At 64.4% G+C, this 56,328-nt stretch carries 54 protein-coding genes (2 of these 54 running past the window's edge); 31 read left to right on the forward strand and 23 right to left on the reverse strand.

Features of this window, described 5'->3' with window-relative positions; all coding sequences use genetic code 11:
* The 3 genes from surE to M3465_RS11305 all read left to right on the forward strand — a co-directional run.
* Positions 1–405: the 3' portion of a 5'/3'-nucleotidase SurE gene (surE, locus tag M3465_RS11295; RefSeq protein ID WP_249501849.1), read on the forward strand. It extends 381 nt beyond the left edge of the window; only the last 405 of its 786 coding nucleotides appear in the window; its start codon lies beyond the left edge, outside the window; the stop codon is at positions 403–405.
* The gene (locus M3465_RS11300; protein ID WP_249501850.1) at positions 405–1,046 is read left to right on the forward strand and encodes a protein-L-isoaspartate(D-aspartate) O-methyltransferase; all 642 of its coding nucleotides are present in this window, start codon (positions 405–407) and stop codon (positions 1,044–1,046) included. The genes surE and M3465_RS11300 overlap by 1 nt, the downstream gene beginning before the upstream one ends.
* Before the next feature lie 61 nt (positions 1,047–1,107).
* Positions 1,108–2,310 carry a peptidoglycan DD-metalloendopeptidase family protein gene (locus M3465_RS11305; protein WP_249501851.1) on the forward strand — a complete coding sequence of 401 codons (1,203 nt, stop codon included), beginning with the start codon at positions 1,108–1,110 and terminating at the stop codon, positions 2,308–2,310.
* Here M3465_RS11305 and M3465_RS11310 read toward each other — a convergent pair.
* Genes M3465_RS11310 through M3465_RS11320 form a run of 3 tightly spaced genes read right to left on the reverse strand, consistent with a single transcriptional unit; the run spans position 2,307 to position 4,716 of the window.
* Complete coding sequence (locus M3465_RS11310) at positions 2,307–2,849, reverse strand: RSP_2648 family PIN domain-containing protein (protein ID WP_249501852.1); 543 nt, start codon at positions 2,847–2,849, stop codon at positions 2,307–2,309. The genes M3465_RS11305 and M3465_RS11310 overlap by 4 nt on opposite strands.
* Positions 2,846–4,042 (reverse strand): RSP_2647 family RNA methyltransferase, encoded by a 1,197-nt coding sequence (locus tag M3465_RS11315; protein ID WP_249501853.1) that lies wholly within the window; start codon positions 4,040–4,042, stop codon positions 2,846–2,848. The genes M3465_RS11310 and M3465_RS11315 overlap by 4 nt, the downstream gene beginning before the upstream one ends.
* Positions 4,043–4,080: 38 nt before the next feature.
* A complete protein-coding gene (locus tag M3465_RS11320) occupies positions 4,081–4,716 on the reverse strand; it encodes a DUF6778 family protein (RefSeq protein WP_249501854.1) in 636 nt (211 codons plus the stop codon).
* Between the two features lie 192 nt (positions 4,717–4,908).
* Here M3465_RS11320 and edd point away from each other — a divergent pair, with 192 nt between their 5' ends.
* Both edd and eda read left to right on the forward strand, forming a co-directional pair.
* Entirely contained in the window at positions 4,909–6,720 is a 1,812-nt protein-coding gene (gene edd, locus M3465_RS11325; protein ID WP_249501855.1) for a phosphogluconate dehydratase, read from the forward strand.
* Positions 6,721–6,732: 12 nt separating this feature from the next.
* Positions 6,733–7,374 (forward strand): bifunctional 4-hydroxy-2-oxoglutarate aldolase/2-dehydro-3-deoxy-phosphogluconate aldolase, encoded by a 642-nt coding sequence (eda, locus tag M3465_RS11330; protein WP_249501856.1) that lies wholly within the window; start codon positions 6,733–6,735, stop codon positions 7,372–7,374.
* Positions 7,375–7,445: 71 nt separating this feature from the next.
* Here the strand turns inward: eda and M3465_RS11335 are convergent, their stop codons facing one another.
* From M3465_RS11335 to M3465_RS11345, 3 genes are all read right to left on the reverse strand, one after another.
* Entirely contained in the window at positions 7,446–7,802 is a 357-nt protein-coding gene (locus tag M3465_RS11335) for a response regulator (RefSeq protein WP_249501857.1), read from the reverse strand.
* Positions 7,799–11,326, reverse strand: coding sequence for a chemotaxis protein CheB (locus tag M3465_RS11340; RefSeq protein ID WP_249501858.1), 3,528 nt, complete (start codon positions 11,324–11,326; stop codon positions 7,799–7,801). Before M3465_RS11340 ends, M3465_RS11335 begins: the two co-directional genes overlap by 4 nt.
* Positions 11,327–11,406: 80 nt before the next feature.
* Positions 11,407–12,456, reverse strand: a complete 1,050-nt coding sequence (locus M3465_RS11345; protein WP_249501859.1) for a LacI family DNA-binding transcriptional regulator — start codon at positions 12,454–12,456, stop codon at positions 11,407–11,409.
* 98 nt (positions 12,457–12,554) lie between these two features.
* On the opposite strand from M3465_RS11345, the gene M3465_RS11350 reads away from it, so the two are divergent.
* The 5 genes from M3465_RS11350 to M3465_RS11370 are packed head-to-tail and all read left to right on the forward strand — an operon-like array spanning position 12,555 to position 18,529.
* Positions 12,555–14,084 (forward strand): tripartite tricarboxylate transporter permease, encoded by a 1,530-nt coding sequence (locus tag M3465_RS11350; RefSeq protein WP_249501860.1) that lies wholly within the window; start codon positions 12,555–12,557, stop codon positions 14,082–14,084.
* Positions 14,081–14,545, forward strand: a complete 465-nt coding sequence (locus M3465_RS11355; RefSeq protein WP_249501861.1) for a tripartite tricarboxylate transporter TctB family protein — start codon at positions 14,081–14,083, stop codon at positions 14,543–14,545. Before M3465_RS11350 ends, M3465_RS11355 begins: the two co-directional genes overlap by 4 nt.
* A gap of 38 nt (positions 14,546–14,583) precedes the next feature.
* Complete coding sequence (locus M3465_RS11360; RefSeq protein ID WP_249501862.1) at positions 14,584–15,552, forward strand: tripartite tricarboxylate transporter substrate binding protein; 969 nt, start codon at positions 14,584–14,586, stop codon at positions 15,550–15,552.
* A gap of 56 nt (positions 15,553–15,608) precedes the next feature.
* Positions 15,609–17,012: an acylating sulfoacetaldehyde dehydrogenase gene (gene sauS, locus M3465_RS11365; protein ID WP_249501863.1), complete on the forward strand. Its 1,404-nt coding sequence runs from the start codon at positions 15,609–15,611 to the stop codon at positions 17,010–17,012.
* The gene (locus tag M3465_RS11370) at positions 17,009–18,529 is read left to right on the forward strand and encodes an AMP-binding protein (protein WP_249501864.1); all 1,521 of its coding nucleotides are present in this window, start codon (positions 17,009–17,011) and stop codon (positions 18,527–18,529) included. The genes sauS and M3465_RS11370 overlap by 4 nt, the downstream gene beginning before the upstream one ends.
* Positions 18,530–18,615: 86 nt before the next feature.
* On the opposite strand, the gene M3465_RS11375 is transcribed toward M3465_RS11370, so the two are convergent.
* Both M3465_RS11375 and M3465_RS11380 read right to left on the reverse strand, forming a co-directional pair.
* Positions 18,616–19,200, reverse strand: coding sequence for an HNH endonuclease (locus M3465_RS11375; protein ID WP_249501865.1), 585 nt, complete (start codon positions 19,198–19,200; stop codon positions 18,616–18,618).
* A 156-nt stretch (positions 19,201–19,356) separates the two neighbouring features.
* A complete protein-coding gene (locus tag M3465_RS11380) occupies positions 19,357–20,421 on the reverse strand; it encodes a LysM peptidoglycan-binding domain-containing protein (protein WP_249501866.1) in 1,065 nt (354 codons plus the stop codon).
* A 157-nt stretch (positions 20,422–20,578) separates the two neighbouring features.
* On the opposite strand from M3465_RS11380, the gene M3465_RS11385 reads away from it, so the two are divergent.
* Positions 20,579–21,130: an LOG family protein gene (locus tag M3465_RS11385; protein ID WP_249501867.1), complete on the forward strand. Its 552-nt coding sequence runs from the start codon at positions 20,579–20,581 to the stop codon at positions 21,128–21,130.
* Here M3465_RS11385 and rarD read toward each other — a convergent pair.
* From rarD to M3465_RS11420, 7 genes are all read right to left on the reverse strand, one after another.
* Entirely contained in the window at positions 21,037–21,987 is a 951-nt protein-coding gene (gene rarD / locus M3465_RS11390; RefSeq protein ID WP_249501868.1) for an EamA family transporter RarD, read from the reverse strand. The genes M3465_RS11385 and rarD overlap by 94 nt on opposite strands.
* A gap of 40 nt (positions 21,988–22,027) precedes the next feature.
* A complete protein-coding gene (locus M3465_RS11395) occupies positions 22,028–22,918 on the reverse strand; it encodes a dihydrodipicolinate synthase family protein (RefSeq protein WP_249501869.1) in 891 nt (296 codons plus the stop codon).
* 93 nt (positions 22,919–23,011) lie between these two features.
* Entirely contained in the window at positions 23,012–23,620 is a 609-nt protein-coding gene (locus M3465_RS11400) for a superoxide dismutase (RefSeq protein ID WP_249501870.1), read from the reverse strand.
* 122 nt (positions 23,621–23,742) lie between these two features.
* A complete protein-coding gene (locus M3465_RS11405; RefSeq protein WP_249501871.1) occupies positions 23,743–24,315 on the reverse strand; it encodes a sarcosine oxidase subunit gamma in 573 nt (190 codons plus the stop codon).
* Entirely contained in the window at positions 24,308–27,325 is a 3,018-nt protein-coding gene (locus M3465_RS11410) for a sarcosine oxidase subunit alpha family protein (protein ID WP_249501872.1), read from the reverse strand. The genes M3465_RS11405 and M3465_RS11410 overlap by 8 nt, the downstream gene beginning before the upstream one ends.
* A gap of 68 nt (positions 27,326–27,393) precedes the next feature.
* Entirely contained in the window at positions 27,394–27,723 is a 330-nt protein-coding gene (locus M3465_RS11415) for a sarcosine oxidase subunit delta (protein WP_249501873.1), read from the reverse strand.
* Between the two features lie 36 nt (positions 27,724–27,759).
* Positions 27,760–27,924: a hypothetical protein gene (locus M3465_RS11420; RefSeq protein WP_249501874.1), complete on the reverse strand. Its 165-nt coding sequence runs from the start codon at positions 27,922–27,924 to the stop codon at positions 27,760–27,762.
* Here M3465_RS11420 and M3465_RS11425 point away from each other — a divergent pair.
* A complete protein-coding gene (locus tag M3465_RS11425) occupies positions 27,924–28,352 on the forward strand; it encodes a hypothetical protein (RefSeq protein ID WP_249501875.1) in 429 nt (142 codons plus the stop codon). The genes M3465_RS11420 and M3465_RS11425 overlap by 1 nt on opposite strands.
* A 29-nt stretch (positions 28,353–28,381) precedes the next feature.
* Here the strand turns inward: M3465_RS11425 and M3465_RS11430 are convergent, their stop codons facing one another.
* Positions 28,382–29,626 (reverse strand): sarcosine oxidase subunit beta family protein, encoded by a 1,245-nt coding sequence (locus M3465_RS11430; protein ID WP_249501876.1) that lies wholly within the window; start codon positions 29,624–29,626, stop codon positions 28,382–28,384.
* Positions 29,627–29,810: 184 nt separating this feature from the next.
* On the opposite strand from M3465_RS11430, the gene ccmI reads away from it, so the two are divergent.
* From ccmI to M3465_RS11445, 3 genes are read left to right on the forward strand one after another with little or no spacing between them, the layout of a single operon-like run.
* On the forward strand, positions 29,811–31,046 hold the full coding sequence (gene ccmI, locus M3465_RS11435; protein ID WP_249501877.1) for a c-type cytochrome biogenesis protein CcmI: 1,236 nt from the start codon (positions 29,811–29,813) through the stop codon (positions 31,044–31,046).
* 1 nt (position 31,047) lies between these two features.
* Positions 31,048–31,524: a Holliday junction resolvase RuvX gene (ruvX, locus tag M3465_RS11440; RefSeq protein WP_249501878.1), complete on the forward strand. Its 477-nt coding sequence runs from the start codon at positions 31,048–31,050 to the stop codon at positions 31,522–31,524.
* On the forward strand, positions 31,521–31,778 hold the full coding sequence (locus tag M3465_RS11445) for a DUF1289 domain-containing protein (protein WP_249501879.1): 258 nt from the start codon (positions 31,521–31,523) through the stop codon (positions 31,776–31,778). Before ruvX ends, M3465_RS11445 begins: the two co-directional genes overlap by 4 nt.
* Before the next feature lie 57 nt (positions 31,779–31,835).
* On the opposite strand, the gene M3465_RS11450 is transcribed toward M3465_RS11445, so the two are convergent.
* The 3 genes from M3465_RS11450 to dusA all read right to left on the reverse strand — a co-directional run bounded on the left by M3465_RS11450 (position 31,836) and on the right by dusA (position 34,697).
* Positions 31,836–32,285 carry a hypothetical protein gene (locus M3465_RS11450; protein WP_249501880.1) on the reverse strand — a complete coding sequence of 150 codons (450 nt, stop codon included), beginning with the start codon at positions 32,283–32,285 and terminating at the stop codon, positions 31,836–31,838.
* Positions 32,286–32,396: 111 nt separating this feature from the next.
* The gene (locus M3465_RS11455; protein ID WP_249501881.1) at positions 32,397–33,479 is read right to left on the reverse strand and encodes a calcium-binding protein; all 1,083 of its coding nucleotides are present in this window, start codon (positions 33,477–33,479) and stop codon (positions 32,397–32,399) included.
* 225 nt (positions 33,480–33,704) lie between these two features.
* Positions 33,705–34,697: a tRNA dihydrouridine(20/20a) synthase DusA gene (dusA, locus tag M3465_RS11460; protein WP_249501882.1), complete on the reverse strand. Its 993-nt coding sequence runs from the start codon at positions 34,695–34,697 to the stop codon at positions 33,705–33,707.
* 362 nt (positions 34,698–35,059) lie between these two features.
* Here dusA and M3465_RS11465 point away from each other — a divergent pair, with 362 nt between their 5' ends.
* The 4 genes from M3465_RS11465 (at position 35,060) to M3465_RS11480 (ending at position 40,744) form a co-directional block, all read left to right on the forward strand.
* Positions 35,060–36,067, forward strand: a complete 1,008-nt coding sequence (locus tag M3465_RS11465) for an HlyD family secretion protein (protein ID WP_249501883.1) — start codon at positions 35,060–35,062, stop codon at positions 36,065–36,067.
* A 3-nt stretch (positions 36,068–36,070) separates the two neighbouring features.
* Entirely contained in the window at positions 36,071–38,791 is a 2,721-nt protein-coding gene (rbbA, locus tag M3465_RS11470) for a ribosome-associated ATPase/putative transporter RbbA (protein WP_249501884.1), read from the forward strand.
* 3 nt (positions 38,792–38,794) lie between these two features.
* Positions 38,795–39,916 carry an ABC transporter permease gene (locus M3465_RS11475; protein ID WP_249501885.1) on the forward strand — a complete coding sequence of 374 codons (1,122 nt, stop codon included), beginning with the start codon at positions 38,795–38,797 and terminating at the stop codon, positions 39,914–39,916.
* A 90-nt stretch (positions 39,917–40,006) separates the two neighbouring features.
* Complete coding sequence (locus M3465_RS11480) at positions 40,007–40,744, forward strand: SDR family NAD(P)-dependent oxidoreductase (protein ID WP_249501886.1); 738 nt, start codon at positions 40,007–40,009, stop codon at positions 40,742–40,744.
* A gap of 21 nt (positions 40,745–40,765) precedes the next feature.
* Here the strand turns inward: M3465_RS11480 and ftsH are convergent, their stop codons facing one another.
* The 3 genes from ftsH to M3465_RS11495 all read right to left on the reverse strand — a co-directional run bounded on the left by ftsH (position 40,766) and on the right by M3465_RS11495 (position 45,400).
* Positions 40,766–42,610 carry an ATP-dependent zinc metalloprotease FtsH gene (ftsH, locus tag M3465_RS11485; RefSeq protein WP_249501887.1) on the reverse strand — a complete coding sequence of 615 codons (1,845 nt, stop codon included), beginning with the start codon at positions 42,608–42,610 and terminating at the stop codon, positions 40,766–40,768.
* A gap of 114 nt (positions 42,611–42,724) precedes the next feature.
* The gene (locus tag M3465_RS11490; protein WP_249501888.1) at positions 42,725–44,257 is read right to left on the reverse strand and encodes a phospholipase D family protein; all 1,533 of its coding nucleotides are present in this window, start codon (positions 44,255–44,257) and stop codon (positions 42,725–42,727) included.
* A gap of 87 nt (positions 44,258–44,344) precedes the next feature.
* A complete protein-coding gene (locus M3465_RS11495) occupies positions 44,345–45,400 on the reverse strand; it encodes a LacI family DNA-binding transcriptional regulator (RefSeq protein WP_249502010.1) in 1,056 nt (351 codons plus the stop codon).
* Positions 45,401–45,404: 4 nt separating this feature from the next.
* Here M3465_RS11495 and M3465_RS17200 point away from each other — a divergent pair, with 4 nt between their 5' ends.
* The 12 genes from M3465_RS17200 to M3465_RS11555 all read left to right on the forward strand — a co-directional run bounded on the left by M3465_RS17200 (position 45,405) and on the right by M3465_RS11555 (position 55,375).
* The gene (locus tag M3465_RS17200; RefSeq protein ID WP_502846114.1) at positions 45,405–45,716 is read left to right on the forward strand and encodes a hypothetical protein; all 312 of its coding nucleotides are present in this window, start codon (positions 45,405–45,407) and stop codon (positions 45,714–45,716) included.
* Between the two features lie 35 nt (positions 45,717–45,751).
* Positions 45,752–46,900 (forward strand): TRAP transporter substrate-binding protein, encoded by a 1,149-nt coding sequence (locus M3465_RS11505; protein WP_249501889.1) that lies wholly within the window; start codon positions 45,752–45,754, stop codon positions 46,898–46,900.
* Between the two features lie 104 nt (positions 46,901–47,004).
* Complete coding sequence (locus M3465_RS11510; RefSeq protein ID WP_249501890.1) at positions 47,005–47,517, forward strand: TRAP transporter small permease; 513 nt, start codon at positions 47,005–47,007, stop codon at positions 47,515–47,517.
* A gap of 12 nt (positions 47,518–47,529) precedes the next feature.
* Positions 47,530–48,855: a TRAP transporter large permease gene (locus tag M3465_RS11515; protein ID WP_249501891.1), complete on the forward strand. Its 1,326-nt coding sequence runs from the start codon at positions 47,530–47,532 to the stop codon at positions 48,853–48,855.
* Between the two features lie 9 nt (positions 48,856–48,864).
* On the forward strand, positions 48,865–50,172 hold the full coding sequence (gene hisD, locus M3465_RS11520; RefSeq protein WP_249501892.1) for a histidinol dehydrogenase: 1,308 nt from the start codon (positions 48,865–48,867) through the stop codon (positions 50,170–50,172).
* Positions 50,165–50,926: an SDR family NAD(P)-dependent oxidoreductase gene (locus M3465_RS11525; RefSeq protein WP_249501893.1), complete on the forward strand. Its 762-nt coding sequence runs from the start codon at positions 50,165–50,167 to the stop codon at positions 50,924–50,926. The genes hisD and M3465_RS11525 overlap by 8 nt, the downstream gene beginning before the upstream one ends.
* Positions 50,923–51,903: an alcohol dehydrogenase catalytic domain-containing protein gene (locus tag M3465_RS11530; protein ID WP_249501894.1), complete on the forward strand. Its 981-nt coding sequence runs from the start codon at positions 50,923–50,925 to the stop codon at positions 51,901–51,903. The genes M3465_RS11525 and M3465_RS11530 overlap by 4 nt, the downstream gene beginning before the upstream one ends.
* Before the next feature lie 24 nt (positions 51,904–51,927).
* Complete coding sequence (locus M3465_RS11535; RefSeq protein WP_249501895.1) at positions 51,928–52,338, forward strand: universal stress protein; 411 nt, start codon at positions 51,928–51,930, stop codon at positions 52,336–52,338.
* Positions 52,339–52,378: 40 nt separating this feature from the next.
* Positions 52,379–52,885 (forward strand): sulfopyruvate decarboxylase subunit alpha, encoded by a 507-nt coding sequence (locus tag M3465_RS11540; protein WP_249501896.1) that lies wholly within the window; start codon positions 52,379–52,381, stop codon positions 52,883–52,885.
* The gene (gene comE, locus M3465_RS11545) at positions 52,882–53,436 is read left to right on the forward strand and encodes a sulfopyruvate decarboxylase subunit beta (protein ID WP_249501897.1); all 555 of its coding nucleotides are present in this window, start codon (positions 52,882–52,884) and stop codon (positions 53,434–53,436) included. The genes M3465_RS11540 and comE overlap by 4 nt, the downstream gene beginning before the upstream one ends.
* Before the next feature lies 1 nt (position 53,437).
* Positions 53,438–54,547 (forward strand): alpha-hydroxy acid oxidase, encoded by a 1,110-nt coding sequence (locus tag M3465_RS11550; RefSeq protein WP_249501898.1) that lies wholly within the window; start codon positions 53,438–53,440, stop codon positions 54,545–54,547.
* A gap of 63 nt (positions 54,548–54,610) precedes the next feature.
* Positions 54,611–55,375: an SDR family NAD(P)-dependent oxidoreductase gene (locus tag M3465_RS11555; protein ID WP_249501899.1), complete on the forward strand. Its 765-nt coding sequence runs from the start codon at positions 54,611–54,613 to the stop codon at positions 55,373–55,375.
* A gap of 28 nt (positions 55,376–55,403) precedes the next feature.
* On the opposite strand, the gene ligD is transcribed toward M3465_RS11555, so the two are convergent.
* Positions 55,404–56,328, reverse strand: partial view of a DNA ligase D gene (gene ligD, locus M3465_RS11560; RefSeq protein ID WP_249501900.1) — the 3' portion only. 1,523 nt of this gene lie beyond the right edge of the window; the window shows 925 of its 2,448 coding nt (coding positions 1,524–2,448); the start codon falls outside the window, past its right edge; it ends in the stop codon at positions 55,404–55,406.

Here is a 56,328-nt window from a genome sequence, read left to right on the forward strand (position 1 = left end):
TCGCAATATTACGGCCCCGCCAATGCGCAGGTGGATGACCCGTTCGAGGCTGCGCGCGTTCACGGCTGCGAGGTGATCCGCCGCATCGTGGATCACGATCCGGGCGGACAATCGGGCTACCGGCTGTTCTACAACGTCAATTTCCCGCCCGTCCCGGCAGAGGCGGTCAAGGGTACGCGTATCACCCCGCAGGGCATTCGCGAAGGCACCGGCTTTTCGGTGGAGCCGCACAGCTCGCCCTCGGGGCGGCGTTTCCTCTGGATCAAGGGCGGCGATCAGCGCGCGCCCACCGCGCCGGGCAGCGATGCGGCGCTCAATCTCGAAGGCTATATCAGCGTCACGCCGATGCGCGCGGATCTGACCGCGTCCGATCATCTCGACGCGATGCGGGATGCGTTTTCCTGATGGTCGATCCGGAGCTCAAGATGCAGTTCCTCTACGCGCTGCGCTCGCGCGGCGTGACAAACGCCGCCGTTCTGGGCGCGATGGAAAAGATCGACCGCGGGCCCTTCATTCGCGGCTATTTCGCCGAGCGTGCCTATGAGGATACGCCACTGCCCATCGCCTGCGGACAGACGATCAGCCAGCCTTCGGTCGTAGGGCTGATGACGCAGGCGCTCGATATCAGCCCGCGCGACACCGTTCTGGAGGTCGGCACCGGGTCGGGCTACCAGGCCGCGATCCTGAGCCAGCTGGCGCGGCGCGTCTATACCGTGGACCGCCATGCGCGGCTCGTCCGAGAGGCGCGCGCGGTGTTCGACGATCTCGGCCTGACCAACATCACCGCCTTTACCGCCGATGGCAGTTTCGGCCTGCCCGATCAGGCGCCCTTCGATCGTATCCTCGTGACCGCGGCCGCCGAAGACCCTCCGGGGCCGCTGCTCGGGCAGCTCAAGGTAGGCGGGATCATGGTTTTGCCTGTCGGGCAGTCGGACGCCGTGCAGCATCTCATTCGGGTGCGGCGCACGCCGGAGGGGCTCGACTATGACGAATTGCGCGCAGTGCGCTTCGTGCCTTTGGTCGAAGGGCTGGCCCGTGAGGGGTAAACGGGGCATACTGCATGACGTGACGCCGGGCCGATAACAGGCGCATATTGAGGATATCGACATGACGACCGCTCCATTTCCGAACCGTTCCGCCGCCGGGCTTTTCGCCGGTCTTTCCACGCTCGCGCTGCTCGGCGCCTGTTCGGAGCCGCTCGATCTCGATCTGCGCGGGATGATGAATGGCGGCTTCAACACCGCCGACGCCGCGCGCGCCGCCACCGCGCCCCGGCCCGATCCGGACGATCGCGGCGTGATTTCCTATCCCAATTATCAGGTCGCCGTCGCGCGGCGCGGCGATACGCTGGGCAGTCTGGCACGCCGCATCGGTCTGCCGCCCGAAGAGCTGGCCAGCTATAACGGTATCCAGACCGGCGACACGCTCCGCGCCGGGGAGATCGTTGCCCTGCCCCGCCGCGTGGCAGAACCGTCACCGGCCACCGGGGCCATCGCCACCGGCCCGATCCGGCCCGCTTCGGATATCGACATCACCACCCTGGCGAGCGATGCCATCGACCGCTCTGCCCCGACGCCGCGCAGCGCGCCCGCGCCGCAGCCGCAGACCGGCGCGGAGCCCGTGCGCCACCGGGTCGAGCGCGGAGAGACCGCCTTCACCATCGCGCGGCTCTACGATGTCTCGGTGCGCTCGTTGGCCGAATGGAACAGCCTCGACGCGAATTTCACCCTGCGCGAGGGGCAGTTCCTGCTGATCCCCGTCGCGACACAGGCCCCGCCCGCCCGCGAGGTCGCCGCGACCCAGCCACCGGGGCGCGGATCGCCGACGCCCGAGCCGCCGTCGGCCTCCAAACCCTTGCCGGCAGCCGTGCCGAAACCCGCTGCCGCTCCGGCCGCCGAGCCGGAAAAGAAGGCCGAGCCGGTCGCTGATGTCGGCAAGCAGACCGAAGCCAGCGCATCTGGCGCGGCGATGATCTTTCCCGTGCAGGGCAATATCATCCGCGAATACGCCAAGGGCCGCAATGACGGCATCGATATCGGCGCTTCGGTCGGAACGCCGGTCAAGGCCGCGGCAAGCGGACAGGTCGCCGCGATCACCACCAACACGGACGGGATCAACATTCTCGTTGTGCGGCACCCCGACAACCTGCTGACGGTCTATACCCATGTCGATCAGATCACCGTCGCGAAAGGCGACGCGGTCAGCCGGGGGCAGGCCATTGCCAAGATCGCAAAGGCCGATCCTCCGCGCGTCCATTTTGAAGTGCGCAAGGGGTTCGAGAGCGTCGATCCGATGCAATATCTGCGCTAGGCGGTCAGCGCCTTTCCCAGTCTCGGGAGCCGCGCTTTCTTGAGCAGCCTGCGCAACTCCCAAGTTTCGCCGGACAGCCGTTCGGCCTCAGCATGCACGGCGCGAACCGCCTCCTCTATCGGGTCGGGTGCGCTGGCGTAAAGGCCGATCATGAAGCTGTCGGGATCGGCACGCGACAGACCTTCCTCGGCCAGTATCCCGCGCGGGAAATCCTTGGCATTCATCGTCAGGATCACATCCGCATGGCCCGCGATGGCGGCGGCGAGAACGTGAATGTCGTTCGGATCGGGGAGCCAGAGCCGATCCTCCAGTGCCGCACCCCAGGTGACGGAGGCTTTGGGCCACGCCGCTGAGACCATCGCGATTTCGCCCGCCGCCTGCGCCTCGCCCGCTGGCCCCAGCTTGGCGGCAGCGCGTGCCCATTCATTGAGGATCCGCTCGGACCAGAGCGGCGTGAACAGGCCCCGCCCCGCGATTTCCAGCAGGATCTGCCGCATCACCGTTGGATAGATGACGCAAGTGTCGAGCAGGACCTTCACAGCCGGAAGAACAGCGCCTTGAGATAGCCCGATTCCGCCAGTTGAGGCAGCAGCGGATGGTCCGGGCCGGCCTGCCCTGTATGGATAAGCTGCGCGCGCCGCCCCGCACGGCCGATGCCACGCAGGCAGGCGCCGGTGAAGGCGCTCAGATCGGCGGCGTGGGAGCAGGAGCAGAGCACAAGATAGCCTCCTGGTGCCACCAGCGGCGCGGAAAGCCGCGCGATGCGCTCATAGGCGCGCAGTCCGGCCTCCTTCGCCTTGTTCGACGGGGCGAAAGCGGGCGGATCGCAGATGACGAGATCGAAGCTCTGTCCCGCCTCGCCCAGTTCGGTCAGCTGCGCGAAAGCGTCGCCCCGCGACGTGCGCAGCCGGTCCAGCGCGCCCATGCGCGCCGCGCCTTCCTCGGCCAGCGTCAGCGCCGCCTCGGAGCCATCGACGCAAAGCGCGCTCTGCGCATCACCCGCGAGCGCCGCTAGGCCGAAACCGCCCACATGGGAGAACACATCGAGCACGTTCGCGCCCTGCGCCAGCCGCGCGGCGAAGGCGTGGTTCGGGCGTTGGTCGAAGAAGAGCCCGGTTTTCTGTCCGCCCGTGAGATCGGCCATGTAAGTCGCGCCGTTCATCGTCACCGGCACCGGCGCAGTTGGCGCATCGCCCAGCAGAACCGCGTCCTGATCATCCAGCCCTTCGAGCGCCCGCCCCCGCCCGCCGGCATTCTTGAGGATCGTGCGCACACCCGTCACCTCCGCCAGCGCGTCAGCCAGTTCGGGAAGCAGCGCATCGGCCCAGGCGGCGTTTGGCTGGATCACCGCGATATCGCCGAAACGGTCGATGATGACGCCGGGGAGCCCGTCGGCCTCCGCATGGACCAGCCTATAGAAGGGCGCATCGAAAAGCCGCTCGCGCAGCGCCAGCGCGCGGGTCAGGCGGGCGGCGAACCAGCCCCGATCCGGCGCGGCGGCATCCGGCGCATCCAGAACACGCCCGATGATCTTGGAGTTGGGGTTCACGCCCACCAGCGCGAGCGGCTGGCGCTCGGCGTCTTCGAGAACCGCGATCGCCCCCGGAGTGATCGCACGGGTGCGGCGGTCGGTGACGACCTCGTTGGCATAAACCCAAGGGTAGCCGCGGCGGATGGCCTGCGGCTTGGTCTTGGGCTTGAGGCGAAGGACGGGCAAGGAAGTCGGTGTCATGCCGCTCCCCTTACGCGCCCTTCACGTCTTGCGAAAGATCAAAGCTCGTTGATCGCCTGCAAAAGCCCCAGTCTTGCGTTTTCGTGACCGCCCGGAACCGTCAGTTCCTCGGCGATGACACGCGCCAGATGCGCTGTGATGCGGGCCTTTTGCGTGCGGCCCTGCGCATCGGCGGCCATCGCCGCCTGACCCGAGAGCGCTTCGAGATCGGCCTTGACATGACGCATCTCGCCGATCTGCGCCCCTGTCGCGGTGTCGATCAGGCGATAGCGGAAATCGATATCGTGCACGCCGCCCACGCTGTAGCGCGCCTTTTCGGACAGGCCGTGAAAGCGCGTGACCTGGATATCCATCCGCACCGGACGCGTGCCCGCGATTTGCGGCGCGGCGCGGCGCAGGCTTTCCTCGAAGATCGCCTTCACCTGCGCATGGCGGTCGCCATAGGGATCGCCCCGCCAGACGATATCGCCGCGCGGGTAATAGGTGTTGCGCTCGTTCACGCTGAGCGATCGGGGCACGGAGACGGTGAAGCTGGCAAGGGCCATGCCCGGCCGCGCCATTCCGGGCAGCCCGGCGTCCGGCATCGCGGCGCGGCTGGCGGTCTGCGGCGCGGCGCAGGCGCTTACGCCAAGGGCCAGCGCAAACGCCATGCAGGCTTTGAAAAACGGTTTCATTATGGGTATCCTCTGCGCGAATTGATCTTGATCCTCGGGCCGTGCCTATTCGCGCAACTTGGCCGGAACGCGGCGCAAAGCTGACAATTCGGGGAAACCGGCACGACGTTCCCGGGGCGACGCCCCTTTACTGTTAGCGCTAACCTAGCTACATGATCCACATACCGACGGCTGAAATCGCGCGGAGGCATTATGGCACAGGCTCTCAACGACATCATCAAACGCGTCACCGAACGGGTGCAGGAACGCTCCGAAGCGTCACGCGGCACCTATATGGAGCGGATGCGCATGGCCGCCGAAGACGGACCGCGCCGCGCCCATCTGACCTGCGGCAACCAGGCCCACGCCTATGCCGCCGCCGGCGAGGATCAGCACAAACTCGCGACCGAGCGCGCGCCGAATATCGGCATCGTCACGGCCTATAACGATATGCTCTCCGCCCATCAGCCTTTCGAGCGCTTCCCCGATATCATCCGCGACGCCGCCCGCGCGGCAGGTGGCACCGCGCAGGTGGCAGGCGGCGTTCCGGCGATGTGCGACGGGGTCACGCAAGGCCAAGTCGGCATGGAGCTTTCGCTTTTCTCGCGCGATGTGATCGCGCTGGCGACGGGCATCGCGCTGAGCCACAACACCTACGATTCCGCGCTCTATCTCGGCGTATGCGACAAGATCGTGCCGGGGCTGGTGATCGCCGCAGGCACGTTCGGCTATATCCCCGGCATCTTCCTGCCTGCCGGGCCGATGCCCTCGGGCCTGCCGAACGACGAAAAGGCCAAGGTGCGCCAGCAATTCGCTGCCGGGGAGGTGGACCGCGCCGCGCTCATGCAGGCCGAGATGGCATCGTATCATAGCCCCGGCACCTGCACCTTCTATGGCACGGCGAACAGCAACCAGATGCTGATGGAGTTCATGGGCCTGCACCTGCCTGGCGCGTCCTTCGTCAATCCGAACACGCCGATGCGCGACGCGTTGACCGTCGCGGGCACCGAACGCGCGCTTGAGATCACGCAGCTGGGCAATGATTATCGCCCGGTCTGCGACATCCTCGACGAACGCGCCTTCGTGAACGGCATCGTCGGGCTGATGGCGACGGGCGGCTCGACCAATCTGGTGCTTCACCTGCCCGCGATGGCCCGCGCCGCGGGGGTCGAGTTGCGGCTGGAGGATTTCGACGAGATTTCGTCCGTCACGCCGCTTATGGCGAAGGTTTATCCGAACGGTCTGGCGGACGTGAACCATTTCCACGCCGCGGGCGGGCTCGGCTTCATGATCGGAGAGTTGCTTAAGGCCGGTCTGTTGCACGAGGAGGTCAAGACGGTGGCCGGCGACGGCCTCTCGCTTTACACGCAGGAACCGAAACTGGAGGACGGCCGTGTCGTCTACCATCCCGGCGCGGGAGAAACGCAGAACGACAAGATCCTGCGCCCGGCTGCCGATCCGTTCCAGAAAACCGGCGGGCTGAAGCAACTGGCGGGCAATTTGGGGCGCGGCATGATGAAAACCTCCGCCGTCGCGCCCGAGCGGCATGTAATCGAGGCGAAAGCCCGGATCTTCAACGATCAGGCGGATGTCAAAACCGCGTTCAAGAATGGCGAGTTCACCGAGGATACGGTCGTCGTCGTGCGCTTTCAGGGGCCAAGCTCGAACGGGATGCCGGAGCTTCATTCGCTCACCCCGACGCTTGCGGTCTTGCAGGATCGCGGGTTGAAGGTCGCGCTCGTCACCGACGGGCGCATGTCGGGCGCGTCGGGCAAGGTGCCCTCGGCGATCCATGTCAGCCCGGAAGCGGCCAAGGGCGGCCCGCTGGCGAAACTGCGTGACGGCGATCTGGTGCGGGTCGATGCGGTTCAGGGCACGCTCGATTGCCTTGAGGAGGAGTTCGACAGCCGCGCGGCGGTCGAGCCCGATCTGGCGCAGAACGGCCACGGCGTCGGGCGCGAGCTCTTCGCCGCGTTCCGCGCCAATGTCGGGCTGGCCGAGACCGGCGCCGGCGTCGTTGTCTGAGGAATTCCCGCGATGACCCCTGAAAAGATGAGCGAAAAGACCGAAGAGCTCTGCCGGCTCGCGCCGATCATACCGGTTCTGGTGGTGGATGATGCGCGCCATGCCCGGCCTCTGGCCGAAGCGCTGGTGGCTGGCGGCTTGCCCGTCCTCGAAGTGACGCTTCGCACACCCGCCGCACTCGACGCGATCCGCGAGATGGCGGGCGTTGACGGCGGCGTGGTCGGTGCCGGCACGTTGCTCACGCCGGAGGATGTCCGGGCGGCCAAGGAGGCCGGCGCGCGGTTCGGTGTCTCCCCCGGCGCGACGGACAGGCTGTTGACGGCCTGCGAAAACGCCGATCTGCCGCTCTTGCCGGGCGCGGCGACGGCGAGCGAGGCCTTGGCGCTGCTGGAGCGCGGCTATCGCGTGCAGAAGTTCTTCCCCGCCGAGGCCAGTGGCGGCGCGCCCGCACTCAAGGCCATCGGCGCGCCGATCCCGCAGGTGCGCTTTTGCCCGACGGGCGGCGTTTCATTGGCGAATGCGTCGGACTACCTGTCCCTGCCGAACGTGCTGTGCGCCGGCGGCAGCTGGGTCGCGCCAAAAGATCTGGTGCAGCGCGGCGACTGGTCGGGCATCGAAGCGCTCGCCAAGGAGGCAAGCGCCCTGTCGCGCTGAGCGGAACGCCCTGCCCCGTCATGCTAGGGCTTGGCCGGAGACGCTACAAACGGCACCGCGTCCGCGAGACCCTAGAGCACCCCCTGGAGCGCGGAGAGCAGTTCCACGTCCTGTATCGGCTTGGAGAGGCGGCGGACATCTCGCAGATCGTCGGGAAAGCCGCCGGTCTCCGCCGAATAGCCGGTCAGGAACACCACCGGCACATTCAGTTCTCGCAGCCTGCGCGCCAGAGGCAGGCTGGTCTCGCCGCGCCCGAGGTTGACATCGAGCAAAGCGAGCGATGGTCGGTCTTGGCCGAGCGCCTCTTCGGCGGCATCGCTGGTCAGGAACGGGCCGATGACGGAATATCCGTTCTCTTCCAGCGTCATCTGCAAATCCAATCCGATCAGGGCTTCGTCTTCGAGCAGGAGAATGGACCGCGCCGTCATTCATGCCTCCTTGGAAATGTCAAAACGAACCTCAAACCTTCCTCAGCGTAATGGACCTGCGCATCTCCATCAAGATCGCTTGCGACCACCTGGTTGAGAACCACGCTGCCGAAGCCGCGCCGTTCGGGCGGCGCTTCGATTTTCGGGCCGCCCGTTTCGATCCATTCGATCCGCACCGTTTCGCCCGTTTCGGAGACCTTCAGCACGATCCGGCCTTCGGAGTCGGACAGCGCTCCGTATTTGGCCGAATTGGTCGCAAGTTCATGAAACGCCATGCCCAGCGATTGCGCCTGCGAGGCGGCGATCGGAACATCCGGCCCGTCGATCGTGAATGCGGCACCTCCCTCGGGGCGATAGGGGCTGAGTTCGGCTTCGACGAGCGCCGACAGCGGAACGGTGCGCCATTCCTGCGCCGTCAGCAGATCATGCGTCCGGGCCAGAGCGTTGAGCCGGGACGCAAGACGCTTCTGGTAATCCTCGGGCGAGCTGGCGGTGCGCAGCAGGAGTTTGGAGACCGCATTGATCGTCGCCAGCGTGTTCTTGACGCGGTGCTGCAACTCGCGCAGCAGGATGGTCTGACGTTCGGATTGCGCCTCGATGCGGTCTATCAGCCGTTTCTGTTCGGTCACTTCGCGCACACAGGTGCCGACTGCGAAGACCTCGCCATTCGATCGGATCGGATAGAAATCGCATAGCCAATGCCGCTCGACGCCCGGCTGGCTTGCGGTTTCGCCGCTGATCGGTGTGTCCAGGATCGCCTCGCCCGTGTCAAAGACGTGGCGGTATTTCGGCTCGAGCGTATCGGCGAGATCGGGCAGAAGCTCGCGCAACGTCTTGCCTTCGTAATGTTCGGCGGTGATGCCGTTGATTTCAGCCAGATGAGCGTTGATCCTCAACCATCGCAGGTCACGCGACATGAGCGACAGGCCAACCGGCGTGGTATCGTAGAGGTTTTCGAGCTCGGCATATTGCCGGGCCATCTGTTCCTCGTGCGCGATAAGCTGGTTTTCACTGCGCTTCCGGTTGGTGATATCGATGAAGGACAGCACGTACCCGTCGATCTGGTTCTGAACGGTGCGATACGGCTTGATGCGCAGAAGAAAGGTCTCGTCCGTCGCCGCGATGTTCAACTCCCGTTCGAGCGATTGCAGGGTTTCATCGACGCGCTGCGCATCCTCCTTCAAGCCCGGATAGTCGAAACGCGAGGACAGATCGAAGATCGGGCGCCCGATATCGCGTTCGCGGATGCCGAAGATCTCGGTCGTGGCCGGGGTGTAGCTGCGCACGCAAAAGGCGCGATCGAGAAACAACACCGCGATATCGGTCGAATCGAAAAGGTTCTTGAGATCGGAATTCGCGCGGTGCAGCTGGCGATTGTTTTCCTGCAGCTCGGCATTGACCGTTTCCAGCTCCTCATTGATCGATTGCAGCTCCTCGCGGCTGGTTTCGAGCTCTTCGTTGGAGCTTTGCAGCTCCTCGTTCATCGACAGCAATTCCTCGTTGGAGCTTTTCAACTCCTGCCCTGATGTCTCGAACTCCTGCAGGGCGGCAGCCAGCTGTCGGCGCAGGTTGAAATTCTCGACCTCCAGCATGTCGCGATCGATGTCCTGGCGCGCGGTGATCGCCACATCCACCGATGAGGTATCGACGGCATTCACCTCGTTCAGCGTCAGCAGGAACTGATCGCCATCATGCAAGGTCGGTGCAAGCCGGATGTCGAAGAAGCGCACGATCCCGTCATCCTCGACGAGCACGCTGTCGCTGCGCACATTCGCGCCGCTGTCCTTGGCCTCCTTCAACGCCGCGCGGACGGGAACGCGCAACTCGCGTGCGAGATAGGCATCGATGTCCGTGGACGGCGTTCCGTGCGAGGGCTTGATGAACCGCGCCATCTTTTCGCTGAGATAGATCACCTCGCCATCGCCGGAAATCAGCGCGAACGGGGCGGCGTGCTGCCTGAGGAATTCCCGCTCCGCGCTGGCCTCGCGTGAATATTCCGGTGCCGCAATCTGCGCCGAGGCGATCCGCCCGCCGGTCCATGGGCGCGCGCTGACCCCCTTCTGGGGCAACGGATCGCGCAGCGCCGAATAGCGCGTCTCGGCATCGGGGTTCTTGACAAAGATGCGATGTGTCTTGTCCAGTGTCCTGAACAGATCGTCCCCTCCCGAAATCCCTTCGGATGGGCCGAGGAACAAGACGCCCTCCGGCTTGAGCGAGAAATGCAGTCTTGGCATCACGCGGGCCTGCAGATCGCTCGTCATGTAGATCAGCAGATTTCGGCAGGAAATCAGATCGAGACGTGAAAAGGGCGGATCCTGAACGAGGTTATGCGGCGCGAAAACGCAACATTCGCGCAATGACGGAACGGCGCGGAACTGGCCGTTTTCGGGGGTGAAATACTTGTCGCGCAGATCGCGCGGAATCCGCTCCAGCGCGGCCGAGGTATAAAGCCCCCCTCGCGCCGCCATGAGCGCGGGCGAGTCGATATCGGTGCCGAAGAGCTGCAGAACCTGCCGGCCCTCGGCACGCTCCAATTCCTCGTTGAGCAGGATCGCCAGGGAATAGACCTCTTCCCCGGTGGAGCAGCCGGGCACCCAGACGCGGATATTGCGCTGATCGCGCGCGACGATCTGGCAAAGCACCTTCTCGCGCAACGCTTCGAAGCTGGCGGGATCGCGGAAGAACTGGGTGACGCCGATCAGAAATTCCTGAGCGAGGATGCGGGCCTGCGCTTCGTCCTCGTCCAGAAGCGCGAGAAACCTGTCGAGATCCGCGATCCGAAGCAACGCCATCCGCCGCTCAATTCGCCGGACCAGCGTTCCGGGCTTGTAGTCGGAAAAATCGTTGCCCGACACGGCGGCCAGCCGTTCCGTGATGCGTTCGATATTGTTCTTGATCGCGTCTTGAAGCCGGTCGCGCGCAGTGTCGCCCTGCAGGGCCGCGCGGTGAGACATGATCTCTTGCAGCCGTTCCACGATCCGTTCGGCCGGCAGGACGAAATCGACAAGCCCGGTGGCGACCGCGCTGTCGGGCATCCCCGGAAACCGCGCCGAGGCGCTTTCCTGCACCAGCGCGAAGCCGCCCGCCGATTTGACGGCCCGCAAGCCTTCCGCTCCGTCAGAGCCGGAGCCCGAGAGGACGACGCAATAGGCGTCGCGGCCCCGCGCGTCAGCGAGCGAGGCGAAGAAACTGTCGATGGGTCGGTGCAGATGGCCATCGCCCTCGCGCGGGGTCAGACGGAAGCGGTCATGCTCGACCGTCAGGGTCATCCCCGGCGGCACCACGTAAACCCTCCCTGCGCGCACATGGTCGCCATCCTCGATCTGCGCCACCGGGATATCCGTCTCGGCTTGCAGAAGCTGATCCATCACCGATTTCTGGTCGGGCGCGAAATGCTGCATCACCACATAGCACGCCCCCGAATGACGCGGGATCGCGGCAGTCAGCGCGCGCAGTGCCTCCAGACCTCCGGCAGAGGCTCCGATACCGACAATGGGAATGACGCTATCCGCCGAATCTCTCATCACATCGGTGTCCTTGTTCAACAGCCTGTGCAGCCGGAATGTCATGGCAGTGACGTAGAATCTATATCCACTTGCGCGGTTCAGTCGATAAGGAATTCGCCTTTTGCGGGCGGACCGCTGGATTGCCGGATGATGAGTTCCGGCGCGCAATCGATGCCCGGGACAGGCTCCGCACCGGGAGCGGTGATCATCGCGGCAAGCAGCTGCCCGGCCTTGCGGCCGATGCGACGAGCCGGCAACCGAACCGTTGTCAGCGCGGGTTCGATCTCGGACGCGCCTTTGAAATCGCCGATTCCGACGATGGAAATATCGCCCGGAACGTCCAGCCCGCTGGCCTGCGCGGCATAGAGCGCGCCCATCGCGAGAATGTCATTGCCGCAGATCAACACGGTTGGTCTTTGGGTGCCGGCGAAAAGGCGCGTGGCGTCCTCTTTCGACTCGGAAATGCTGTAAACGGTCGTCAGCTGCCAGGGTTCGGGAACGGCGATACCGGCCGCCGCCAGAGTCGCGTAGACGATATCGCGCCGCGCAAGCGCGCGGTCGTTGCCGTCGGTCGGGGGAAACATGCACGCCACACGCGCATGACCGAGCGCGATCACATGCTCCGCAATCATCCGTCCGGCCTCTTCGTTATCAGCGCCGATGGACGGGTAGCGCGCGCCTGCGGCGTAGTTCCACATCAACACACACGGGATTTGCTGGCTGTCGATCAACTGGAACACCGCCGCGTCATGGTCGAGCCCGGTCAGCACCACGCCATCGACCCGGTGTTCGAGGAACTTGCGCAGGATCGCGTATTCGCGCTCCAGATCATAGCCATGCGAGGCCAGAAGGATGGTGAACCCCTGCTCGGCCACCGTATCCGAGAAGGCCTGCACGACCTCGGCGAAGATCGCATGATCGAGCGTCGGGATCAGAACGCCGATGGTCGCAGAGCGAATCCCATGGATCGTCTGCGCGGCGCGATTGCGGATATAGCCGGTCTTCCGAACCGCCGACTCGATGCGCTTGCGGGTCGCGGGTTTGAGCAATTCGGGATGGTTGAAATAGCGAGATACAGTCGATGCAGAAACGCGCGCTGCCTTTGCAACAGCGATGATATCGGCTTTTTTCGACTTGAATTCAGGCATTTGGAACCCGTTTCGACAAAATTTATGAAAACATTTGCAATACTATTTTCATGACTTAGCGTAACTGTTCAAGCCTGAGTTCGGGAGGCATGGGCGAGATGGATTTTCTGTTCTACATGGGCGACGTCTTCAGCCCGATCAATTTCGGGCTCTTGATGCTGGGAACGATCGGCGGCCTGATCCTCGGGGCGACACCCGGTCTTTCGCCGACGATGGCGGTGGCGCTGCTCATTCCGTTCACGTTCCAACTCGAGCCGCAGCAAGGCCTGATCCTGCTCGGCGCGGCCTATACCTCGACCGTCGCGGGCGGCGCGGTCAGTGCGATCCTGCTCAAGATTCCCGGCGCGCCGGCAAATATCGCCACGACGCTCGACGGCCATACGATGGCGCTGAAGGGCGAAGGCGCAAAGGCGCTGCAACTGTCCTTCCTCGCTTCGGCCATCGGCGGGGTGTTCGGCGTGCTGCTGCTGATCTTCCTCACCCCGGTGCTGGCGCAATGGGCGCTGGCCTTCGGGCCGTCGCATCTGTTCTGGCTCGCGATCCTCGGGGTGACGGTGATCGGCACGCTCGATTCCAGCTCGGTCGTGAAGGGTCTGCTTTCGGGCTGTATCGGACTCTGGCTCGCGACCATCGGCTTTGACGACATCATGGGAGCGCAGCGGTTCATCTTTCACCCGGCGGTCAGCGGCGGGATCAACGTCATTCCCGCGCTGATCGGGCTTTTCGCCATTCCACAGGTCATCACGATGTTCACCAAGGGCCGCTCCAGCGACGATGCGGAGGTGATCGGCGTCAAGAAACATCCCATCCGCCTTGCCGTTCTCGAAGTGCTCAAGCGCCGCACGGCGCTGGCGATCGGAACGATCACCGGCTCCGTCATCGGCCTGATCCCCGGCGTCGGCGGGCAGATCGCGGGGCTTGTCGCCTATGACCAGTCGCGCAAGGCCAGCCGCGAAAGCGCGAAATTCGGCACCGGGCACAGCGAAGGCGTGATCGCGGCGGAAAGCGCCAATAACGCGATGGTCGGGCCGTCGCTGGTGCCGCTTCTGACGCTCTCGATCCCCGGCTCGCCGACGGCGGCGGTGCTGCTGGGCGGGCTGCTGATCCACGGCATCTTCCCCGGCCCCGATCTGTTCATGAACTATCCGCAGGTCGCCTGGACTTTCATCGACTCGATGCTGATCGGGCAAATTCTGATGTGCATCTTCGGGCTCTATGTCGCCGGCCTTGCCGCCAGCGTCGCGCGGGTGCCGCATGGCGTGATGGCGGCGGTCGTGCTGGGCCTTGCGGTCTTCGGCAGCTACTCGGTGCAGAACTCGATGGGCGATGTCTATGTCATGGCCTCGCTCGGCCTTGCGATGTATTTCCTCGAACGCTTCGGCTTCTCGGCAGCCCCGCTCGTGCTCGGCCTGATCCTAGGCCCGATCGCGGAAGCGAACTTCATCCAGGGTTCGATGATCGCCGACGCCACCATCGGAAAGACGGCCTATTTCTTCACCGGATGGCTCAACTGGCTGCTGATCGGGATCGTTCTGGCCTCTGTGGGCTACTCCATCTGGATGGAGTTGATGCACCGCCGCTACACCACGAAGGACGACGCCGTCGCCAAGGAGGAAGCCCTGTCATGACCGACCTGCCGCGCAGCCAGCATATCGTCGCCTCGGGCCTCGTTGCCGCCATCGGCATCGCCATCGCCTGGGTCAGCTTCACCCAGGAACCCGCGCAGGCTTTCGTCTTTCCGCGCCTCATATCCTCGATTTTCGCCGTGCTCGCGGTCTGGACCTTCGGCAAGGCACTGATGGGCAAGACGAAGGTCGGCAACGGGATCAGCGCGGCGTCGATGCGCAAGATGCTGCCGGGGCTGATCGTGGCCATCGTCTATGTCTTCTGGGCGGCGAAGTTCCTCGGCTTCTACACCGCCACGGCAATTGCTTTTTTCGTACTGCTATCGCTCTATGATCCGGCGCCGCATACGGCGGCGAAAAGCTGGATCAAGCGCATCGCCATCACCGCCGGGTTCATGGCGGTGATGTATGGTCTCTTCGCGCTTTTGCTGAACGTGTTCACACCGCGAGAGATCCTTTTCTGAATCGCAACAGCGACAGGCTCAACCCAAGGGAGGACAAGATGAAGACATGGATTGCAGGGGCCGCGATGGCTCTGGCCGCGATGGCCGGAATGGCGCAGGCGGACGGGCATGGCGATTACCCCGAACGGCCCGTGATGCTGATGGTCAGCTACGGCGCGGGCGGCGCGACCGATTTCCAGGCGCGCATCGTGACGATGACCGCCGGCAATGAGGATGCGCTCGGCGTTCCCATCGCCATCGTGAACCGCCCCGGTGCCGGAGGCCGCGTCGGCTGGAACTGGCTGGCGAGCGAAGCGGATGCCGATGGCTACACGCTGGGCGCCTATAACGTGCCGCATTTTATCGCGCAGTCGATCGAAGGCGGCGTGTCCTATTCAACCGACAGTTTCGAGCCCATCGCCAACTGGGGTGCCGATCCGGCGGTCTTCGTCGTCGGCGCGGACAGCGAGTTCAATTCGATGGAGGACGTGATCGCCTATGCGAAGGAAAACCCCGGCGGGCTGACCTTTTCGGGCGCGGGGCTCTTTGTCGGGCATCATATCGCAGCGCTCCAGCTTGAAAAGGCCGCCGATGTGAAGATGGCCTATATCCCGAACAACGCCGGCGGCGCGGGCGCCATGCGGGCCGTGATCGCGGGCGAAGTGATGGGCGGGGTCAACAACCTGTCCGACGCGTTTCGCGCGCAGAACGCGGGCAATGTGAAGATCCTCGGCATCTTCGACACCGAACGCAGCGATTTCCTGCCCGACGTGCCGACGATGCAGGAACAGGGCTACGATATCGACAACGCGTCGGTGAATTATCGCGGCGTCATGGTGCCCAAGGGCACGCCGCAGCCGATCATCGACCATCTGGCCGAAACCGTGCCCGCGATGTTCGACAATGACCGCGTCAAGAGCCGCATGGAGGCGGGCGGATCGCCCATGCGCATCATGTCACGCGACGAGGTGATCGAGATGTGGGCGGCCCGCGAGGAAACGCTCAAGGAGCTTCTCGCCGGGCTTTGATGCAACAGCGCGGCGCCCAGAGGTGCGCCGCGCGCCATGAACGCAGGACCAAAGACATGAACACCGTCGATCCCATCACCGAGGTTGAAGCCATCGTCGCGCGCGCCCGCACCGCGCAGGCCGCGTTCGAACGGGCCGGATCGCAGCGCGCCTATGACCGCGCGGCGCAGGCTGCGGCCTGGGCGATCATGGAACCGGCGCGCAACCGGCATCTGGCGGAACTCGCGGTCGAGACGACCGGGCTCGGCAATGTGCCGGACAAGATCACCAAGAACCACCGCAAGACGCTGGGACTGATGCGCGACATACGCGGCGCCAGGACCTATGGCGTGGTCAGGGACGACCCGGCAACCGGCATCACCGAAATCGCCCGCCCGATGGGCGTGATCGGTGCCGTCGTGCCCTCGACCAATCCCGGCGCGACGCCGGCCAACAACATCATCAACGCGCTGAAATGCGGCAATGCCATCGTCGTATCGCCCTCGCCAAAGGGCGTGCCGACCTGCGAGGCGCTTCTGCGCTATATCCATGCCGAATTCGACAAGCTGGGAATCGACCGCGATCTGGTGCAGATGATCCCCGGACGCGGCTCCAAGGAAAAGACGCAAAGGCTGCTTGAGATCTCGGATCTGATCGTGGTCACCGGAAGCCAGAACAACGTCAGGCGCGCCTATACATCCGGCACCCCGGCGCTCGCCGTCGGCGCAGGCAATGTGACCGTCATCGTCGATGAAACCGCCGATCTGGCCGCCGCCGCCGAGAAGATCCGCGCCTCCAAGACCTTCGACAACGCGACCTCCTGTTCATCGGAGAACGCCGTCGTCGTCGTCGATTCCGTCTACGACGCCTTCGTCGCCGAAATGAACGGTCACGGCGGAGCGCTCGTCTCGGACGAACGGCGCGTGACCTCGCGGCTCTGGGTCAAGGGACATCTCAATCCAGAAGCCATCGCGCAGGATGCCGGAAAACTGATCGATGCGCTCGGCCTGACCGGCGACGTGCCGGAGGGCACCGAATATATCGCCGTGGAAACGAATGGCATCGGCCCCGACCATCCGCTGTCGGGCGAAAAACTCAGCCGCGTTCTCGCGCTCTACCGCGCGCGCGATTTCGACGATGCGGTGCGCCGGACGCGCGAGATCCAGCTTCACCAGGGCGCGGGCCATTCCGTCGGGCTGCACAGTGCGGACCCGGAGCGCCCGATGACGCTGGCCCACGCGATCCCGACCAGCCGGGTCATCGTCAATCAGGCCCATACCTTCGCCACCGGCGGCGCGTTCACCAACGGGATGCCGTTCTCGCTCTCCATGGGTTGTGGCTCGTGGGGCGGCAATTCCATCGACACGAACCTGCATTGGCGCCATTTCATGCAAACCACGAAGATCGTTCGGGAAATTCCGCCGAACGAGCCGACTGTCGAAGAGATCTTCGCCGATTACTGGAGCGAGGCTGGGAAATGATCTTCGACAGGGCGGTGCCACCCGAAGGCACGGTAAGGGATTGGCTCGATGCGCGCGCGCAGACCGCTGACACGGCCATCGTCTTCCCGGAAAACGGCGATACCCTGAGCTGGCGCGACTTGCGTGATGAGGCCCGCACCGTGGCCGAAGGTCTGATCGGGCTTGGCATCGCGCAAGGCGAAAGCGTCGCCATCGTGCATCCGAACGGGCGCGAAGGCGTGCTGGCGCTCTATGCCGCGCTCTATGGCGGGTTTCGCGCGACGATGATCAACCTTGCAGCCGGGCCGGATGCGATGGGCTTCGCGCTCCATCACAGCGGCGCGCCCGTGGCCTTCGTTCACGCGTCGCAAACCGATCTGATCCGCTCCATCGCGCCGGACGGGCTGCGCGTGCTGACACCGGAGATGCTGACCGAGCGCCGGGAAATCCCGCCCTTCGATAGCGGCGCACATGCGCTCTTGATGTATACCTCCGGCACCACCGGTCAGCCCAAGGGCGTCGTTCACAGCCATGCCAGCCTTCTGGCCGGCGGCTGGACCACCGCCATCGCGCATGAGCTTTCGCCAAGGGATCGCGGATTTTGCGTGCTGCCGATCTATCACATCAACGGGCTTTGCGTGACGGTCATGGGCGCTCTGGTTTCCGGCGGATCGCTGGGAATGGTTTCGCGCTTCTCCGCGCGCAACTTCTGGGATCAGGCGGACAGCGCCGGGATCACCTGGTTCTCGGTCGTGCCGACGATCATCAGCCATCTGCTGCACAGCAACACGGAGCCGAGCGCGGCTGCCCGCACCCGGTTGCGCTTCGGCCGCTCCGCGTCTTCGGCATTGGCCGTAGAGACGCAATCTGCCTTCGAGGAGCGTTTCGGCGTGCCGATCATCGAAACGATGGGGCTGACGGAAACAGCGGCACAGATCCTGTCGAACCCGCTGCCGCCCGGCACCCGCAAGATCGGCTCTCCCGGCATCGCTTACGGCAACGAGGTGCGGATCCTGGCTTCCGATTTGACCCCTGCTCCGCCCCTTCAGGAAGGCGAGATCGCCGTGCGGGGGCCGAATGTAATGCTCGAATACCTGGACAATCCCGAGGCGACGGCAAAGACCTTTGCAGGAGACTGGCTGCGCACCGGCGATCTGGGCCATATCGATGAGGACGGCTATGTGTTCGTGACAGGCCGGCTCAAGGAATTGATCATCAAGGGCGGCGAAAACATCGCCCCGCGCGAGATCGACGAGGTGCTCTATTCCCAGCCGGACATCATCGAGGCCGCCGCCTTTGGCCGCCCCTGCGCGAGCTATGGCGAAACCATCGAAGCCGCAGTCGCCGTGCGCCCCGGATCGAGCCTGTCCGAAACCGCGCTGATCGAGCTTTGCGGACAACGGCTCGGCAAGTTCAAGGCGCCCGACTGCATTCATTTCCTCGACGAGTTGCCCAAGGGACCATCGGGCAAGATCCAGCGTCTGAAACTGGCGGGCATGATCGAACCGCGTATCGTCAACCAACGCTCCAGCGCTTGAAATTTTGCGCTATCCCACTGTTTCGAGACGAGGATCTTCCTTGCCAACGGAGCACCGGATCAAACCCGAGGAAACACGCAACCGCTTTACGCTTCCAACTCCGCGTCCCAGTAAAGGAAATCCATCCAGCTATCGTGCAGATGGTTGGGCGGGAATTTACGGCCCATGTTCAGAAGCTCCTGCGCACCGGGCCGTCGGGGCGGTTTGCGCAGGGACAGCCCGGCGCGCCGCAGGCTTTTCGACCCCTTGCGCAGGTTGCAGGGGGCACAGGCAGCGACGACGTTTTCCCAGGAGGTGATCCCGCCGGAAGCGCGCGGGACGACGTGATCGAAGGTCAGATCGCCCTGCGCGCCGCAATATTGACAGCGAAATTCGTCCCTCAGAAAAAGATTAAAGCGCGTGAAGGCCACGCGCTTTTGGGGTTTTACGTAATCTTTCAGCACAACGACGCTCGGTATCCTGAGCGTCATCGAGGGGCTTCGCACCACCTCGTCATATTCGGCGACGATATCCACCCTGTCGAGGAACGCCGCCTTGACTGCATCCTGCCAAGGCCAGAGCGACAGCGGATAATACGACAAGGGCCTGTAATCCGCGTTCAGCACCAACGCCGGGTGGTGCCGCAGCGCACCTGGCTCACGCACGAATGCCGTTCTGAAATTGCCGTCCATCGAACGCCCTGTCTCCCGATCGTCTGTCCTTTGGAGGCATCAGGGCGAGCGCGTCACCCCGCTACCGTAAACCGACTATATATCGCGGAGGGCATCCGGCAACCCTCTAAATGTGCATAAACCGCCCGCGGCTCACACCCGATTTTGCGCGACGGCTCATTCCGGGATCGAGAACACCTGTCCGGGATAAATCAGATCGGGATCGCGGATGCGGTCCCGATTGGCTTCAAACACTTTTACATAGGCCGGTCCTGCGCCGTATCGGTCGCGCGCAATGGCCCAGAGCGTGTTTCCCGGCTGCACCGTGACTGCCTGCACCGGCAGCCCCGCGGGTTCGACGGCGGCCAGGATCTCCGGGTCGGCCCGCTGGAACGGGCTTTCGACGCGGGATGTCACTTCGCCCGTGTCATCCACCGCATCGACGCGCAGTGTATAGGTGCCGCTATCGACCTGCGGCAGGTCGGCGCGCCAATGCCCGTCCGTGCCGATTTGGGCCGTGCCGACGGATCGATTGTCGAGATAGATCCGCGCGAACCCGTTGGCATCGCCGCGACCGCTCAGTGTGACCGTCGCCGCGTCCTCGTAGCTGATCGCATCGAGCGCGATCTGGCCCGAAGCGGGCAGCGCGCCGGGGCTCTGCAGCACGTCGATCCCCTCCTTGCTCGACAGGATCACGGCCGGCACGGGCGGCTCCGCCTCCTCGGCATTCAGCGCACTGTCGGTTTCGATCTCATGCGCGGGCGTTCCGATCAATCCCTCAATATCAACCACCTCGGCAGGCGCCGCGCCGACCTCCGGCAACTCGGGCGCGGCGCCGGACGGAGCAAGTATCACGCGGTCGCGGCTTTCCCATCGCGATTCCCGCTTTAGCGAAACAAGGCTGATCTCGCGGGGCGCGGAGGCGAAGGGCAGATCGAGGAAGGCGACGAACTTGCCCGTTCCGTCCACCGAGGCCGATCCCGCCTCCAGACCATCGACCATGATGAGAACATCGCTCGCTCCGGGCGCCGATCCCGCGATCACGGTTTGTCCATCCGGTGCGGCGCGCACCACGTCAAAGCCCGGAGCGACCTGCTGCGCTGATGCTGGCGGCGCTGGGGTGGGCTGCGGCGTGGCAGCCGGTTCCGGCGCAACGGCAACGGCTTCCCGATCCGGCATCGGGACCGGCACGATACGCCCGGTGAGATAAAGCAATACGGCAACGCCGAGCGCGACGGCCATGCCGCCCAGCATCCACCCTGTTTTGCCTCGTGCCGCCACGTCCGCATTACACTCCGAAAATTTCCGTCAGGGCGAGTATACACCATGAGCGGTTGAGAGAGGGTAACAACGCGGATATGAGGTGACAATTCCCACGCTCTTCTCAGGACGACGCCTCATGTCATTGAAATCCATATGTGTCTATTGCGGCTCACGTTCCGGAGCGAACCCCGCCTTCGCCCGCGAGGCCGAGGCTTTGGGGCGCGGTATCGCCGGCGAGGATTGGCGGCTCGTCTACGGCGCGGGCGATATAGGGTTGATGGGTCTGGTTGCGCGCGCGGCGCAGACCGCCGGGGCCGATACGTTCGGTGTGATCCCGACCCATTTGCTCGATCGCGAAGTCGGCAAGAGGGATTTGAGCCGCTTTGTCGTGACCGAGACGATGCACGAGCGCAAGAAGGTCATGCTGATGAATGCCGATGCCATTGTCATGTTGCCCGGCGGGGCCGGATCGCTCGACGAATTCTTCGAGGCGTTGACATGGCGGCAGTTGGGACTGCATGCGAAGCCGATCGTCCTGATGAGCGTCGATGGCTATTGGGACAAGCTGCTGGAGCTTGTGCGGCAGGTCGTCGATCAGGGCTTCGCCGATGCCTCGCTGCTCGATTTCGTCGAAACGACGATTTCGGCTTCCGACACCATCCGCGCCCTGCGCCGTGCCTTGTCCTGACGGAACGCGCTGGCCGAATAGAGCGCCAGTGCCGTCCAGATCAGCGCGAATGCGGCGAGGTGGACCGCGCCGAACGGCTCTCCGAAGATCGCCACGGCGACGGTGAATTGCAGCGTCGGGTTGATATATTGCACCACGCCGACCGTCGCCATCGCCAGCCGCCGCGCGCCATAGGCGAAAAGCATCAGCGGCATGCCCGTCAGCGGGCCGGAGAACATCAGCATCGCGCTTTGCACCGGATCGGTGCCATAGACCCCGCCGCCGCCCATATGGACCGCGCCCAGCCAGGCAAGCGCAATGGGCGCAAGCAGGAACACCTCGGCCGTGACGGACACGACCGGGCCGAGATCGAGCCGCTTTTTCAGCACACCGTAGAAGCCGAAGGTCGACGCCAGCACAAGCGGCACGAAAGGGACGATGCGCAGCCCGAATGTCAGCGTCAGAACGGCGGCCCCGGCAAGCCCGACGGCGACCCATTGAGCGCGTGACAAGCGCTCGGAAAAGAAGACCCGGCCGAAGAGCACCGCGACGAGCGGGAAGATATAATAGCCCATCGACGCTTCGGTCGCGCGGCCGATCTGGATCGACCAGATGAAGAAGAACCAGTTGGTCGAGATCGTCACCGCCGCCAGCGCGATCACGCCCAGCGAAGCGCGGCCGGTCACGGCGGCCCAGAGCGCGGAGAGCCGCCCCTGCACCATCAGCACGCCGGAGAAGAAGACCAGCGACCAGAGCGTGCGATGGGCCAGAACCTCTGCCGGAGGCACGTCGCTGAGCGCCTTGTAGAAAATCGAGGAAAGGCCCCAGGTCACACAGGCGGTGACAAGCGCGAGAACGCCCTTCTGAGCCTCCGTCATCGCGCGGCTCCCTCAGAACGAACGGCTGGCTGTTTTAAGGTCAAAGCGCGCCAACCCGCTCCAGAACGCGCCGCACCGCCTCCACCTGATCGGAGACGAGCGGGGCTTGCGGGTGGGCCGGATCGCCGCAATCGAAGCCCTGCAGCTTCAGCCCCGCCTTGACCGCACCGGCAAGGTTGAATTTCGCGAAGACCTGATTGACTGCCCAGAGCTCACGCTGCAGTTCCATCGCCTCGGCCCATCGGCCCGTCTCGCAAAGATCGAAAAGCCGCACGCTTTGGCGCGGGATCAGGCAGGACGGGCCGGCGAGCCAGCCGCGCCCGCCGATCAGCATGACCGCAGTTGTGATATGCGACGACGCGGCGAATACACCGATCCGGCCTTCTGTGCGGTTGAGGACCGACAGGAGCCGCCCTGTATTGGTCGAGGCATCTTTCAGAAACAGGATGTTGGGGTGATGCGACAGCTGATCGATCGCGTCGAGCGACAGATCGGATCGCTGGAAGTTGGGGTTGGTGTAGAGCGTGACCGGCAGGTCGGTCGCATCTGCGATGGCCGTGAAATACGCGACGACGCCCTTTTCGGAAACCGGGAAATACGCTTCCAAGACCGCCAATATGCCGTCGGCCCCCTGCGCCGCCCATGCCTTGGCCTGCCGCACCGCATCATGCGTCGCAGTAGCCGCGACCCCGGCGATCACCGGCACGCGCCCCGCCGCAGCCTCCACCGTCGCGGCGACGACCCGTTCCTTGGCCGCAAAATCCAGATAGGCGAATTCCCCGGTCGAGCCGAGCGGCGTCAGCCCGTGAACGCCCGAGGCGATGAGATGCCGCGAAAGGCGCTTCAACGCGGCTTCGTCCACGCCGCCGCCTGATGTGAAGGGGGTCGGCAGGTAGGGAACCACGCCGCGAAGGGTGCGAAGATCATGCATCTGGCCCATCTCCATTTGTGCGGATCATGTGCCGATCCCTACACCGAAAAAGCCCCGCCGGAACAGCGGGGCTTCTGGTTACGGTCAAGCGGCTCAGGCTTTGGACAGCCGCTCCGCCACGTTTTCCCAATTGACGAGGTTGTCGAGGAAGTTGGTCAGATAGGCCGGACGCTTGTTGCGGAAATCAATGTAGTAGCTGTGCTCCCAGACATCGCAGCCCAGAAGTGCCGTTTGATCGAAGCAGACCGGGTTCACGCCATTCTCGGTGTTCGTCACCTTGAGCGAGCCGTCCTTGTCCACGACAAGCCATGCCCAGCCCGAACCGAACTGGCCGCCGCCGGCTGCGGAGAATTTGTTCTTGAACTCATCGACCGACCCGAACGCATCCTTGATGCGACTTTCGAGCTCACCGGGCATCTTGTGCTCGTCGGGGCTCATCATCTCCCAGAACTGGTTGTGGTTCCAGAGCTGGCTGATGTTGTTGAAGATACCGCTTTGCGCCACCGCGTTGGGATCGTAGGTGCCCTTGATGATCTCTTCGAGCGACTTGCCTTCCCATTCGGTGCCTTCGATGGCTTTGTTGCCATTATCGACATAGGCCTTGTGGTGAATGTCGTGATGATATTCGAGCGTTTCCTTCGACATGCCCTTGGGCGCAAGCGCATCATGGGCATAGGGAAGGTCGGGAAGTTCGAAAGCCATTGGGTGTCCCCCTTTCAAGGTATGTCACAGTACATGGGGCCATAGGTGGAGCGATGGCGGGGCAAGGTCAAGCTCGCTTTGCCGACTGCCGCCCGTCAGCGGCCCTCTTGAGTGACAACGCGTCAGTTGGCGAAATGGTTCACCGCCGCGTTTTCATCCGCCGCGGAGCTCAGGATGCCGAACATATAGGCCGCGACCGAGCGGAAGCAGACCACGCGCGCCGTGCCGGCATCGTCCATCCAGAATGCCGCCGCCACCTGCGCCATCCGGGTGCGCCGCACCTCGCCCGGCTCGAAGGTGCCGGGGCTCATGTCGACCGGCGCGAGCTTGGCCAGAACCTCGCGCAGCGCGCGGCCCTTGAGGCGGAACACCGACCGTGCATCCGAGGTGTTGACCACCAGCGCGTGAACATCCGACAGCTTGGCCGCCAGATCATCCGCCAGCTTTTGAGCCTCGTCATAGTCGCAGAGCAAAAGCGCCTCGTCCGGCGACATCCAGAGCGCGCCCTTGCCGTCTGCGAAGGCGGTGCCGCGCTGGCCCGGCATATCTACGCCGAACACCTCCCGCACTGGGCCGGTAATCGCTGTGTCGCCCAGATCGCCGCGCAGGGTGATCATACCCTGCCCGGCCAGTTCCTCGATCTTCACCAGACCGTCGAAGCTCGCGCCGCCAAGCGCCAGTTGCACGTCAGACATTCTGCTTTTCTCCTTCGCGGTCAAAGAACACCGGATCGACGATCTTCGCTTCAACGGTGCCGCCATCGCCCTTGGTGAATTTCAGCACATCGCCCATCCGGTCCGGCCCGTTCAGCACCAGACCCATCGCGATACCGCGCCCGAGCGTCGGGCTGTGATAGGTTGAGGTCACACGCCCTTCGGTTGCCGCCTGCCCGTTGGCATTGGTGCCGGGCGCGACGGCATAGGCGCCATCGGGCAGAACCGAGCCGTCAAGCGTCTCCAGCCCCACCAGTTTCCAGCGGCGCGGATCGGTCATGTGGCTGCGGGCTTGCGCGCGTTTGCCAAGGTAATCCTCTTTCTTTTTCGAGATCGCCCAGTTGAGACCCAGATCCTGCGGAATCACCGTGCCGTCGGTTTCGTCGCCGATCATGATGAAGCCCTTTTCGGCGCGCATGATATGCAACGCCTCGGTGCCGTAGGGGGTGATGTTCCACTCTCCGCCCGCATCCAGCAGCTTGTCCCAGAAGGCGCGGCCGAGATTGGCGGGCGTTGCGATTTCGAAGCTCAGCTCGCCCGAGAAGGAAATGCGGAAGATGCGCACCGGGAAGCCGCCCAGCGTGCCGTCGGCCCAGCCCATGAAGGGCAAAGTCTCTGCGCTGACATCCATGCCGCCCAGCTTTTCAAGCAGCTTGCGCGCGTTCGGGCCGACCACGGCAACCTGCGCGAACTGCTCGGTCGCGTTGACGGTCCAGACTTTCCAGTCCCACCATTCGGTTTGCAGCCATTCCTCCATATGGGCATGGATACGGTCCGCGCCGCCGGTGGTGGTGTGGCACAGGAACGTATCCTCATCGAGCCGCGCGACCACGCCGTCATCGGTGAGAAAGCCGTTCTCGGTGCACATCAGCCCGTAGCGGCATTTGCCGGGTTTCAGGGTGCTCATCATGTTGGTGTAGAGCATGTCGAGGAACTTGCCCGCATCCGGCCCCTTGACGATGATCTTGCCCAGCGTCGAGGCGTCGAGCAGCCCGAGGCTCTTGCGCGTCGCGTTCACCTCGCGCTGCACCGCGTCATGCACGCTTTCGCCGTCGTTCGGGAACGCATAGGGGCGGCGCCAATGGCCGACCGGCTCCCAATGCGCGCCCTTGGCGTCGATCCAGTCATGTATCGGCGTGCGGCGAAGCGGCTGGAAGATGTCGCCGCGCGCCTCCCCGGCGATGGCACCGAAGGAGATCGGGGTGAAAGGCGGGCGGAACGTGGTGGTGCCGACCTGTGGAATGTTCTCACCCAAAGCATTCGCCAGCGTCGCCAATCCGTTGATATTGCTGAGCTTGCCCTGATCCGTCGCCATGCCGAGCGTGGTGTAGCGCTTGGTATGTTCCACCGATTCGAACCCCTCGCGGGCGGCCAGTTGCACGTCGGAGACCTTCACGTCGTTCTGGTAATCCAGCCAGGCCTTCGAGCGCAGCTTGTAATCGGCCCCCTTCGGCATCATCCAGACCGGGGTGATTGGCGCTTCGTCGGGCGCCTCGCCCTTCGCGGCCTCGCCAGCCTGTTTTTCGAAGCCGGCACGACCTGCTGCGCTTTGTCCGGCAGCGGCGGCGTTTTCGAGCACCTTTGCGAGAGCCATTTCCCCATCGGCGCTGCCTGCGGGGATCACGAATGCCTCGCCATCCGCACCGGTCGGCGCGCGTTTGGCATCGGGGCGGAACGCGGCCTGCGCCTCGTCCCAGGTCAGCTTACCGCCGCAATGGGACCACAGATGCACCACCGGCGACCAGCCGCCCGACATGGCGACCGCATCGCAGAAGATCTCCTCCTCGACCGTGCCATCGCCCGATTGCTTGCCGCGCAGCACGCTGAGCACGCGTTTCATGCCCTTGACCTTGACCACCGCCGCATCGAGCTCGACCCGGATGCCCAGCGCTTTTGCCTCCTCCATCAGCGCGCCGCCACCCTGCGGGCGCGCATCGAGGATCGCCGGCACGTCGAGCCCGGCCTCGACCAGCGCGATGGCGGTGCGGTAGGCATCGTCGTTGTTGGTAACGATTACGGTACGCTCGCCCGGGGCGACACCGTAATTGACAAGATAGTCGCGCGCGGCGGAGGCCAGCAGGACTCCGGGGACATCGTTGCCCGAAAAACAAAGCGGTCGTTCGATCGCGCCCGTCGCGGTGACGATCTGCTTGGCACGGATGCGCCAGAGCCGATGGCGCGGGCCGGGCGTTTGCGGGGCGTGATCGGTCAGGCGCTCATAGCCCAGGACATAGCCGTGATCGTAAACGCCGGCGCCCATCACCCGGTTACGCAGCGTGACGTTCGGCATCTCCTGCAGCGCGGCGACCGCCTCGGCGACCCAGACATCGGGAGCCATCCCGTCGATGGTCCCACCATCGACCGGCGCGCGGCCGCCCCAATGGGCGGTCTGCTCCAGCAGCAGCACCTTGGCCCCGGCCCGGCCAGCGCTCAGCGCGGCCTGAAGCCCCGCCACGCCGCCGCCGATGATCGCAACATCCGTAAAGGCGTAGAAATGCTCATAGGTATCGGGATCGCGCGCATCCGCCCTGGGCGCCTTGCCGAGACCGGCGGAGTGCCGGATGATCGGCTCGTAGACATGTTTCCAGAAGGCGCGCGGCTGGATGAAGGTCTTGTAGTAGAACCCCGCCGGCAGGAACCGCGACAGCGAGTTGTTCACCACACCGATATCGCGGTTCAGCGACGGCCAGTGGTTCTGGCTGGTCGCCTTGAGGCCCGGGAAAAGTTCGGTCGTGGTGGCGCGCTGGTTCGGCTCCAGCCGGTCGCCCTCGCCCAGGTTGACCAGCGCGTTCGGCTCTTCCGAGCCGGAGGCCACAACGCCACGCGGGCGGTGATACTTGAAGCTGCGCCCCATCAGCATCTGGTCATTGGCCAGAAGCGCGGAGGCGAGCGTGTCGCCCTCAAAGCCTGTCATCCGTGTGTTGTTGAAGCTGAACGAGATCTGCTTGCCACGGTTGATCAGGCGGCCATGTGTCGAAAGTCGGGTGCTCATGGGTCAGACCTCGGCGCTGGCGGAAGCGTCGGAGCCTCCGGCGGGGATATTTTTGGCAAGAAGAAAGATCACGCGATGTCCCTCCACTCGAAGCCGGGGCGCTTGTCGCGAATCTTTTTCAGCAGGTCTTCGGGCGGCTCCAGCGTTTGCGCGCTGTAGGTGCCGAAAACTTCGAGCGTCACCGTATCGCGCGCGGCGTGGAACCACTTGCCGCAGCCATTTGCATGGCGCCAGCGTTCGAAGTGAACGCCGCGTGGGTTTTCGCGCTGGAAGAGGTAGGTCTGGAACTCTTCATCGGTCGAGCCGGGGCCGAAGCGCTTGAGATGCGCCTCGCCGCCGGCATGAAGTTCGGTTTCCTCGGCGGCCACGCCGCAATAGGGGCAGGTCAGGAGAAGCATGTCGCGCCTCCCCCGGCCTGCGGTTCGGTTGGACGGTCAGTCGACGACAGGAGGCTCAGTCGCGGGTTCCTCGACCACGGGCGCGTCGATGGCCGCTGGCGCCGCAGGCTCCACGCCCGTGCCGTCCGCGGACATGAAGAGCCAGATGCCGATAAGCACGACGACGACGGCTCCGACGATGATCCAGACTGTATTTCCCATTGGCCTCGCTCCCTTTGCTGCGATGCACGGAGGGTGGGCTGCGCGGCGCGGCTTGGCAACTGCACGGCCCCGCCGGTCGGCAGGGCTTCGCCGGAGGCATCGGCGGAAAGCTGCGCTTGGTCGGTGCGGAATGTCATTTGGTGATTGCCGTTTTGGAGGGTGCGCTCGCGCTCCTGCTTAGAGCGGAAAATATCTTCGGACCCGTCCAAGTGCTGCCACAACTTTGTGCGAACACCCATGTTGCTTGGTTCTACGCGGTTCATATGCCTTACATTCTTGAACATTTGCTTTTCGAGGCCCTGATATTTGGTCTGTTCTGGGTTATTTTTCGTCGTTGCCAGAGCAAACTGCGTAAGTCGAAAGGCGATGGGGGCGGCATTAGAAACGTCGATTATCTGAGCAGCCGTTTCGACGATGATGGGCGGTAAGCGGTCGGGAACCTTCATGAAGCTGGCCATCAATGCGCGACCCCCGCTGCAACGGATTCGTCGATGAACCGGCCTTCGGCGAAGCGGTTCAGGCCGAAAGCGTCGGTCAGGGGTGAGTGGCCCTTTGCCATCAGTTCGGCGAAGCCGAAGCCCGAGCCCGGGATCGCCTTGAAGCCGCCTGTGCCCCAGCCGCAATTGATGAAGCAATTGCCGAGCGGCGTTTTGGACAGGATCGGCGAGCGGTCGCCGGTGACATCGACGATGCCGCCCCACTGGCGCAGCATTTTCAGCCGCGAGATCATCGGGAAGGTCTCGACCAGCGCACGCACGGTTTCCTCGATATGGTGGAAGGAGCCGCGCTGGGTGTAGTTGTTGTACCCGTCGGTACCGCCGCCGATGACCATCTCGCCCTTGTCGGATTGGCTCATGTAACCATGCACGGTGTTCGCCATGACGACGACGTCCATGCAGGGCTTGATCGGCTCCGACACCAACGCCTGCAGCGCGACGCTTTCGATCGGCAGGCGGAAGCCGGCCATATCGGCCAGCACGCCGGAATGGCCGGCGACGACGATGCCGAGCTTGTCGCAATCGATCTCGCCTTTGGTGGTGCTCACGCCCTGCACACGGCCATCCGCTTGGCGGATGCCGGTGACCTCGCATTTCTGGATGATGTCCATGCCCATGTCGGAGCAGGCGCGCGCATAGCCCCAGGCGACGGCATCGTGGCGCGCGGTGCCGGCGCGGTCCTGCCAGAGCGCGCCCAGAACGGGATAGCGCGGCCCGTCGATATTCATGATCGGGCACAGTTCCTTGACGCGCTGCGGGCTGATGAATTCGGTCTTCACCCCCTGCAGCGTGTTGGCATGCGCGGTGCGCTTGTAGCCGCGCACCTCGTGTTCGGTCTGCGCCAGCATCATCACGCCGCGCGGCGAATACATGACGTTGTAGTTCAGATCCTGGCTCATCGTCTCGTAGAGCGAGCGCGATTTCTCGTAGATCGCGGCGGAGGGATCCTGCAGGTAGTTCGAGCGGATGATGGTCGTGTTGCGCCCGGTATTGCCGCCGCCCAGCCAGCCCTTTTCGAGGATCGCGACGTTTTTTATGCCGAAGCGCTTGCCGAGGTAATAGGCGGTGGCGAGCCCGTGGCCGCCCGCGCCGATGATAATGACATCGTATTTTTTCTTCGGCTCTGGCCTGCGCCAGGCGCGCTCCCAGCCGGTATGGTGGCGGAAGGCTTCGCGGGCGACGGCGAATGCGGAATAGCGTTTCATATGGCGCGACTCAAAGCTGGATCGGGTTCTGATCCCATCTGCCTTATTCCGTCCCCTCGCCTGCGTTGCGGCGGCGGCGTATTTTCACGGGTTTGCGACATGTCGGTTTGTCACGCCGTCTTGGCCTTTTTTTGCGCCGCATGACGCGATACATGGCAGGGGGCAGCTTGAGGATACCCGTTCGATGACCTTTTTCTGGATCGCCAGCATTTTCCTGGCCCTTGCGATGGCCGCGCTTCTGGTGCTGGCGCTCATGCGCACACGGCACGATGCCGCACCGGCCGAAGCGTTCGATTTGCAGGTCTATCGCGACCAGTTGCAGGAGGTCGACCGCGACCTGCAGCGCGGCGTGCTGTCGGCTGAGGATGCCGAGCGGCTGCGCACGGAAATCTCGCGCCGAATCCTGGCGGCGGATGCGAAGCTGCAGGCCAAGGGCGGCCGTGATACTGCGCCGCGCGGGCTCGGTTGGGCGATGTCGGTGCTGATCGTCTGCATCGTTCTGGGGGGCAGCTTCGGGCTTTACGCGATGCTCGGCGCGCCGGGTTACGGCGATCTGGCGCTTTCGGCGCGGATCGAACGGGCCGAGCAGGCGCGCGAGGAGCGCCCGTCGCAGGCGGAGGCCGAAGCGCAGGTTCCGGCGTCGGCCGCGCCGGAGGTGCAGCCCGAATATGCAGAACTCGTCGAGCGCCTGCGCGCCGCCGTGGCGGAGCGGCCGAACGATATTCAGGGCCACGTCCTGCTTGCCCGGTCCGAAGCCGCGCTGGGCAATCTGCAGGCCGCCTATGCCGCGCAGGAGCGGGTTCTCACGCTCAAGGGCGACGGCGCCAGCGCCGCCGATTATGCCGATCTGGCCGATATGATGATCCTGGCGGCGGGCGGTTATGTGTCGCCCGAGGCCGAGCGCGCGCTGGAGGCGGCGCTTGCGCGCGATCGCAGCAACGGGGTGGCGCGCTACTACACGGGTCTTTCGATGGCGCAGACGGGGCGGCCGGATGTGGCCTTTCGCATCTGGGATACGCTTCTGCGCAGTTCGCAAGCCGATGACAAATGGGTCGCGCCGATCATGGCGCAGATCGAGGAAATGGCCTATCGCGCCGGCGTGAACGACTATCGCCCACCGGAATTCGCCGCCACCACAGCTCCCGGCCCCAGCGCCGAGGATCTGGAACGCGCCGAGGAGCTGAGCCCCGAGGACCGGCAGGAAATGATCCGGGGCATGGTCGCGCGCCTGTCGGACCGGCTGGCGACCGAAGGCGGCACGCCGGAGGAATGGGCGCGGCTCATCTCCTCGCTCGGCGCCTTGGGCGACGAGGCGCAGGCGATCGCGGTCTGGAACAATGCGCAGGAGGTTTTCGCCGACAATCCCTATGCGCTCGAGATCGTGCGCGATGGCGCACGCAAGGCCGGGCTGACGATCTGAGATGATCCACGACGATATCGCCGAATTCGCCGCCGCGCTGCCGCCGATGCGCGCCATTGCCGGGCTCGATCTGGGCACGCGGACCATCGGCGTCGCGGTGTCCGACGGGATGCGTTCGGTGGCGACGCCGCTCGAAACGATCCGGCGGCGCAAGTTCGGACAGGACGCGCAGGCGCTTCTCGCGCTGCTGGAGGCGCGGCGGATTGCCGGGATCGTGCTCGGCCTGCCGCGCAACATGGATGGCAGCGAGGGGCCGCGCTGCCAATCGACGCGCGCCTTCGCCCGCAACTTCGCCGCGCTCTGGGACGGGCCGATCGCGTTTTGGGATGAACGACTCTCGACCGTGGCCGCCGAACGCGCGCTACTTGAGGCGGATACGTCCCGAAAACGTCGCGCGGAGGTGATCGACCATGTGGCGGCGTCCTATATCCTGCAAGGGGCGCTGGACCGGTTGCAGTATATCGGATCGCAAGGATGAAGGGGACCGAGCCTGTGAAGGACGACATCTGGCAGCGCGACGAGATCGAAAGCCCCTGCGTGCAGGTCTGCGTGATCGAGCCTGAAAGCCGGCTTTGCACCGGCTGTCTGCGCAGCATAGACGAGATCGGCGCATGGCCAACCATGACACCGGACCTGCGCCGCGAGATCATGGCCGAGTTGCCGTCGCGCGCCGGAACGCTGACCAAGCGGCGCGGCGGGCGCGCGGCGCGGCTCAAGCGCCGCGGCGCATAGGAAAAGGCCGGAGCGACAGCCCCGGCCCATCTTCACTTCGGCGCAGCCAGCCTTGTCTCAGTCAAGCTCCAGCACGCAGGTGCAGAATTGCTTGGCTTTCCAATGCGCCTTCTTGCTGACCGGCACGTTGTAATGAATCTGGTATTTGTCATCGAGTGTCACGCAGCATGCCGTCACCTCGCTGACATCCTCGGGCACGGATTTGCAGAAATTCCGGCCGAGGTAATACATGTCCTTCTGCACATCGGCTGTGAACATCGCACGGCGTGCGCCGGTCTCGTCGGTGACGCATTTGACCATCGGCGTGCAGGGTTTCGGCTTGGGCTTGGCCGCCACTACGGGCACGCGCCGCTCGGTTTCCTCGTCCTGATCGCGCGGGCGCTCCGGGCGCGTCGGCCGTTCCGGCCTCTCGAAGCTCGGCTTTTCGTAGCTCGGCTCCTCGGGCGGCAGATCCCGCGCCAGTGCCGGGGCCGCGATCAGGGCGAAAATCAGCAGGGCTAGTCTCATATCGTTTCCCTCATGGGACCGCGCGGGGCGCGGCAAGAAATCAGTATTATCCCTTGCGCGCCGCAGGTCGACCGCCCGGAGCGCGCTCGGCTTTCAAATTCCGGCGCCCGATCAGGCCGCCGCGTCGGGTTGCGCGATGGAGACACTTTCCACCACAAGAATCTGGTCGAGCGAAACCGTTCCCGCACCCGACGCGATGCGCGCGACGGTCTGGCCATTGGCCTGCACCAGAGTGTCGCCGTTGTCATCATCGGTTTCAAGGTCGATGGACGTATCCGCCGAGGTTCCCACCGGCACGGAGACGATCACGACCTCATCCTCCTCCAGATCGAAGATCCGCGGCGCGTTGGCGGGATCGACCCATGTGCCGGTGTAGAAAATATCGGCCCCGTCCTCGCCATAGGCGGTATCGCCGCTGCCGACATGGATCTCGTCGTCGCCGTCGCCGCCGATCAGCGTATCGGGATCGTCGAGATCGCGCGCCTCGGTCACGTCGTCATTGTTGCCGTCCCAAACGCCGAACAGCTGATCGTCGCCCTCATCACCATCGAGGAGATCCGCGCCCGCCTGACCGACAAGGGAATCGTCGCCTTCCCCGCCCGACAGGCTGTCATCGCCATCGCCGCCGAACAGCGTATCGTTCTGCGCGCCGCCCGTCAGGGCGTCATCGCCGGTTCCGCCTGACAGCACATCCACCCCGGTGTGACCATCGAGCGTGTCGTCGCCTTCATCGCCGAACAGGGTGTCGTCGCCATGGCTGCCGAACACCTCGTCATCACCGCTGCCGCCGGCGACCAGATCATCGCCCGGATTGCCGTTCAGGCTGTCATTGCCCTCGCTGCCGAAGACCTGATCGTCGCCGTCGCCGCCCAGAACGACATCGTCGCCTTCCTGACCGTCGAGGATATCATCTCCGCCAAGCCCGTTGATCACGTCGTCGCCCGCGCCGCCGGCGATGGTGTCGGTGCCGTTGCTGCCGGTGATGGTGTCCGCACCGTCTGTGCCGAAGAACACCTCGTCAGAGCCGCCCGGCACCTCGGTGCCGTCGCCGGTATCGCCCCCGTCTTCGGACTCGCCCCCTCCTCCACCGGAGCCGCCGCCGGATGTGGAATCGTCATCGTCATCGCCGCTATCGGCGAACACGGAGGCGGAAACGCCCAAGAGCACGAGGGCCAGAATTGCTGCGATTTCCATAGCACGTTCATCCCGAAATAACCGATTTGAGGTCAATCTACCGGTTCGGGCCGCAGCGTTCATAAGGAAATCGTTAATTCAGCCGATATTGTGCGGCGATCAAAAACAGTTCCACAAGGTCCGCCGGTATTGTCGCCATTCCGCATCGGGATTGTGACGCTGCCTTATTTTCGCCGCAACAGAATCGCAGCCGACGCGCCCGCCCGGCGCGCTCGGGCACGCCTGTCAGACAGTATCGAGCCTGCGCATCCGGTCAAGCGCTTCGTCCAGCAGCGCGCTGGTCTGGCCGGGCAAATTGGCCTGCTCCGACAGGACCCGCCGCCAGAGCCGCGCGCCGGGCTGGCCGGCAAAAAGGCCCAGCATGTGCCGCGTGACCTGATGCAGCTTGCCGCCGTTCGCCAGATGCGCATCTATATAGGGGCGCATGGCGCGGATCACATCCTCGCGGGTGGTGCCTGCCGGAGCGCCGAAAAGGCGCGCATCGACCCCGGACAGCACATCCCAGGGCCGGTGATAGGCCGCCCGTCCGATCATCGCCCCGTCGAGCCCGCGCGCGATCAGCGCCTCCGCCGCATCAAGGCTCTCGATTCCGCCATTCACGGAAATCGGCATGTCAGGAAACCGCTCCTTCATCCGCACGACCAGATCGTAATCGAGCGGCGGGACATCGCGGTTCTCCTTCGGCGAAAGCCCCTTGAGCCAAGCCTTGCGCGCATGAACGATCAGGTAATCGCAACCGGCATCCTTCACGCGGCCGATGAACTCCGGCAGCACCGTTTCGGGATCCTGATCGTCCACCCCGATGCGGCATTTCACCGTGACCGGAACCGAAACCGCCCGCTTCATCGCTTGCACGCAATCGGCCACGAGATCCGGCGTTTTCATGAGAACCGCGCCGAACGTGCCAGATTGCACGCGATCGGACGGACAGCCGACATTGAGATTGATCTCGTCATAGCCCGCATCCGCCCCCATCCGCGCGGCCTCAGCCAACTCGGCCGGATCCGATCCGCCGAGCTGCAGCGCCACCGGATGCTCGGACGCATCGAACGCAAGCAAATGCACCGCCCCGCCCCGCACCAAAGCCGGCGCGGTCACCATCTCGGTGTAGAGCAGCGCATGCCGGCTGATCTGACGATGGAAGTAGCGGCAATGCCGGTCGGTCCAATCCATCATGGGCGCAATGGATAGTCTTGAGCTTTGAGATGTCTGCTTCATTCGTATCTTCAAACTGTCGCCAGCGGGGTGGCTTGATGGCTGCGCATCGTTTTCGCGCGTTGCCGACTTATGACACATGAGAGTGGCACAGGAAAATGGCCTTGGTCGCCAAGCGTCTCCGCGCTTTTGACGGCGACCGCGCTGATCCTTTTGAGGTTGTCCGCGCATCTTATGTCGCAGGAAGACCTCTGGCCCGCGACGCGGGATCGTGCCGTCGTTCCGCCAGGGTTTGATACGGGTTAAGGCGCGGCGCCGGGAAATATAGCAAGATTGCAGGGCGGCTTACCCGTTCAGGGCACTGCCGCCCGACAAGCCTGGCGCATGGTCGCACGCCGCAGCGTTCAACTGACTGGATCGATCCTATGAAATTTCTTCGCCCCGTGGTCGCCGCGATCATCATCATAGCGGCGCTTGCCGCAATTGGCTGGTATCTCTGGGATCGGACGAATGACGGCCTGCCGGACGGCTTCGCCACCGGTAACGGACGTCTCGAAGCCGATCAGATCGATATTGCCACAAAGTCACCGGGGCGCGTCGCGCGGATACTCGTCAACGAGGGCGAACTCGTGGAGGCCGGCGATGTGCTGGCGATCATGGATACACGCGAACTGGAGGCGCAGCTTGCGCGCGGCAAGGCCGATGCGGCGAGCGCGGCAAGTCAGGTCGACGAGGTGCGCGCGCTGATCGAACAGCGCCGCGCCGAGGTGAACATGGCCGAGGACGATTTCGGCCGCGCCAGCACGCTGGTTGACCGGGGGGTCAATCCACAGGTTCTGGCCGATCAGCAAATGACCCGGCTCAAAAGCGCCGAAGCCGCCCTGCATGCCGCGCAGGCCAGCCTGACCACGGCCGAACGCCGCGTCGAGGCAGCAAACGCGCTGGTTGCGCTTTATGAAACGCAGATTGCCGATGCGACGCTGACGGCACCGGTCCTGGGGCGCATCCTCTACCGGCTCGCGCAACCCGGAGAAGTGTTGGGCGGCGGCGGCAAGATCATCACGCTGCTCGATCTCAGCCAGGTCTACATGGAGATTTTCCTGCCCGCCGACGAAGCGCTGCGCACCGGGCTCGGCGCTGAGGCGCGGATTCGGATCGACAGCATCCCCTACGCGATCCCCGCCTATGTCAGCTTCGTATCGCCCGAGGCGCAGTTCACGCCGAAACAGGTCGAGACCGCGAAAGAACGCGAAAAGCTGATGTTCCGCGTCAAGGTGCGCCTGCCCGAAGAACTGGTCGAGGCCTATATCGAACAGGTCAAGACCGGTGTGCGGGGTGTCGCCTATATCCGGCTGGCCGGCGCCGGGGGAACGCCGTGGCCGGCCGCCTTCGTCGGCGAGCCGATCCCGGCCGACGCCCTGCCGGATCATTGAGCCATGCCCGCCGAATGTATCGCCCGCGTTCGGGCGCTAACCCATCGCTATGGCGCGGAACCGGCGGTCGATGATGTGACCCTCGACTTGCCCGCCGGGCGGATGCTGGGGCTGATCGGGCCGGATGGCGTGGGCAAATCGACCCTGTTGTCGCTCTTAGCCGGCGTGCGTCGGATCCAGTCGGGCAGCGTGACCGTGCTGGGCGGCGATATGGCCGACGCCGGGCATCGCGAAGCGGTGTTCGACCGCATCGCCTATATGCCGCAGGGACTGGGCAAGAACCTTTATCAGGAGCTGAGTGTTCAGGAGAACCTCGATTTCTTCGGTCGGCTGTTCGGCCACGGGACCGATGAAAGGCGGCAGCGCATCGACCGACTGACAAAGGCAACCGGGCTCGATCCGTTTCTGGACCGCCCGGCCGGAAAGCTCTCGGGCGGAATGAAGCAGAAGCTGGGCCTGTGCTGCGCGCTGATCCACGATCCCGATTTCCTGATCCTCGACGAGCCGACAACAGGGGTCGATCCGCTGGCGCGCGAACAGTTCTGGGATCTGATCGACGATATCCGCGCGGACCGGCCCGGCATGAGCGTGCTGGTGGCCACGGCCTATATGGAGGAGGCCGAGCGTTTCGACTGGCTCGCCGCGATGAATGACGGGGCGATCCTCGCGACCGCCAGCCCGTCCGAGATGCGCCGCCGGGCCGGGGCCACGACTTTGGAGGAGGCCTTCATCGCGCTCCTGCCCGAGGCAAAACGTCGACAGAGCGCGCCGTCCGACATGGTCCCGCTGGAAGACACCGGCGAGGATCACGCCATCGTCGCAAAGGGGCTGACCAAGCGCTTCGGCGATTTCACCGCTGCGAAAGACGTCAGTTTCGAGATCCGCCGCGGCGAGATCTTCGGCTTTCTGGGCTCCAACGGGTCGGGCAAGACCACCGTGATGAAGATGCTCACCGGGCTGCTACCCGCCACCGAGGGCGAGGCATGGCTCTTCGGCAAGAAGGTCGACGCGTCGAACATCGAAACGCGGATGCGCGTCGGCTACATGTCGCAGCTTTTCTCGCTCTATGGCGAATTGACGGTGCGGCAGAACCTCAGGCTTCACGCCCGTCTCTTCGATCTGCCGAAAGGCGAAATCGAACCGCGCATCGACGCGCTTCTGTCCGATCTCGGACTCGACCGCTACGGGTCTACCTTCGCCGGGGATCTGCCACTGGGCCAGAAACAGCGCCTGTCGCTCGGATGCGCGATCATCCACAGGCCCGACATTCTCATCCTTGATGAGCCGACATCGGGCGTCGACCCCGTCGCGCGAGACGAGTTTTTCGATCTTCTCGCAGGTCTGTCGCGCGATGACGGGGTGACGATCTTCATCTCGACGCATTTCATGAATGAAGGCATGCGCTGCGACCGCATCAGCCTGATGCATGCAGGCGAAGTGCTGGTCTACGACACGCCGGAAAACCTCGCGGCGCAAAGCGCGTCGGGAACGCTGAACGAGACATTCATCGACTATATCACCGATGCGATGGACGGCCCCGACACCGCCCCTGAAAAGCTCAAGGCAATTGCGCCGGAGAGCGCATCGCGCTCGCGCGGCGCCCGGATGATGCGGCTTTTCGCGGTCAGCCGGCGCGAGACGCTGGAGGTCATCCGCGATCCGGTCCGACTGGCCTTCGGGCTGCTGGGCACGATGCTGCTGATGCTGCTTTTCGCCTATGGCATCTCAACGGATGTGACCGGGTTGACCTTCGCCGCCTACGATCAGGACCGCACACCGGAAAGCCGCGCCTATCTGGCGAATTTCCGGGGCTCGCAATATTTCGACGAAGCGCCGGAGGTCTATAGCGAGGACGAGTTGCAGCGCCGTCTGGTTGCGGGGGAAATAGCGCTTGCCATCGAGATCCCCGCAGGCTTCGGCCGCGCCGTCGCCACCCTGTCCCAGACAAGCGTGGCGGCGTGGATCGACGGCGCCAACACGATCCGCGCCTCGACCATCGAAGGCTATGTGCAAGGCGCACATGCCAGCTTTCTGGCAACCCGCGCGCAGGAGGCCGGGCTTTCGGGAATGTTGCAGCCCGCCGTCGATATCGAGCCGCGCTATCGCTACAATCCGGGTTTCGAATCCCTGCCGGCAATGGCCGCTTCGGTGCCGGCGATCCTGCTCATGCTCTTTCCCGCGATCCTCATGGCGGTGAGCATCAGCCGCGAATACGAAATCGGCACGATCACCAATTTTTATGTTACGCCAACGAGCAAGCTCGAATACCTGCTGGGCAAGCAACTGCCCTATATCGGGCTGGGCGTGCTCAACTGGGTGATCCTGACGGCGATGGCGGTCTTTCTTTTCGACGTGCCGCTCAAGGGGTCGGCCGTCGCGCTGGCGCTGGGATCGGCCGCCTATGTGGCGGCCTCCACCGGGCTTGGCATGATGGTTGCGGTCTTCATGCGCACGCAGGTCGCGGCGGTGTTCGCAACCGTGGTTGTCGCCATGATGCCGACGGTGCAGTTCTCGGGCCTTATGCAGCCTGTCTCGACGCTCGAAGGCGCGGGGCGCATCCTCGGGCAGCTCTGGCCGACCAATTATTTCATGCAGATGAGCGTGGGCGTGTTCAACAAGGGGCTCGGGTTCGAACAGCTCGGCCCGAACATCCTGTTGATCCTGCCCTTTGCCCCGGTCTTCGTCACCATTGCGGTGCTCTTCATGCGCAAGCAGGAGGCCTAGGAAATGCGGCGGATCAGGAACGTTCTCTGGCTCATCGGCAAGGAATTCCGAACGCTCTGGCGCGAGGCGATCCTGCTTTTGCTGGTGATCTATTCCTTCGGGCCGAGCATGTATATCGAAAGCTCCGGCGCCGGCGGGCCGCTCAACAATGCGGCCGTCACCTTCGTCGACGAGGACCGCTCCGCGCTCAGCCGCGCGCTACAGAACGCGCTGCTGCCACCGCGTTACCTGCCGCCGGGCGAAGCGCGGGCCGGCGAGATCGACCGCATGATGGATTGGGGCGAAACGATCTTCGTCGTGGTGATCCCCGCCGGGTTCGAGGCCGATGTGCGCGCCGGGCGCACGCCTTCGCTGCAGCTCAATATCGACGCGACCAAGACAATGGCCGCCGCCGTCGGCACCGGCTACCTGACCGCCACCTTCAACGAGGAGATCGCCCGTTTCGCTGCCGACCAGAACGCCCGGCCCGCCTCGCCAATCGATCTGGTGCTGCGACGCTCCTTCAATCCGGCGGGAGAAACGCTCTGGCTGCGGTCGGTCGCCGCGCTGCTGAACCAGCTGTCGATCCTGACCATCGTTCTGACCGGCGCGTCGCTGATCCGCGAGCGGGAACACGGCACGATCGAGCATCTCATGGTCATGCCGCTGAGCGCCACGGAGATCGCGCTGGCCAAGATCGTCGCGAACAGCGCTGTGGTTTTCGCCGGTTTCACCTTCGCGCTTTTCGTCATGGTCGAGGGGTTTCTGGACGTGCCCTTCGCGGGCTCCGAAGGGCTGTTGCTGCTCGGCACGGCGGTCTACCTCTTCGCCGCCGCCTCCATCGGCGTGCTGCTCGGCATACTGGCACGCAGCATGGCGCAATTCGCGCTGCTGCTGATCCTGACGATCACGCCGATCATGATCCTGTCGGGCGGTATGACACCGATCGAAAGCCAGCCGCTCTGGCTGCAACCGATCACGTGGCTGCTGCCCTCGCGGCATTTCATGGAATTCGCCGTCGCCATCAGCTTCCGCGGCGCGGATTTCAGCATCGTCTGGCCGGAATTCCTCTGGACCTTCCTGCTGGGTGCGGGGGTGCTTGTCGCCAGTCTGCTGCTCTTTCGCCGGTCGGTCGCAAGCGGGTGATCGACCCGCCCGCGTTGATCGCCGTCAATGCGGGCGGACCGATCCGCGCTAGGGTTGGCGCAAACCCAAGGCATGCAAAGGACAGATCACATGGAAGAGCAAGTCATCATCGTCACGGGCGGCGCGGCCGGGATCGGCGGCGCGATCACGTCGGAGCTGGCGCAGCGGGGCGCCAGCGTCGTGGCCGTCGATCTGAACGAGGAAGCGGGCCAAGCGCTCGCCGAAGACAGTTCGGGCCGCATCGCGTTTCTGCAGGGCGATATTTCGAAATCCGAAACCGCAAAGCAGGCCGTCGATCTTGCCCTGTCGCGCTTCGGCAAGCTGACGGGGCTTGTCAACAACGCCCATGCCTCGCGGCAAAAACCGCTGCTGGAGCATACGCCGGAAGATTGGGATCTCTCCATGGGAACCGGCTTTCAGGGTACGCTGAACTTCATGCTCGCCGCCCATGACGCGCTTGCCGGAACGGGCGGTGCCATCGTCAATTTCGGCTCGGGCGCGGCGCTTGAGGGGCAGAGGAAACAGGCCAGCTACGCCGCTGCGAAAGAGGCCATTCGCGGGCTGAGCCGGGTCGCCGCGCATGAATGGGCCGAGGACGGCATCCGCGTCAACATCGTCTGTCCACTCGCCCTCACCGAGGGCGTGGCAAAATGGAAAGAGGCGCATGGCGATCAATATGACGAGGTTGCCGCGAAAATCCCGCTTGGCCGTTTCGGCGATCCCCAGAAGGACGTGGCACCGGTCGTCGCCTTCCTGCTGAGCGAGGAAAGCCGCTACATGACAGGCCAGACCGTCATGGCCGATGGCGGCACGATCATGCTGCGCTGACGCTCACGCGGCGGCCGGCGTCTATGCGCTGGCCACCCGCGCCTTCCCCGCGCTGTCGCGGCGCAGGTCCTGCGCCAGATCGCGCAGGGTGTTTTCGTCCAGTGTCTCGACCTCCAGCAGATGCTCCGCCGCACGGTCGAGGATATCGCGGTTGCGAGTGAGGATCTCCAGCGCCTGCGCGAAGACCTCGTCCAGAACGCCGCGCACGGCCACGTCCATCGCCTCCGCCGTCGCCTCGGAATAGCTGCGCTCGATATAGCTCGGCGCGCGGTTGTCGAGAAATCGCGTCCGCTCGGCCTCGTAGCTGACATTTCCGAGCCCCGCATCCATGCCGTAGCGCGCCACCATCGACCGGGCGATATCGGTCGCCTTGGCGAGATCGTCGGCAGCCCCGGTCGAGAGGTGATCGAAGATCAGCTTCTCCGCCGCGCGTCCGCCCATCAGAACGGCGATCTTGTCGCGCAGTTCCGCTTCGGTCATCAGAAAGCGGTCCTCGGTCGGGCGCTGGATGGTGTAGCCAAGAGCACCGATCCCGCGCGGGATGATCGAAACCTTGTGCACCGTATCCACCCCCGGCAGCGCCATCGAGACAAGCGCATGGCCCATCTCGTGATAGGCCACGATGCGCCGCTCGCGCGGGTTGATGAGCCGGTTGCGTTTCTCCAGCCCCGCGACGATGCGTTCGATGGCGCGGGTGAAATCGGCCATGCGCACCGCGTCGCCGCGCCTGCGTGTTGCCAGCAAAGCTGCCTCGTTGACGAGGTTCGCCAGATCGGCACCGGAAAATCCGGTGGTCAGAGCGGCGATGTCGTCCAGTTCGATATCGGGTGCCAGCACGATCTTCTGCATATGCACCTTGAGAATCTGCGCCCGCCCCTTGCGGTCGGGCCGGTCCACCAGCACCTGCCGGTCGAACCGCCCCGCGCGCAACAGCGCGGGATCGAGGATCTCGGGCCGGTTGGTGGCCGAGAGCAGCACCACGCCTTCGGACGGGTCGAACCCGTCGAGTTCGGACAGAAGCTGGTTCAGCGTCTGTTCGCGCTCGTCATTGCCGCCCTGCATCTGGCCAGCGCCCCGCGCGCGGCCCAGAGCGTCCAGCTCGTCGATGAAGATGATCGCGGGCGCGGCCTGTCTCGCCTGCTCGAAAAGGTCGCGCACGCGGGCCGCACCGACGCCCACGAACATCTCGACGAATTCGGAGCCCGAGATCGAAAAGAACGGCACCCCCGCCTCGCCGGCAACAGCGCGGGCCAGCAGCGTCTTGCCCGTCCCCGGTGGGCCGACCAGCAGAATGCCCTTGGGCATCCGCGCGCCGAGGCTGCCATATTCTTTAGGGTTCTTCAGAAAGTCGATGACCTCCTGCAATTCGGTCTTGGCCTCGTCCACTCCAGCCACGTTGTCGAACGTGACCTTGGTGTCCGTTTCGACATAGATCTTGGCCTTGCTCTTGCCGACAGACATGAGCCCGCCCATGCCCTGCGAGCGGCCCAGCCGGCGCAGCGCGAAGATCCAGATGCCGACGAAAACCAGCGCCGGCAGAACCCAGGACAGAAGCGTCGTGAACCAGGTGTTTTCGACCGCGCCGGTATAGGTCACGCCGGTGCCATCCAGCCGTTCTGCCAGATCGGGCGCGACGGGCGTGGTGACGAACCCGGTCTTGCCGTCCTGCGCTTCCGTGAAGCTGCCGGTGATCCGCGTGCTGCCGATGGTGATCTCATCGACGACGCCCTTGTCCACATAGCTTTCGAACTGGCTGTAGGGAATCGCCTCGATGGTCTGGCTCTGCACCCAGAGATCGCGGATGAACACGACCGCGAGGATGGCGAAAAAGACATACCAGATGCTGATTTGAGTTTCTTTTCTCACCGTCCCGCTCCTTGCCCGCAGCCATGCCAATCCGACAGGTGGAGCAAAGCGTGACCCGGCGCATTAACCGGCGGCAAAGAGCCGGACGCATGATGCGTTGCCCGAAAGCCGCCGTCAGAGCAGCCATTCCACGGGCAACCAGCCGATCACCGTCAGACCGACGGACTTGAGCATATTCGATCCCGGCTCGCGGTGCGTGACCTCTTCGCCGCTGGTCCAGGTCAGATCGCCATCCTGAAGGGAAACGCGCCAGGCGACCCCCTCGAAGCCGTCATCGAAGGCGTCATGCATCCGCATCGCCATGGACGGGCTGTCGATCAAAAGCCCCATCTCGGTATTCAGGCTGGTCGATCTGGGATCGAAATTGAACGATCCGACGAAGATCCGCGCGCCGTCCACCGCGAAGGTCTTGGCGTGCAGGCTCGATCCCGATGAACCGAACGGCCCCGCATCCCCGCGCGGGGTGCGGATGGTGGCGCGTCGGCGCAGCTCGAAAATCCCGACGCCGGCCTGCAACAGATCGCGGCGGCGTTTTGCGTAACCGGCATGGACCGGGAACACGTCCGTCGCCTCCAGCGCATTGGTGAGTATCCGCACCTGCACCCCGCGGGCCTCCAGTTCAGCAAAGGCTTCGGTTCCCGCGGCACCGGGCACGAAATAGGGCGAGATGCCGTCGAAACGTTCCTCGATTTCCCCGACGGCCTCGGTCAGCCGCGCCGCCAGAAGATCATTGCGCGGAACGGCGCCCTGCCCCTTTGCCGGATCGTCGCTGACCAGCACCGCGCCCGTCCATTCCAGATCGAAGGTGCCTGTGGCAAGTTCGGCGACGATCTGCGATTGTTCGACGATCTCGCGATATTCCTCGGCCTGCGGATCGCGCCGCAATCGCTGCAGCCGGTCGCCGATAGGATCGCCCGAAGGCACCGGCCCGACGATCGGTCCCGCGGGGTAGACCGAAGGCGCGGCCCAATAGCGGTCGAAATCGGCAGCAACCTCCGGGACGACCTCGCCCACCGCTAGAACGTCGAGATCGACGTAAAGCGCCGTCGGTCCGGTGTCGAAATACTCGTCCCCGATATTGCGCCCGCCAAGGATCGTCGCTGCGCCGTCGACGGTGAAGGATTTATTGTGCATCCTTCGGTTCAGCCGGAAGAAATCGAACCCGTAGGACAGCATCTTGAATCGGCGCAGGTTGAAGGGATTGTAGATCCGCACCTCCACATTGGGATGAGCGTTCAGGCTCGCGAGTTCCGGGTCCAGCCCGGAGGTTCCATTGTCATCCACCAAAAGGCGCACCCGCACACCGCGTTCCGCCGCGCGGCGAAGCGCGTCGAGAAGCAACATACCGGTTAGGTCGTGGTGCCAGATGTAATACTGCGCATCGATGGATGTCTCGGCGGCATCGGCGAGGATCATCCGCGCGGCAAAGGCCTCCGCCCCGGTGCCGAGCGGTGCGATGCCGGTCTGTCCCGGATGGGCGGCGTGCAGGCGGCTGACGGCGCCCGCAAGCGCGGTGCTCTCGTCCGCAGGCAAAGCGCGGCTATCGATACGGTTTTCCGGGTCCGGCAGCGCAAACAGCGCCCGTGCGAGCAGGATCGCGAGAAGGAGACCGCCAATGATCCAAAGACCGATCTTCAATATTGTCATAAGGTAAAATGTCTTTCGGTTGTCAGAAGGTTGCATCCGCAATGCGCGTTGCGGCCTGCAGGTTATCCGATCAGGCGGAAAGCGTCATTAACCTTCATCGAAGCGCCTGCACCATTCGCCCGCCGGAGCGGGGCCGAGCGAGTCGCGCAGCGTGATCGTCACGTCGAGCCGGTGCGGCCGGCCGGCATGGCGCCCCTCGATCATGCCGATCAGCGCTTCGGCTGCCTCGGCGCCCATTTCGCGATGCGGGACGTGCACGGTGGTCAGTCCGGGCTCCGCAATGCCGGCAAGTTCGATATCGTCGAAGCCCGTGATCGAGACATTGCCCGGAACCTCGATCCCCAGTGCCTTCGCGCGGGTGAGCGCGCCGACCGCCAGCACGTCATTGCCGCACATCACCGCGCTTGGCGGCGCGCCGGATCGCATCAGCTCGGCAAAGGCAGCGCCGCCCGCCTCGATCTCGTAGGGCGCCTCGATCACTGTCAGATCGGCGGGATCGCGCCCATGCGCCCGGAGCGCATCGCGCATCCCGACAAGCCGCCCCGCCGCGCGGTCATTGCCAGCGATGATGCCAGAGATCAGCGCAATGCGCCGATGGCCGAATGAGAGCACCTTTTCGGTCAATGCGCGCATCGCCGCGCGGTTGTCGAACCCGACCGAGGCATGCGGGCGCTCCGGCGAATAGGCCCAGGCGAGCATCGTCGGCACGCTGCGCCGTTCGAGATAATCGTAGATCGCGTCATCGCGCTCGTAGCCGATCAGCAAAAGTCCATCGACCCCGCGCGCGACCAGCGCCTTGATCTGTTCGGCCTCCAGATCCGGGCGATAGGCACTGCTGGCAAGCAGCAAAGTGTAGCCATGGGCGTGCAACCCCTCCTGAAACGCCTGCAGGCAGCGCGCGAAGATCGCGTTCTCCATCGTCGGGATGATCGCGCCGATCGTGAAGGACCGCCGCGCCGCCATCGCGCGGGCCGAGAAATTCGGAACATAGCCCAGCTCCTCGACAGCGCGCAGAACGCGGATGCGGGTCTTTTCCACCACGCGCTCGGGCGCGTTGAGACAGCGCGACACCGTCGCCGTGGAGACCCCCGCTGCCCGCGCCACATCGCTCAGTGTCGGCGCGCCGCGCGGCAAATCCGGCATTGTCATGGCGGTGACCTCCTGCAAGGGCGGATACCCGACAATGCGGGCTTGTCTCAATGTAAGCGCTTGCATTAAATTTGCAAGCGCTTACACTCCATTCCCAGAGCCGATTCCCAAGGGAGAGATGCCGATGTTCCTGATCGCCGCCATTCTGACCTTCGCGGTGTTCTTCGCGAATGTCGCGATGGGCGCCTTCACCGGAACCACGTTCATCGGCGATTTGGGGGAAATGCTGGTTCTGCTCGCCGCATCGATATTCTTCGTGGTGGCGATCCTGAAACGGGAAGCCGACCGGGAAAACAGAAAAAACGGCTGAGCCACGTCACGCGCCATGTCAACGGGAGGAAACACATGAGCACCGAAAAGACCGAACTGGCCTCTGAAGAGCGCCGCAATTTCCTGAAGATCGCCGCAACCGGAGGCTTCACCGCCGCCATCGTCGCCGGTGCGGCCGGTACGCTGGTGTCATCCGAAGCGGCGGCGCAAACCGCCAATGAGGAACGCGAGCGCGAAAAGGCGGCCGATCACGTCATGACGCTGGCCACCGAATATGTCATCGGCACGACGCGCAGCTATCCGATGATGCAACTCGACGTGAAGGAAAACCTGCAAAACGCCTCGAACGGCAAGATCTACGTCAAGCTCGCCCCCGGCGGGCAGCTCGGCACCGGCTCGGCGCTGGCGCAGAAGGTGCAGGGCGGCACGATCAATGCCGGCCAGTTCTCGCTGTCGAATTTCGCGCCCTTCGCGCCTGCGGTCGATCTTATCAACATGCCGTATTTCTGCGGCTCCAATCAGCGCTTCGTGAACCTCGTCACCTCCGACATCTGGAAGTCCGAGGTGAATGCGCTGGTCGAGCAGCGCGGCTTCAAGCCGATGTTCTATTTCTGCATCGATCCGCGCGTGATGGCGGTGCGCAAGGGCGGCGGCGGTCCGATCATGACGCCGGGCGATCTGCAGGGCATCAAGTTCCGCGTGCCCGGATCGAAGATGCTACAGCAATTCTACCGCATGGGCGGCGCCAATCCGACGCCCGTGGCCTGGGGCGAAACCCCGTCTGCGATCAAGCAGGGCGTGGCCGACGCGCTCGACCCGGCGGTCGGCGCGCTTTATGCCTTCGGCTTCAAGGACATCCTGAGCCACGTCACCTTCACCCAGGCGGTGCCGGACAGCCAGACCTATGCCTGCAACATCGAATGGTACAACACCCTGCCCGCCGATGTGCAGGAGGCGATCGAATGGGCCTCCGAGATGAGCTTCCATCAGAACCTCGCCAAGGTGCCTTCGGCCCGCGCCTACGCGATGGCCGAGATGAACAAGAGCGGCGTGGAGTTCCATTCGCTGAACGAGGACCAGCTTGCCGAATGGCAGGACACGGTCGGTTATCAACGCTCCGAATGGGACGATTTCAAGACCGAGCTCGCCGGTTCGATGGAGACCTTCGACAAGCTGGTCGAGGCCGCCGGCACGCGCGGGCAATACTACGTCCACGACGCGTGAACGCGCGGCGGCGGTGCCTGTGGCGCCGCCGCTGTCATGCGATACCCCCTGACGCTCCGGCCAACGCGGCCCGGATACCAGCGTCGTGACCTGCCGGAGAGCCCATGGACACCCTGCGCCTGATAGACCGCAATGCCGAACGCTGGATGCTTCTCGTCTTCTATGTGATGCTCGTCATCACCATGGCCATAGAGGTGCTGCGCCGCGAGGTGTTCTCCTATTCCTCGATCTGGGGCGAAGAGGTGGTGCGCTATGCGTTCATCTATCTGGCTTGGATCGGCGCCTCGGCGGCGGTCAAGGACCGCGCCCATATCCGCATCGATGTCATCATGCATTACCTCGGTCGGCGCATGAAGGCGCTGCTCTACATGCTGGGCGATATCGTGATGTTCGCCGTCGCGATCGTCGCGCTCTACTGGTCGCTCGAAACGGTGCATGTCTCGCTTAACTTCGGATCGGTCACGGCGGGGCTGCGCGTGTCGCAGGCCTGGGCGCTGATGGCGGTGCCGCTTGGCTTCGCGCTGATGATGTGGCGGCTCATTCAATCCTTCATCCGCGATTTCAAGGCTCTTCGGGACGGCACGGACGTCTACGAAGGCGATACGCTATTCGACTGAGGATTCCCGGCAATGTGGCAACAGATCAATCAGACGGTCGAGCTCGGCTGGGATTTCTACGTTCCGGTGATCCTTTTCGTGTCGCTTATCGCGCTGGCGGTTCCCGTATGGGCGGCGATCGGCGCGGCGGCGATCATAATGCTTGTGATGTCGGGCGATCTGCCGCTGAGCGCGGTGGGCGAGAGTCTCTTCACCGGGATCGACGCCTTCGCACTGACCGCCGTGCCGCTCTTCATCCTGACCGGCGACGTGCTGGTGCGCACCGGGCTCAGCCGCAAGTTCCTCGACGTGGCTGAAGCCTTGACAAATTTCGCCAAGGGCGGGTTCGGCTCGGCCACGGTGCTGGTCTGCGGCATGTTCGCCGCGATCTCGGGCTCCGACGCGGCCGGCGCGGCGGCGGTGGGGCGCATGACCATCGCGCGGCTGGTGGAATCGGGCTACCCGCGCCCCTATGCCTGCGCGCTGGTGGCGGCGGGCGCCTGCACGGGCATCCTGATTCCGCCCTCCATCGCCTATATCATCATCGGTCTCGTGCTCGGCATCTCGGCCTCCACCTTGTTTCTGGCCGCGCTCATTCCCGGCCTGTGCATTCTCTTCGCGATCCTCATCACCAACCTGATCGTCAACCGCATCTACGGCTACGAGGGCGGCGGCAACCTGTCGATGGGCGAATGGGCGGGCAATCTGGGCCGTGCGCTGAAAAGCGGCTGGTATGCGTTCATCGTGCCGGGCATCATTTTCTACGGCATCTTTTCGGGTCGCCTGACTCCGACCGAAGCCGGGGCCACGGCGGTCGTCGTCACGATCCTCATGGGCTTCATCCTGCGCACGCTCACGCTGGCGGACTTCCCCTCCATGCTCATCAGCTCTGCAAAGGTCAACGGAGTGATCCTGCCGATCATCGCCTTCTCCGCCCCGCTGGCCGAAGCGCTCGCGATCATGGGCGTGCCGCAGGGCTTCGTGACCTCCGCCACCAGCCTTAGCGACGAGCCGTGGGTTCTGATCCTGCTGATGATCGGCATCCTGATCGCCGCCGGATGCGTGATGGAGACAACGCCGAACATCGTGATCCTCGCGCCGATCCTCTATCCGCTGGCGCAAAATATCGGCATGAACGAGATCCAGTTCTGCATCATGATGATAACCGCCCTCGGCGTCGGCTTCATCACGCCGCCGCTCGGGCTCAATCTCTTCGTCGTCTCCGGCATCACGGGCGAGTCGATCCTCAAGATCGCGGCGCGGGCGGGACCGTTCGTGCTGTGTATGTTCGTGGTCGTTCTCTTCATCGCCTACGTCCCCGCCGTTTCGACGACGCTTCTCCCAGATATCTACCGATAGGACCGTGACATGACCCGTGAATATCTCAAGAAGGCCACGATGACCTCGACCACCGATGCGACCGAAACGCATCGGATCGTGACCGGCATCCTGAACGACATCGAAGCGGGCGGCGACGAAAAGGCGCTGGAATACGCTGCCAAGTTCGACCGCTATGATGGCAACGTCCTGCTGACAAAAGACGAGATCGACGCCGCCATCGCGCAGGTGCCGGACAAGCTCAAGGCCGATATCGACTTCGCCCATGACAACGTCAAACGCTTTGCCGAGCTGCAGAAAAGCACCGTTGCGGATGTCGAGATGGAGATCCTGCCCGGTTTCGTCGCCGGCCAGAAGGCGATCCCCGTGGAGGCGGCGGGCTGCTATGTGCCCGGCGGGCGCTACAGCCATATCGCCTCGGCGATCATGACGGTGACGACGGCCAAGGTCGCCGGTTGCAAGCACATCACCGCCTGTTCCCCGCCCCGCCCCGGCACCGGCATCGCGCCCGCCATCGTCTACGCCGCGCATATTTGCGGCGCCGACCGGATCATGGCGATGGGCGGCGTGCAGGGCGTGGCCGCGATGACCTTCGGCCTTTTCGGACTGCCCAAGGCCAACATCCTCGTCGGCCCCGGCAACCAGTTCGTCGCCGAAGCCAAGCGCATCCTCTTCGGGCGTGTCGGCATCGACATGATCGCCGGCCCGACCGACAGCCTCATCATCGCCGACAAGACCGCCGATGCGCATATCGTGGCGACCGATCTCGTGAGCCAGGCGGAGCATGGCTACAACTCGCCCGTCTGGCTCGTCACCGACGACCGCACACTGGCCGAGGACGTGATGGCCCGCTTGCCCGAGCTGATCGAGGATCTGCCGGAGGTGAACCGCGACAACGCCGCCGCCGCCTGGCGCGACTATGCCGAGGTGATCCTTTGCGACAGCCGCGAGGAGATGGCCGCCTGCTCGGACGAATATGCCCCGGAGCATCTCACGGTTCAGGCCGGTGATCTGGATTGGTGGCTTGGTCGTCTTTCCTGCTACGGCTCGCTCTTTCTGGGTGAGGAAACGACCGTGTCCTATGGCGACAAGGCGTCAGGCACGAACCACGTCCTGCCAACCTCGGGCGCGGCGGGCTATACCGGCGGGCTGAGCGTGCACAAATACATGAAGATCGTCACCTGGCAGCGCAGCACGCGCGAGGCGTCGAAGGATGTGGCCATCGCCACCGCCCGGATCTCGCGGCTCGAAGGGATGGAGGGCCATGCCCGCGCCGCAGATGTGCGGCTGGCAAAGTATTTCCCCGGCGAAACCTTCGATCTGACCCCTCATGCGTGATCCGTTCTCCCTGTTCGATCTGACCGGCAAGGTCGCCTGCATCACCGGCTCAAGCTCCGGCCTCGGGCGCCGCGCGGCGCACGTGCTGGCGGCGGCGGGCGCGTACGTGGTCGGCGTGGCGCGGCGCGCCGAGGCGCTGGATTCGCTTTGCGCCGAGATCGGCGATGCGGCCGCAGGCGTCGCGGCGGATGTCGCGGACCGCTCGAATATCGCCGCGCTCGTCGCGCAGGTTTCCGACCCGTTCGGCGCGCCCGACATCCTGATCCACGCCGCCGGGATCAACACGCGCGAGACCGCCGATGACGTGACGGCGGAAGGCTGGGACAAGACGCTCGCGCTCAATCTCACCGCGCCGTTCTTTCTCAGCCAAGCGATGGTCCCCGCGATGAAGCGCAAGGGCTGGGGCCGGATCGTCAACTTCGCCTCGCTCCAGACCACCCGCGCCTTCCCCGGCGGAATCGCCTATGGCGCAACGAAAGGCGGCATCGCGCAGCTGACGCGCGCCATGGCCGAAGCCTGGTCGCCCATTGGGATCACCGCGAACGCCATCGGGCCGGGCTTTTTCCCGACCGAACTGACGGCGGCGGTGTTCGGGGACGAGGAGCGTGCGGCGCGCAATGCGGCCCAGACCTGCATCGGTCGCAATGGCAGGATGGAGGACATGGACGGGCCGATCCTGTTCCTGTGCTCGGAGGCGTCCTCCTACGTGACCGGGCAGGTCCTGATGGTCGATGGGGGGTTCACGGCGAAATGAAGGCTCTGGTCTATGACGGCATCGAAACGCTGGCCTTCCGCGATGTGCCGGCTGCGGTGCCTCGGGATGGCGAACATCTCATCAAGGTAGCCGCCGTGGGCATCTGCGGCTCGGACATGCACGCCTACCTGGGGCACGACCCACGCCGCCCCGCACCGCTGATCCTCGGCCACGAGGCCGCCGGCACGATCACCGGCGGCGCGCGGGACGGCGCGCGCGTGACGGTCAATCCGCTTGTCACCTGCATGGCCTGCCCCGCCTGCAAGGCGGGCCGGGAAAACCTTTGCCCGGAGCGGCAGATCATCTCCATGCCGCCCCGCGCAGGCGCGTTCGCGCAATATATCGCCATGCCGGAGCGCAACCTCGTCGATGTGCCCGGCGACGTGCCGCTGGAAAAGGCGGCACTGGCCGAACCGCTCGCCGTCAGCTGGCATGCCGCCCGGCTGGCGCTGGAAGCGCTGCACGGCACGATGGAGCGCCGCGCGCTGGTGATCGGTGGCGGGACCATCGGACTTGCCGCCGCGCTGGCGCTTCAGGCGATGGGGCTGGAGGACGTTGTTGTCATCGAGCCGAACGACGCACGCCGCGCGTTTCTCGCAAAGCACTGCGATCAGGACGCCCGCGAGACGCCGGACGGGCTCTATCCCGTCGTCATCGACGCGGTCGGCTTCGGTGCGACCCGCGCGCTCGCCTCCGCCTCGGTTTGTCCGGGCGGCGTGATCGCGCATGTCGGACTGGGCGATGACGCGCCCGGCTTCGACATACGCCGCGCGACGCTGCAGGAGATCACCCTGATCGGAACCTATACCTACACCGCCCGTGATTTCCGCGACACCGCGCAAGCAATCTTCGATGGCCGGCTCGGGCCGCTGGACTGGACCGAGCAACGTCCGCTATCGGAAGGGGCGCGGGCCTTCCGCGATCTGCACGCCGGCGCGGTTGCGACGCCGAAGATCGTTCTGGACCCGTGGACCTGAAACCGACCGATAACGGAGACCACAATGTACAAGAAAATCCTCGTTCCGATGGCGCTCGATCACGGCATCTCGCCCAAGACGCTCGAAATTGCCCGCATCCTCGCCGCCGGCAAGGGCGAGATCGTCGCGCTCCACGTCTATGAAGCGCCGCGCGGATCGGTTGCCGCCTATCTCGACGATGCCACCGTCAACGCCGCAATCGAGCGCGCGAAGGACGAGTTGCGGGACAAGACTGCGGGACTGGACGGAGTGACGCCCGTGATGGTCACCGGCCACACCTATCGCTCGATCATCGAATATGCCGAAGATCACGATATCGACTGCATCGTCATGGGCTCTCACCGCCCTGGCTTCAGCGATTACCTGCTCGGCTCCACCGCCGCCCGTGTCGTGCGCCACGCGCCCTGCGCCGTGCATGTCTACCGCAGCTCCTGAGCTGCTTTTCGCCCTCTCTACCAGGAAAGGCCCCTATGCAATGAATATCGACAGGAAGATCACCGAGGATCTCGTCGCCAACGATATCTCCTTCGTGACCACCGTGCCCTGCAAGCAGCTGGCCGGTGTGATCGAGGAGATCGACCGGCATGACAGCATCTTCCACATCCCCTCCAACAAGGAAGACGAAGGCATGGGGCTTTGCGCGGGGGCGTGGATGGGGGGCAAGCGCCCGGCCATCATCATGCAGAACACCGCCATCGGGGTCACGATCAACACGCTGGCCACGCTGACGCAGTTCTACCGCATGCCGCTACCGATGCTGATTTCCTATCGCGGCGAGCTGCGCGAGCCCGTGGCCTGCCAGGTGGAGATGGCGGTGCATACCAAGGCGCTGCTGAACCAGCTGCATATCCCGACCTATCATTTCCACCGCCAGTCGGATGTCGAGGAGTTCGACATGATCCTGAAATACACCTTCATGTGCAACAAACCCGTGGCGATCCTCACCGACGCCAATTTCTGGGGAGGCTATGGCGACCAATGATCCGTTCTGAAATTCTCAAGGAAATCGCCCCGATCCTGCGCGACCGGCTCGTTGTCTGCAATATCGGCATCCCGAGCCAGGAACTCCACGCCATCGACGATCAGCCGACCAATTTCTACATGCTGGGCACGATGGGGCTGGCCTCGTCGATCGGGCTGGGGCTGGCGCTGGCGCAGGACAAGACGGTCATCGTGATCGACGGCGACGGCTCGGTGCTGACCAATCTCGGCACGCTGCCCACCATCGGCAACAACGCGCCCGGCAATTACATCCTGATGATCATCGACAACGGCTCCTACGGCTCCACCGGCGATCAGCCGACCTATACGGGGCGCAAGACCGACCTGGCCGGCATGGCCCGTGCCGCCGGCTGCGACACTGTCGTCGAAGTGCAGGATGTGGATACCGGCGAGGCGCTGCAAGCGGCCATCGACAGCGGCAAACCGACAGTCATGGTCGTAAAATGCGACAGCGGCAATGCCAAGATGCCGGTCATCACCATGGATCCGGTCGTCATCAAGGATCGCTTCATGAAAGCGGTCGCAAGCTGACATGAGCGCCGCCGCGCATATCCATTCGGCCGGGGATGCGCGGCGACTGGCAAAGAAACGACTGCCCTGGATGGTGTTCGATTACATCGACGGCGCGGCCGGTGACGAAAGCGGCGCCGCGCGCCACCGCGCCGCGATGGATGCCGTCACGCTGGAGCCGCGCATCCTGCGCGATGTGTCCCAGCGTGACCTGTCGGCACGCATCTTCGGTCAGACCGCAGACCGCCCCTTCGGCATCGCGCCGATGGGCATGTGCAACCTCGCCGCCCCCGGCGCCGATCTGATGCTGGCGCGGCTGGCAGCGAAATACAGTGTGCCGCATGGCGTCTCCACCGTCGCCTCGACTCCGCTCGAACGGATCATCGAGGTGGCCGAGGGTCACGCCTGGTTCCAGCTCTATTTCAGCGGCGACGGCACCGGCACGTTCAAGCTGGTGGAGCGCGCGCACGCGGCGGGATATCAAACGCTTGTCCTCACCGTCGATGTGCCGGAGGTCGGCCGCCGCCCGCGCGAATTGCGCCACGGTTTCAAGATGCCCTTCCGCATCGGTCCGCGCCAGTTCCTCGATTTTGCACTTCACCCGCGCTGGTCGCTGACCTCGCTTGTCGCGGGCAAGCCGCAAATGGCCAACTTCCAGATGGACGGGTTCACCTTCGATCGCACCGAAAGCCGTGCCCGCGCCACTTGGGACACGCTGGCGCGCCTGCGCGAGGCTTGGCCCGGCAAGCTGGTGGTCAAGGGCGTGCTGAACCCCGAGGATGCCGCCGCGCTGCGATCCGCCGGCGTCGATGCGATCCAGGTCTCCAGCCACGGCGCGCGGCAACTGCAAAGCGCGCCCGCCCCGATCACCGCCCTGCCCCGCATCCGCGCCGCCGTCGGCCCCGATTTCCCGCTCTTTTACGACAGCGGGCTGCGCTCCGGTGAAGACGTGCTGAAAGCCTTGTGCCAGGGTGCCGATTTCGCCTTCTTCGGCCGCATCCTGCAATTTGCCATCGCAGCCGCAGGTGAGCCCGGCCTGCACCGCATGTGGGATATCCTGACCGAGGAGCTATCGAGCGCGATGGCCCAAACAGGCATTACGCAGATCGGCCGTTCGGTCGCGGATCCGTGACGGAACGGATCGACGCGCGCCGCCGTTCCCTCGCTGAACACCACGTAGCGAATGGAGAGCATCATGGCACGTTTGCAAGGCAAGAAAGCCGTCATCACCGGCGGCGCGGGAGAGATCGGAACCGAAACCGCGCGTCTTTTCCTGCGCGAGGGCGCGCAAGTGGCGCTGGTCGATATGGATCAGGGTGCGCTCGATAAGGCCGCGAGTTCATTGCGGGGCGACGGCGAGGTTGTCACGATCACAGCCGATGTCACGAAGGAAGAGGATGTCAAAAAATATGTCGCCAAGGCGAAGGACACGCTCGGCGGGATCGACATTTTCTTCAACAATGCCGGGATCGAAGGCAAGGTCGCACCGCTCGTCGAACAATCGGTCGAGAATTTCGACAAGGTGATGGCGGTCAACGCGCGCGGCATATTTTTGGGCCTGAAACATGTGATGAAGGCGATGGCCGATACGGGCGGCAGCATCGTCAATACGTCGTCGGTGGCCGGACTCATGGGGTCTCCGGGTCTGACGCCCTATGTCACTTCCAAACACGCCGTCATCGGCCTGACGCGCAACGCCGCTGCCGAGGGGGCGAAGCAGAAGATCCGTGTCAATTCGGTGCATCCCGCGCCGGTGGACAGCCGCATGATGCGCTCCATCGAGGAAGGGGCAAATCCGGGCAAGGCGGACGAGGCGAAAGATCAGTTCGAAAGCCAGATTCCGCTCGGACGCTACGCGCAGTCGGAGGATGTTGCCAAACTGGTTCTGTTTCTCGTTTCTGACGACGCCAGCTACATCACCGGCGCGCAATATACCGTCGATGGCGGTATGACGAGCTAGGCACCCCGGCGCGCCCCTGGCGGGCGCGTCATCCGTTCCGGCTCCATTTCTCAAGCCGCGCGACGGTGTCCTGCGTCAGCGATTGCAGATCGTCCATCGCGTCCAGATAGGGGCACGGCTCTTCCAGCCGCTCCCGCATCGCGCCCATGCTGAACACGTTCGGCGCTTTCAGCCGCTCCAGTTCATCCCACGTCACCGGCACCGCAACCGGCGCGCCGGTTCGGGCGCGCAGGCTGTAGGGCGCCACTGCCGTCTGCCCGCGCTCATTGCGCAGCCAGTCGACGAAGATGCGCCCCTCGCGCTTGGCCTTCGACATCGTGGCGACATAGCGCTTCGGCGCCGCCGCCGCCATCACATGCGCGAGCGTCTTGGCGAAACCCTTGACGAAATCCCAGTCGTGACTGCGCCGCAGATGCAGGCAGACATGCACACCCTTGCCGCCCGTCACCATCGGCACCGAGGCAAGCCCGAGATCGGCGAGCGCATCGCGCATTTCCACCGCCGCGCCGCGCACCTCCGGCCAGCCGAGCCCTTCATCGGGATCGAGATCGAAGACCAACCGGTCGGGCCGCTCCAGCCGGTCCACCTTCGCGCCCCAGATATGGAATTCAATCGTGCCCATCTGCGCCGCCGCGACCAAAGCTTCGGTGCGGGTGGCATAGAGGTAATCTGCGGTCTTGCCGTCCTTCTCCTCGATCGCGACCCGTTGCAGCGCGTCCGGCCATCCCTTGCCGGCGTGTTTCTGGAAAAAGCAATCGCCCGCGATCCCGTCCGGGCAGCGAAGCAGCGACAAGGGCCTGCGTCCCGCGATCTCGATCATGCGTTCGCCAACGCGGTCGTAATGGCAGGCTACGTCGCGTTTCGTGCAGCCCGCTTCGGGAAAAACCTCGCGATCGGGGCTTGAAATACGGACACCCGAGATATCGCTGTCTCCCTTGGGGCGTTCCATGCTG

It is taken from the genome of Marivita sp. GX14005 (genome assembly GCF_023370775.1).
Taxonomy (GTDB): Bacteria; Pseudomonadota; Alphaproteobacteria; order Rhodobacterales; family Rhodobacteraceae; genus Marivita.

Bases quoted from the DNA above. Each gene is read 5' to 3' on its own strand.
- M3465_RS11300 (WP_249501850.1), top strand. From the start codon at position 405: ATGGTCGATCCGGAGCTCAAGATGCAGTTCCTCTACGCGCTGCGCTCG.
- M3465_RS11305 (WP_249501851.1), top strand. From the start codon at position 1,108: ATGACGACCGCTCCATTTCCGAACCGTTCCGCCGCCGGGCTTTTCGCC.
- M3465_RS11315 (WP_249501853.1), bottom strand. From the start codon at position 4,042: ATGACACCGACTTCCTTGCCCGTCCTTCGCCTCAAGCCCAAGACCAAG.
- M3465_RS11320 (WP_249501854.1), bottom strand. From the start codon at position 4,716: ATGAAACCGTTTTTCAAAGCCTGCATGGCGTTTGCGCTGGCCCTTGGC.
- edd (WP_249501855.1), top strand. From the start codon at position 4,909: ATGGCACAGGCTCTCAACGACATCATCAAACGCGTCACCGAACGGGTG.
- eda (WP_249501856.1), top strand. From the start codon at position 6,733: ATGACCCCTGAAAAGATGAGCGAAAAGACCGAAGAGCTCTGCCGGCTC.
- M3465_RS11335 (WP_249501857.1), bottom strand. From the start codon at position 7,802: ATGACGGCGCGGTCCATTCTCCTGCTCGAAGACGAAGCCCTGATCGGA.
- M3465_RS11340 (WP_249501858.1), bottom strand. From the start codon at position 11,326: ATGAGAGATTCGGCGGATAGCGTCATTCCCATTGTCGGTATCGGAGCC.
- M3465_RS11345 (WP_249501859.1), bottom strand. From the start codon at position 12,456: ATGCCTGAATTCAAGTCGAAAAAAGCCGATATCATCGCTGTTGCAAAG.
- M3465_RS11350 (WP_249501860.1), top strand. From the start codon at position 12,555: ATGGATTTTCTGTTCTACATGGGCGACGTCTTCAGCCCGATCAATTTC.
- M3465_RS11355 (WP_249501861.1), top strand. From the start codon at position 14,081: ATGACCGACCTGCCGCGCAGCCAGCATATCGTCGCCTCGGGCCTCGTT.
- M3465_RS11360 (WP_249501862.1), top strand. From the start codon at position 14,584: ATGAAGACATGGATTGCAGGGGCCGCGATGGCTCTGGCCGCGATGGCC.
- sauS (WP_249501863.1), top strand. From the start codon at position 15,609: ATGAACACCGTCGATCCCATCACCGAGGTTGAAGCCATCGTCGCGCGC.
- M3465_RS11370 (WP_249501864.1), top strand. From the start codon at position 17,009: ATGATCTTCGACAGGGCGGTGCCACCCGAAGGCACGGTAAGGGATTGG.
- M3465_RS11375 (WP_249501865.1), bottom strand. From the start codon at position 19,200: ATGGACGGCAATTTCAGAACGGCATTCGTGCGTGAGCCAGGTGCGCTG.
- M3465_RS11380 (WP_249501866.1), bottom strand. From the start codon at position 20,421: ATGGCCGTCGCGCTCGGCGTTGCCGTATTGCTTTATCTCACCGGGCGT.
- M3465_RS11385 (WP_249501867.1), top strand. From the start codon at position 20,579: ATGTCATTGAAATCCATATGTGTCTATTGCGGCTCACGTTCCGGAGCG.
- rarD (WP_249501868.1), bottom strand. From the start codon at position 21,987: ATGACGGAGGCTCAGAAGGGCGTTCTCGCGCTTGTCACCGCCTGTGTG.
- M3465_RS11395 (WP_249501869.1), bottom strand. From the start codon at position 22,918: ATGCATGATCTTCGCACCCTTCGCGGCGTGGTTCCCTACCTGCCGACC.
- M3465_RS11400 (WP_249501870.1), bottom strand. From the start codon at position 23,620: ATGGCTTTCGAACTTCCCGACCTTCCCTATGCCCATGATGCGCTTGCG.
- M3465_RS11405 (WP_249501871.1), bottom strand. From the start codon at position 24,315: ATGTCTGACGTGCAACTGGCGCTTGGCGGCGCGAGCTTCGACGGTCTG.
- M3465_RS11410 (WP_249501872.1), bottom strand. From the start codon at position 27,325: ATGAGCACCCGACTTTCGACACATGGCCGCCTGATCAACCGTGGCAAG.
- M3465_RS11415 (WP_249501873.1), bottom strand. From the start codon at position 27,723: ATGCTTCTCCTGACCTGCCCCTATTGCGGCGTGGCCGCCGAGGAAACC.
- M3465_RS11420 (WP_249501874.1), bottom strand. From the start codon at position 27,924: ATGGGAAATACAGTCTGGATCATCGTCGGAGCCGTCGTCGTCGTGCTT.
- M3465_RS11430 (WP_249501876.1), bottom strand. From the start codon at position 29,626: ATGAAACGCTATTCCGCATTCGCCGTCGCCCGCGAAGCCTTCCGCCAC.
- ccmI (WP_249501877.1), top strand. From the start codon at position 29,811: ATGACCTTTTTCTGGATCGCCAGCATTTTCCTGGCCCTTGCGATGGCC.
- ruvX (WP_249501878.1), top strand. From the start codon at position 31,048: ATGATCCACGACGATATCGCCGAATTCGCCGCCGCGCTGCCGCCGATG.
- M3465_RS11445 (WP_249501879.1), top strand. From the start codon at position 31,521: ATGAAGGGGACCGAGCCTGTGAAGGACGACATCTGGCAGCGCGACGAG.
- M3465_RS11450 (WP_249501880.1), bottom strand. From the start codon at position 32,285: ATGAGACTAGCCCTGCTGATTTTCGCCCTGATCGCGGCCCCGGCACTG.
- M3465_RS11455 (WP_249501881.1), bottom strand. From the start codon at position 33,479: ATGGAAATCGCAGCAATTCTGGCCCTCGTGCTCTTGGGCGTTTCCGCC.
- dusA (WP_249501882.1), bottom strand. From the start codon at position 34,697: ATGAAGCAGACATCTCAAAGCTCAAGACTATCCATTGCGCCCATGATG.
- M3465_RS11465 (WP_249501883.1), top strand. From the start codon at position 35,060: ATGAAATTTCTTCGCCCCGTGGTCGCCGCGATCATCATCATAGCGGCG.
- rbbA (WP_249501884.1), top strand. From the start codon at position 36,071: ATGCCCGCCGAATGTATCGCCCGCGTTCGGGCGCTAACCCATCGCTAT.
- M3465_RS11475 (WP_249501885.1), top strand. From the start codon at position 38,795: ATGCGGCGGATCAGGAACGTTCTCTGGCTCATCGGCAAGGAATTCCGA.
- M3465_RS11480 (WP_249501886.1), top strand. From the start codon at position 40,007: ATGGAAGAGCAAGTCATCATCGTCACGGGCGGCGCGGCCGGGATCGGC.
- M3465_RS11490 (WP_249501888.1), bottom strand. From the start codon at position 44,257: ATGACAATATTGAAGATCGGTCTTTGGATCATTGGCGGTCTCCTTCTC.
- M3465_RS11495 (WP_249502010.1), bottom strand. From the start codon at position 45,400: ATGCCGGATTTGCCGCGCGGCGCGCCGACACTGAGCGATGTGGCGCGG.
- M3465_RS17200 (WP_502846114.1), top strand. From the start codon at position 45,405: ATGGCGGTGACCTCCTGCAAGGGCGGATACCCGACAATGCGGGCTTGT.
- M3465_RS11505 (WP_249501889.1), top strand. From the start codon at position 45,752: ATGAGCACCGAAAAGACCGAACTGGCCTCTGAAGAGCGCCGCAATTTC.
- M3465_RS11510 (WP_249501890.1), top strand. From the start codon at position 47,005: ATGGACACCCTGCGCCTGATAGACCGCAATGCCGAACGCTGGATGCTT.
- M3465_RS11515 (WP_249501891.1), top strand. From the start codon at position 47,530: ATGTGGCAACAGATCAATCAGACGGTCGAGCTCGGCTGGGATTTCTAC.
- hisD (WP_249501892.1), top strand. From the start codon at position 48,865: ATGACCCGTGAATATCTCAAGAAGGCCACGATGACCTCGACCACCGAT.
- M3465_RS11525 (WP_249501893.1), top strand. From the start codon at position 50,165: ATGCGTGATCCGTTCTCCCTGTTCGATCTGACCGGCAAGGTCGCCTGC.
- M3465_RS11530 (WP_249501894.1), top strand. From the start codon at position 50,923: ATGAAGGCTCTGGTCTATGACGGCATCGAAACGCTGGCCTTCCGCGAT.
- M3465_RS11535 (WP_249501895.1), top strand. From the start codon at position 51,928: ATGTACAAGAAAATCCTCGTTCCGATGGCGCTCGATCACGGCATCTCG.
- M3465_RS11540 (WP_249501896.1), top strand. From the start codon at position 52,379: ATGAATATCGACAGGAAGATCACCGAGGATCTCGTCGCCAACGATATC.
- comE (WP_249501897.1), top strand. From the start codon at position 52,882: ATGATCCGTTCTGAAATTCTCAAGGAAATCGCCCCGATCCTGCGCGAC.
- M3465_RS11550 (WP_249501898.1), top strand. From the start codon at position 53,438: ATGAGCGCCGCCGCGCATATCCATTCGGCCGGGGATGCGCGGCGACTG.
- M3465_RS11555 (WP_249501899.1), top strand. From the start codon at position 54,611: ATGGCACGTTTGCAAGGCAAGAAAGCCGTCATCACCGGCGGCGCGGGA.